General features: G+C 32.0%; 42 protein-coding genes and 1 pseudogene. 11 read left to right on the forward strand and 32 right to left on the reverse strand.

Annotated features, from left to right (window positions below):
- The first annotated feature begins 187 nt into the window (after positions 1-187).
- Positions 188-1933: a methyl-accepting chemotaxis protein gene (locus BMY18_RS19170; protein WP_278281137.1), complete on the forward strand. Its 1746-nt coding sequence runs from the start codon at positions 188-190 to the stop codon at positions 1931-1933.
- Positions 1934-2017: 84 nt separating this feature from the next.
- Here the strand turns inward: BMY18_RS19170 and BMY18_RS19175 are convergent, their stop codons facing one another.
- The 12 genes from BMY18_RS19175 to BMY18_RS19230 form a co-directional block, all read right to left on the reverse strand.
- Positions 2018-2227: a hypothetical protein gene (locus BMY18_RS19175; RefSeq protein WP_092457744.1), complete on the reverse strand. Its 210-nt coding sequence runs from the start codon at positions 2225-2227 to the stop codon at positions 2018-2020.
- 159 nt (positions 2228-2386) lie between these two features.
- A complete protein-coding gene (locus BMY18_RS19180) occupies positions 2387-4177 on the reverse strand; it encodes a serine hydrolase domain-containing protein (protein WP_170841505.1) in 1791 nt (596 codons plus the stop codon).
- A 160-nt stretch (positions 4178-4337) separates the two neighbouring features.
- The gene (locus tag BMY18_RS19185; protein WP_170841506.1) at positions 4338-5885 is read right to left on the reverse strand and encodes a serine hydrolase domain-containing protein; all 1548 of its coding nucleotides are present in this window, start codon (positions 5883-5885) and stop codon (positions 4338-4340) included.
- Positions 5886-6655: 770 nt separating this feature from the next.
- A complete protein-coding gene (locus BMY18_RS19190; protein ID WP_092457753.1) occupies positions 6656-7507 on the reverse strand; it encodes an Mrp/NBP35 family ATP-binding protein in 852 nt (283 codons plus the stop codon).
- A 30-nt stretch (positions 7508-7537) separates the two neighbouring features.
- The gene (locus tag BMY18_RS19195) at positions 7538-8029 is read right to left on the reverse strand and encodes a flavin reductase family protein (protein ID WP_092457756.1); all 492 of its coding nucleotides are present in this window, start codon (positions 8027-8029) and stop codon (positions 7538-7540) included.
- 275 nt (positions 8030-8304) lie between these two features.
- Positions 8305-8781, reverse strand: coding sequence for a DUF134 domain-containing protein (locus BMY18_RS19200; RefSeq protein WP_092457759.1), 477 nt, complete (start codon positions 8779-8781; stop codon positions 8305-8307).
- A gap of 214 nt (positions 8782-8995) precedes the next feature.
- Positions 8996-9367: an MBL fold metallo-hydrolase gene (locus BMY18_RS19205; protein WP_092457763.1), complete on the reverse strand. Its 372-nt coding sequence runs from the start codon at positions 9365-9367 to the stop codon at positions 8996-8998.
- Between the two features lie 52 nt (positions 9368-9419).
- On the reverse strand, positions 9420-9776 hold the full coding sequence (locus BMY18_RS19210) for a NifB/NifX family molybdenum-iron cluster-binding protein (RefSeq protein ID WP_092457766.1): 357 nt from the start codon (positions 9774-9776) through the stop codon (positions 9420-9422).
- 18 nt (positions 9777-9794) lie between these two features.
- On the reverse strand, positions 9795-10649 hold the full coding sequence (locus BMY18_RS19215; protein WP_092457769.1) for an ATP-binding protein: 855 nt from the start codon (positions 10647-10649) through the stop codon (positions 9795-9797).
- Entirely contained in the window at positions 10643-11470 is an 828-nt protein-coding gene (locus BMY18_RS19220; RefSeq protein WP_092457772.1) for a 4Fe-4S binding protein, read from the reverse strand. The genes BMY18_RS19215 and BMY18_RS19220 overlap by 7 nt, the downstream gene beginning before the upstream one ends.
- 20 nt (positions 11471-11490) lie before the next feature.
- Positions 11491-11853, reverse strand: coding sequence for a NifB/NifX family molybdenum-iron cluster-binding protein (locus BMY18_RS19225; protein ID WP_092457775.1), 363 nt, complete (start codon positions 11851-11853; stop codon positions 11491-11493).
- A 175-nt stretch (positions 11854-12028) separates the two neighbouring features.
- Complete coding sequence (locus BMY18_RS19230; protein ID WP_242941081.1) at positions 12029-12505, reverse strand: C-GCAxxG-C-C family protein; 477 nt, start codon at positions 12503-12505, stop codon at positions 12029-12031.
- 480 nt (positions 12506-12985) lie between these two features.
- Here BMY18_RS19230 and modA point away from each other — a divergent pair, with 480 nt between their 5' ends.
- The 4 genes from modA to BMY18_RS19250 all read left to right on the forward strand — a co-directional run bounded on the left by modA (position 12986) and on the right by BMY18_RS19250 (position 16096).
- Positions 12986-13774 carry a molybdate ABC transporter substrate-binding protein gene (gene modA, locus BMY18_RS19235; protein ID WP_242941082.1) on the forward strand — a complete coding sequence of 263 codons (789 nt, stop codon included), beginning with the start codon at positions 12986-12988 and terminating at the stop codon, positions 13772-13774.
- A gap of 94 nt (positions 13775-13868) precedes the next feature.
- Positions 13869-14591 (forward strand): ABC transporter permease, encoded by a 723-nt coding sequence (locus BMY18_RS19240; RefSeq protein ID WP_242941083.1) that lies wholly within the window; start codon positions 13869-13871, stop codon positions 14589-14591.
- Positions 14592-14595: 4 nt separating this feature from the next.
- Positions 14596-15312, forward strand: coding sequence for an ATP-binding cassette domain-containing protein (locus BMY18_RS19245; protein WP_092457784.1), 717 nt, complete (start codon positions 14596-14598; stop codon positions 15310-15312).
- 43 nt (positions 15313-15355) lie between these two features.
- Positions 15356-16096 carry a Rossmann-like domain-containing protein gene (locus BMY18_RS19250; protein WP_092457787.1) on the forward strand — a complete coding sequence of 247 codons (741 nt, stop codon included), beginning with the start codon at positions 15356-15358 and terminating at the stop codon, positions 16094-16096.
- 58 nt (positions 16097-16154) lie between these two features.
- On the opposite strand, the gene BMY18_RS19255 is transcribed toward BMY18_RS19250, so the two are convergent.
- The 3 genes from BMY18_RS19255 to BMY18_RS19265 all read right to left on the reverse strand — a co-directional run bounded on the left by BMY18_RS19255 (position 16155) and on the right by BMY18_RS19265 (position 20275).
- Entirely contained in the window at positions 16155-16733 is a 579-nt protein-coding gene (locus tag BMY18_RS19255) for a class I SAM-dependent methyltransferase (protein WP_092457790.1), read from the reverse strand.
- Between the two features lie 241 nt (positions 16734-16974).
- On the reverse strand, positions 16975-17781 hold the full coding sequence (gene lgt, locus BMY18_RS19260) for a prolipoprotein diacylglyceryl transferase (RefSeq protein ID WP_242941084.1): 807 nt from the start codon (positions 17779-17781) through the stop codon (positions 16975-16977).
- Between the two features lie 85 nt (positions 17782-17866).
- Positions 17867-20275, reverse strand: a complete 2409-nt coding sequence (locus tag BMY18_RS19265) for a plasma-membrane proton-efflux P-type ATPase (RefSeq protein ID WP_092457793.1) — start codon at positions 20273-20275, stop codon at positions 17867-17869.
- A 219-nt stretch (positions 20276-20494) separates the two neighbouring features.
- Here BMY18_RS19265 and BMY18_RS21740 point away from each other — a divergent pair.
- Positions 20495-20722: pseudogene (locus tag BMY18_RS21740) on the forward strand (putative sulfate exporter family transporter); the annotation flags it as partial.
- 185 nt (positions 20723-20907) lie between these two features.
- On the opposite strand, the gene trxA reads toward BMY18_RS21740, so the two are convergent.
- The 6 genes from trxA to BMY18_RS19300 all read right to left on the reverse strand — a co-directional run bounded on the left by trxA (position 20908) and on the right by BMY18_RS19300 (position 25660).
- Positions 20908-21219: a thioredoxin gene (trxA, locus tag BMY18_RS19275; protein WP_092457799.1), complete on the reverse strand. Its 312-nt coding sequence runs from the start codon at positions 21217-21219 to the stop codon at positions 20908-20910.
- 142 nt (positions 21220-21361) lie between these two features.
- Positions 21362-23062, reverse strand: a complete 1701-nt coding sequence (locus BMY18_RS19280) for an FAD-dependent oxidoreductase (protein ID WP_092457802.1) — start codon at positions 23060-23062, stop codon at positions 21362-21364.
- 29 nt (positions 23063-23091) lie between these two features.
- Complete coding sequence (locus BMY18_RS19285) at positions 23092-23412, reverse strand: rhodanese-like domain-containing protein (protein WP_092457805.1); 321 nt, start codon at positions 23410-23412, stop codon at positions 23092-23094.
- A gap of 262 nt (positions 23413-23674) precedes the next feature.
- Positions 23675-24055 carry a DUF2680 domain-containing protein gene (locus BMY18_RS19290; RefSeq protein ID WP_092457808.1) on the reverse strand — a complete coding sequence of 127 codons (381 nt, stop codon included), beginning with the start codon at positions 24053-24055 and terminating at the stop codon, positions 23675-23677.
- A 47-nt stretch (positions 24056-24102) separates the two neighbouring features.
- Positions 24103-24834, reverse strand: a complete 732-nt coding sequence (locus tag BMY18_RS19295) for a hypothetical protein (RefSeq protein WP_092457811.1) — start codon at positions 24832-24834, stop codon at positions 24103-24105.
- Positions 24824-25660, reverse strand: coding sequence for a 4Fe-4S binding protein (locus tag BMY18_RS19300; protein WP_242941085.1), 837 nt, complete (start codon positions 25658-25660; stop codon positions 24824-24826). The genes BMY18_RS19295 and BMY18_RS19300 overlap by 11 nt, the downstream gene beginning before the upstream one ends.
- A 159-nt stretch (positions 25661-25819) precedes the next feature.
- On the opposite strand from BMY18_RS19300, the gene BMY18_RS19305 reads away from it, so the two are divergent.
- Together BMY18_RS19305 and BMY18_RS19310 are read left to right on the forward strand one after the other, a co-directional pair.
- Positions 25820-26506: a response regulator transcription factor gene (locus BMY18_RS19305; protein WP_092457814.1), complete on the forward strand. Its 687-nt coding sequence runs from the start codon at positions 25820-25822 to the stop codon at positions 26504-26506.
- A 61-nt stretch (positions 26507-26567) separates the two neighbouring features.
- The gene (locus tag BMY18_RS19310; protein ID WP_092457817.1) at positions 26568-28013 is read left to right on the forward strand and encodes a sensor histidine kinase; all 1446 of its coding nucleotides are present in this window, start codon (positions 26568-26570) and stop codon (positions 28011-28013) included.
- Positions 28014-28098: 85 nt separating this feature from the next.
- Here BMY18_RS19310 and BMY18_RS21835 read toward each other — a convergent pair whose 3' ends face one another.
- Both BMY18_RS21835 and BMY18_RS19320 read right to left on the reverse strand, forming a co-directional pair.
- On the reverse strand, positions 28099-28224 hold the full coding sequence (locus BMY18_RS21835; RefSeq protein ID WP_092457820.1) for a putative zinc-binding protein: 126 nt from the start codon (positions 28222-28224) through the stop codon (positions 28099-28101).
- Positions 28196-29110, reverse strand: a complete 915-nt coding sequence (locus BMY18_RS19320; RefSeq protein ID WP_207647459.1) for a metal ABC transporter substrate-binding protein — start codon at positions 29108-29110, stop codon at positions 28196-28198. Before BMY18_RS19320 ends, BMY18_RS21835 begins: the two co-directional genes overlap by 29 nt.
- A 140-nt stretch (positions 29111-29250) precedes the next feature.
- Here BMY18_RS19320 and BMY18_RS19325 point away from each other — a divergent pair, with 140 nt between their 5' ends.
- The 3 genes from BMY18_RS19325 to BMY18_RS19335 all read left to right on the forward strand — a co-directional run bounded on the left by BMY18_RS19325 (position 29251) and on the right by BMY18_RS19335 (position 31244).
- Positions 29251-29928 (forward strand): metal ABC transporter ATP-binding protein, encoded by a 678-nt coding sequence (locus BMY18_RS19325; protein ID WP_092457823.1) that lies wholly within the window; start codon positions 29251-29253, stop codon positions 29926-29928.
- 10 nt (positions 29929-29938) lie between these two features.
- Positions 29939-30754: a metal ABC transporter permease gene (locus BMY18_RS19330; RefSeq protein WP_330386020.1), complete on the forward strand. Its 816-nt coding sequence runs from the start codon at positions 29939-29941 to the stop codon at positions 30752-30754.
- Positions 30755-30827: 73 nt separating this feature from the next.
- The gene (locus BMY18_RS19335; RefSeq protein ID WP_092457828.1) at positions 30828-31244 is read left to right on the forward strand and encodes a Fur family transcriptional regulator; all 417 of its coding nucleotides are present in this window, start codon (positions 30828-30830) and stop codon (positions 31242-31244) included.
- A 91-nt stretch (positions 31245-31335) separates the two neighbouring features.
- On the opposite strand, the gene BMY18_RS19340 is transcribed toward BMY18_RS19335, so the two are convergent.
- The 9 genes from BMY18_RS19340 to BMY18_RS21210 all read right to left on the reverse strand — a co-directional run bounded on the left by BMY18_RS19340 (position 31336) and on the right by BMY18_RS21210 (position 40900).
- Positions 31336-32211, reverse strand: a complete 876-nt coding sequence (locus BMY18_RS19340) for a TIGR03943 family putative permease subunit (protein ID WP_092457831.1) — start codon at positions 32209-32211, stop codon at positions 31336-31338.
- Positions 32204-33778, reverse strand: coding sequence for a permease (locus tag BMY18_RS19345; protein ID WP_092457833.1), 1575 nt, complete (start codon positions 33776-33778; stop codon positions 32204-32206). Before BMY18_RS19345 ends, BMY18_RS19340 begins: the two co-directional genes overlap by 8 nt.
- Before the next feature lie 615 nt (positions 33779-34393).
- Positions 34394-35407 (reverse strand): C45 family autoproteolytic acyltransferase/hydrolase, encoded by a 1014-nt coding sequence (locus tag BMY18_RS19355; RefSeq protein ID WP_092457838.1) that lies wholly within the window; start codon positions 35405-35407, stop codon positions 34394-34396.
- A gap of 1090 nt (positions 35408-36497) precedes the next feature.
- A complete protein-coding gene (gene tnpB / locus BMY18_RS21560) occupies positions 36498-36689 on the reverse strand; it encodes an IS66 family insertion sequence element accessory protein TnpB (protein ID WP_092457841.1) in 192 nt (63 codons plus the stop codon).
- A complete protein-coding gene (gene tnpA, locus BMY18_RS19365) occupies positions 36683-37054 on the reverse strand; it encodes an IS66 family insertion sequence element accessory protein TnpA (RefSeq protein ID WP_092457845.1) in 372 nt (123 codons plus the stop codon). The genes tnpB and tnpA overlap by 7 nt, the downstream gene beginning before the upstream one ends.
- A gap of 535 nt (positions 37055-37589) precedes the next feature.
- The gene (locus BMY18_RS19370; protein ID WP_092457848.1) at positions 37590-38462 is read right to left on the reverse strand and encodes an ABC transporter ATP-binding protein; all 873 of its coding nucleotides are present in this window, start codon (positions 38460-38462) and stop codon (positions 37590-37592) included.
- A 43-nt stretch (positions 38463-38505) separates the two neighbouring features.
- On the reverse strand, positions 38506-39612 hold the full coding sequence (locus tag BMY18_RS19375) for a hypothetical protein (RefSeq protein WP_092457851.1): 1107 nt from the start codon (positions 39610-39612) through the stop codon (positions 38506-38508).
- Positions 39557-40009: a recombinase family protein gene (locus tag BMY18_RS19380; protein ID WP_092457854.1), complete on the reverse strand. Its 453-nt coding sequence runs from the start codon at positions 40007-40009 to the stop codon at positions 39557-39559. The genes BMY18_RS19375 and BMY18_RS19380 overlap by 56 nt, the downstream gene beginning before the upstream one ends.
- A 714-nt stretch (positions 40010-40723) precedes the next feature.
- Positions 40724-40900: a hypothetical protein gene (locus BMY18_RS21210; protein ID WP_170841509.1), complete on the reverse strand. Its 177-nt coding sequence runs from the start codon at positions 40898-40900 to the stop codon at positions 40724-40726.
- Between the last annotated feature and the right edge of the window lie 141 nt (positions 40901-41041).

Below are 41041 nucleotides of genomic sequence, written 5' to 3' on the forward strand. Positions count from 1 at the left end.
AGTGTATCAAATTTGCCTTAAATACAAAATAAGAATGTAGATTATACGACATTTTTATTTCGTATTTTTCCTACATTCTTATTATAAACTTTGCACTCAGAATGAAATCGAGGGAGAGCTAGATTCATTAGAAGCAACAGCAGCGTTTCCGGTTCTAAGCGACCCTAATTTTTCACTAGAAAGCAAACTGTCCTTTCTTGCAAGTGAAGTCAAAAGAAGAGGTTGCTATAGTATTTCATACGCAGATACAAACGGAGTTATGTATCTGCCAGATGGAAGTACTGCCAATGTCAGTGATAGAGGATATTTTAAAAGTGTACTGAATGGTAATAGCGTGGTATCAGACCCCGTTCTATCAAAAACAAGTAATGATGGTATAATCGTTATATTTGCAGTACCTATAACCTATGAAGGTAAAATTGTTGGCGCTTTATTAGAAGCAAATTATAGCACTAAATTAAGCGACATAACGAATCAACTTAAATTCGGAACAACTGGTAGTGCATTTATGATAAAAAAAGATGGCGTCATTATTGCTAATCCGAATAATGACTTGGTTTTAAAAATGTATAACCCAATAGAAGAAGCAAAAAAGGATACAAGCCTTCAGCCACTAGCCAATTTGGAAACGAAAATGGGGTCTGGCGGAACTGGAATAGAAAAATATTCCTATGAAGGAGTATCTAAATTTGCAGGTTACGCTCCTATTAAGGGAACTGAATGGTCTGTGGCAGTTGTCATTGATGAAAAGGAAATTTTTTCAGAATTGAATGATTTAATAATTTATAATTCATTTTTATCTGCATTTTTTATAATAACTGGATTTGTACTATTATATATTATTTCAAATATGATAGCGAAAGGAATTAAATCAACTTCAAAACATATGGAATTAATCGCGCAAGGTGATCTATCTAAAGATGTATCACCTAAATATTTAAAATTCAATGATGAAGTTGGAGCTATGTCCAATTCAATGAATATAATGCAAGAATCATTTAAAGTAATGATTCGCCAAATAAAAGAGAATTCTACTAACATTAATTCACAATCAGAAGTCTTAGCAACTGTATCAGAAGAGATTGCAAATGTCTCACAAAATGTTACAGAAGCAATTAGCGATATTGCAGAAGGAACAAGTGGCCAATCACAGAGCTTAGTTAATGTAACAGATATTCTGAATGACTTTAGCAATAAGTTATCTTCAATGCTTAATGAAATAATAATTGTAGATTCTAATTCTAGGGAAATAAGTGTAATGGCAAAAGTGAGTGGAAATGATATGAATCAACTAAATGAATCTGTAACAAAAGTTGGTATTTCATTCAAAACATTTAATAGTAAAATCATCGGACTTGGACAAGATATTAATGAAATTAATGAAATCACTAATATGATAAATAATATTGCAGATCAGACTAATCTGTTGGCATTGAATGCAGCGATTGAAGCCGCCAGGGCAGGAGAAGCCGGTCGAGGATTTTCTGTTGTAGCCGATGAAATAAGAAAACTTGCAGAACAATCTGGATTATCTTCAGTAAATATTAGCAGATTGATTAATGGTATATCTAAAAATACTGAGGGTATTGTTGAAGATTCTGTTGAGATGGACCAGGAACTATTAAGTCAAATAACTATCATTGATAATTCAATTATTTCATTTAAGAAAATTATAGAAGCAGTAAATGAAGTAATTCCTAAAATCGAAGCTGTAAAAAAATCCGCTGAAGATATAGACAATGATAAAAATGTAATTTTACATAGGGTAGATGAAATCTCTTCAGTTTCCTTAGACGTTTCAGCTGCATCTCAAGAAATATCCGCCTCTTCTGAAGAAATGAACGCCTCTACAGAAGAAGTATCCGCGGCCGCACAAACACTTACTGCCATGACAAAGGAAATGATCGAAGAAGTTGATAAGTATACAATTTAAATTTTAATAGATATAATCTAATATTCATAGATATAAAAATAGCTAATATTCAATTAATTTGAATATTAGCTATTTTTATAATATTTAGCCTAAATTATTCTTGATTTTATTTACAAATAATATGATAGATCTATTAAAAAACTGGATTTTATCAATGTTTTCATTTCCACTACTTGTAATGGTAATCTTCGTACTAATCTCCAATGTCCTATTTGAAATTAAAGTATCTCCCCCATTTTTTATAATGTCATCTAACGTATTATCAGAAATATTATTTATATTATTTGATTTCACATAAGCTATATCATATGGATTATACGCTATTGCTATTCTTTGTGACTGTAACTACAGATGATAGCGCAAACAATACACGCAATACAATATTAATAGATGTATTAGATAGTATTTTATTTACACTTCTGTACACTCAGTATATATTCATTATACCTCACTTTACTTCAGCCAAAACATACACCAATTCCAATAAATAGAATTAAATACTGCAATCACAATTGACAGCTCTACAAGCACAAGATACGCCACACGTGACTTTAACAAGCTCATTTTAGGGGTCTTCAACAGCTTAACCAATCCAAGAACGAACATCACAGCCATTCCTAAAGTCACCACAAATATAGCCCCTGAAATCGCCTGAAACGTTGCCGCTGACCAAAGATTTGCAACATTAGGCTGATATCTAAGCAACACTTCCATTATTATCACGGGTACATATGTAAGTACTAACGCACCAGTTGCCCAGCCAGCCAAAGTCTTTTTGCCTTTTTTAAGAATCTTATTTTTGACAAAGCCAACAAATACACTAATTATTCCAAAAGCCATCACTGCAATGTAAAGCCCCAAAGTAACATAATCCATCAAGAAATCTTTTGTATCAACAATCAGGTAGTCGCTTCCCTTTTGCTCTATCTTCTCAACACCACCAACATTAACTTTAGTGTAGAACTCTTTCGACTTAAAAGTTGTTATGCTTGACAAACGTAATATCTTAAGCAATCCCGTCTGATAAGTCTTAGGATTAAACACACGATAAGCTTCGTTCGCATTATTACTTTCATACTGCATAAACAGCAAGTCCGGCAATCCCTTTATATACTTACTTTCCTGACTTACGTTAGTTTGAATAACTATGCCCACACGATTATCCAAATCTATTAATAGATTAGAGGAACAACCAGCTGTGTTACCGTCCCGTCCAACCACTCGTAAAGCATACTTTGTAGAAGCCCACATTCCATGATAATTGCGTCCAACCCCAGAAACGTCATAGTACGAGCTAGGTGTAAACAATTTTTTATAAGTAGAAGGGTTCTTAAAAAGCTTTGTATTCTCATTAAGTAATTCTCTTGCAAATGTAGTCAAATCACCAATTGTAGAAACACAGCCGCCTGCTGGTGATATGTTAATATATGTCACATTAGGCTTTATCTCTTTAAGATTTGACCTATATGTCTTTAATTGTTTTCTATTTTCCTTAACCTTCTGGTTATCGCTTAAATCAGGGGAAATAGCAGCATTTTTCATGCCTAATGGTTCAAATATATTCTCTTTGACATACTGTGCATAATCCTTGTCACTAACACGCTGTACAATATATCCTGCAAGAGCCGTAGACCAGTTCGTTCCCGCACAAACTGTCCCAGGCTCGTAAATTTGTGCTGGCTGATGATTTCGCAAATACTCTTCTAACGATATTATCTGCGTTTCATCGTTAGTGAACATCCCCATAAAATTTTCTTCAAAGCCTGCATCATTATTCATGAGATTAAGCATAGTAACCGGCTTTTCGAACTTAAGATTGTGAAGGAAATTCTCTGGAAGATAGTTACGAATATCACTTTCCAAGTCGATTTTTCCTTGTTCCTCAAGCTGCATTACGCTAACCCAAGTCAAAATCTTAGTAACAGAGCCCCAATCCATCACTGTTGAAGAATCCACTGACACCTTATTAGCCATATCTGAATATCCAAAGCTTCCAGTATATAACACTTTCTTATCATCAAAGACTGACACACTCATGCCAGCAGTAGCATCCTTATTCTTTTCTACGTAATCCTCAATCTGTTTACCTATACTGTCATAATCGACTGTATTAGTCGACTTTACTGAATTATCATCAGACTTGGTTATCGTCTCCAATGCTGCATACACCCTAATCCCCATAATTGACTGTAATAGCATAATCGCAATCAACAACATAATCGTAAATCTTCTATACCTCTTCATAATTACCTCCACGCACATTTAGCACACTCTGTCGTTTTATCTTCTTTTCCAGCAAAACTAACAATCGGACAATTTTTTTTGATATTGGTGTTCTCTTTCTTTAATTTCCATTTCTAATCTATATTTTTCTTTTATAGATTCTTGTGGAGGATTTCTACTGTTATTTGGCAACAATGTTAACTTTCCTATACTTTTTTATCAATATTGATACATAATAAATAGAGATTGTTAGTACTGCAGAAAAATTAGCCACTAAAATTGCGGGTGAATACCATATATATATCAATTTAAAACTATATCCCATTAATGTCGGCCATGCACATAAAAAAGCTACTAGAAACACACATACCAAAGTTTTTAAAAATATACTCATTGATGGCTTAGATTTATGCCTTACTATAATATAAATCAACCTCATAATTGACAAAGCGAGGAGTGCCAAAATTGCAGCAGCGGTTATACTCATTCTATCATCTAATTGTATATTCGTTCCTTTTTGATAATTCAATATCGATCCTCTATTAGATACCATATTTGTAATATTTTTCAGAATACGATCTGCGGCTAATCCATTTGTATTACATAATACTGATATTGCAACGTTATTATTATACAATATCTTATTTACAGATGAATAACATGGCGTAAATCCATTATATGTAAGTAGCATACCATCCTCTGTAATGCCCCAACCATTTGCATAATAGTAGTAATTTCTTTCATTCGAATTTGTTTTAGTATATTGATCAATATCGCATATACGTTCTCTAGTAAATTCCCCAATTTCATGTGTGTTCTTAATCGCATTATTTAGTTCTTCATTATCACTATTTAGTAGCTGTGCTCCAAGCCATTTCCCAATATCTGTTGCACTTGTAATCATATAATTTGCAGCAATGTCCCCATCATATCTTGGCGATATATATTTTATCATATGACCAAATTCTCTTTTATATCCAGACGCCATATTTCCCGTTGTATTTGCCTTATCTGTATCAAAAAAGGTGTTACTCATTGATAACGTTTGCAATATATTTTTCGTGATATACTCGTCATAGTTCTCGCCTGTAACATATTTAATAGTAAGCGCCAACACATCATAATCAACACTTAATATTCGCTTTACCTGACCTGGTATATTATCTAGACTAGTATCAGCAACCATACGTACTGTTTTTTCAAGCATTGTATCACCTATTCCTTCTGGAATATTAAATGAGGTTAAGCTCGTTATTCCACTCATATGATACAGTAAATTTCTAATTGTGATTTTTTGTACAGTCCCGTTATGTTTCATCATAAACCATGGTATATATTTTGAAACATCATCATCCAATGATATTTTCCCCTCATTCACAAGAAGCATCACCGCTGTAGCCGTAAAAGATTCTGTCAATGAGCCTAACTGAAACAATGTATTTTCTGTAACTAGTTTTTCATCTGAAATATCTGAATATCCGTATGTATAATATTTTGTTTCTGCTCCATTTGTCACAGCTACTGATACGCCCGGAAATCCTGATTTTTCCATTAAATTTTGTATCATTTGATTTACAGAATCATCATCAAGATTATTCAAATTATATACTGTAGTTTCTTTTTCTTTTGTGTCAATTGTCACATTTTCTTCTGCTATTACATTACTCTTTGCAATTCCTGTATATACCAATACAATAACTGATATACATATTAGTATTCTTCTCTTCATTGTATTTCCCCTCATTATTATTTCTATAACTCATTCTTTATCAGTGTGCACTCCCAATCTTTTTCTGCATTTCAACATCTACAGCAACGACTCTGGCTGAAAAACAATTTAAAATTTTTAATATAATCTTGTAATAAAATAATTTTTCCCCTTTCACGACTGCTAAGTTTAAAACAACATCATAATACCTTTCCCCTTATTATACATATTTTTCCAATATGTATAATATATTTACAATATAACTTTTTTATGGTAAAATCAACCATTTATATATTTTTTTCTTTTTAATTGTTTATCTATTTTAATATTATTTATAAGCAACCTCTCTTCTTGCTTCTGTAGCGAAAATCTCTGAACTGTATTGCAAAGAATGTCTTCTAACTATATAAGGTTATTTCTTCATAGTATATTAGTATACATAGAAAGCACCTCTCTTGTGTCAATTTAGTTTTCCCAAACTGAATCTTAGCACAAATGGTGCTTTCTTATTTTAATTTACCGAAAATAACTTTAAGCTATTTTTTGTGATACAGAAAATAACACTTGAAAACCCAAATAGATTAGTAAAATCTGGTGCCTACATACCGATACTAAGATGGTTTTGTTCCAATGGTTATCTCCACTCATAAACAATATTAGTATAAATTATATGATTATGGAAGGAGTGTTCATAATTCAAGCTAAATCAAGTACATAAGTGTCACTGACAGTTCCTTAATTTGTGAGTATAAACGTCGCTTAATGCTATCACGTACTAGTCAACATAATCATTACATATTTTTAGTAAAGATATTATTAATTTTTTCCGCAGCATCAAATAAATAATCACATGAAAATGTCTCAAAGTTTCCTTCATCAACTAGTTTTGCAATGGTTGGATCAATAGGAATTCTACCCAAAATATCAACACCTATCTCATTTGAAATTTCATTTAATTTACTTTCACCAAATAAATTTATTTTTTTTCCACAATCTGGACATTGTATGTAGCTCATATTTTCAACTAAACCTAAAATAGGTATGTTCATCATTTTTGCCATATTATATGCCTTCTTAACAATCATAGAAACAAGATCCTGTGGAGATGATACAATTACGATTCCATCTAATGGAATTGACTGAAATACTGTAAGAGGTACATCACCTGTTCCAGGTGGCATATCGATGAATAAATAATCTAAATCTTCCCATACAACCTCAGTCCAGAATTGCTTTACAGTATTAGCCAATATCGGACCTCTCCAGATTACTGGTGAGTCTTCTTTCTCTAACAATAGATTTACTGACATTATTTTAATATTGTTTTCTGTAGATTCCGGTATAATTCCCAATTCATTTCCCATCGCTTTTTTTGTAATTCCAAACATTTTCGGAATAGATGGTCCTGTAATATCAGCATCAAGAATTCCTACCTTATAGCCTTTTCTATTCAATAATACTGCTAGCATAGCAGTGACAAATGACTTTCCAACTCCACCTTTACCACTTATAACTCCAACTACATTCTTTATTGAACTATATTGATTTAAATCCTCAAGCATGCTCTGTTTGCTATTTTCGCAGCCCTCACATGATTCTTTTGTACACTCGCTCTCAGAACAATCTTTTTCTTTTTCTTTCATTTTATTACTCCAATTCTTTTTTTTATTTGATTAAATGAAGTCAATCAATGAAAATTTAATATTACCATTTTCATCAACTAGCTTTGCATCTGCATGCACGTACTCAACTTTTCCAATAAACATTTCGTGTGAACCTGTTATAATAGAATCAACTACTGTACATTCAATGTTAACAGGACAATCTGCTAATATCGGCGCATTTACGATTTTACCTTCTGTTAATTTAACATTCATATCTTTTAACTTATCAGAATCTCTTCTACTTTTTTTACCCAGATAATCAAACGTTTCCTGATAATTCTTATCTGTTATATTTACGACAAAACATCCTGATTCTTTTATCATCTGATAGGAATACCTTGTTGGTACGATTCCAACCATAATCATAGGAGGCGCATAGCTGCAATTGCCACAATATCCTACTGCCAGTGCATTGTTTTCTCCATTTAATCCTCGACATGAAACCAAAACTTTTGGTGCTGGTTGCAATGCACCTTTTTTATTTGCTTCTTTTTTTTGCATGATAATTACTCCTTGCTATTACTATTATCTATTTTTATTACTATTTATAAGGCCCTACAACAACTATATATTCTGGTCTTATGCTCATTAAATATTTTAATTCAATTATGGGCATATGTCAATATTGTATTTAGATTTTAGATTGTTCATAAGTTATTAAGGTGGCTTAATACGATACCAATAATTTTTGATCACCAAAAAGGTGCCCTAAAACCAATGCTTTCTCAGACATTGACCTTATGACACCGTATTCTTCATTATATCCTGTTTTCATATCAAAAATCCATACCTCTATGGCGCCAGCAATTCTTGTGACAAAATTTATCCTTGCAATTATTCTCACAGATTACATTAACAGAGCCACAATCCGGGCATACATACTTACCACTCTTAATTGCTTCAAGATTTTCAAAGCTTTCTTTCCATTCTTTTCCACAGTCTTTACATTGGATTGGACAGATATTACGTGTAAAATTACCGCCTTCTATGTGTATCATCTTTCCATTGATTAAACTGTCTGCTACTTTTTCTCTTGCTGATAATAAAATACGTTGAAATGTCGGTCTCGATACTTCCATTCGCTCCGCACATTCGCCCTGTTCTAATCCTTCTAAATCTTTCAAGCGAATCGCTTCTAATTCTTCCAGCTTCAAAATATTTTCCGGTAATTCAGCTACTTCTGTTTCAGATGGTACGAAATATGGTATCGCTGGTATATGTTCAATTTTTCTTAGTTTTGTAGGTCTCGCCATGTTTTCTCCTTAATAATAACGATTGCTTTATACAGCTATATTTAAATATAGGTTCATTTAAATTGTCATTAAGTTTCCTTACTTATAATAATATCCGATTTATTGTAAATGTCAATAAACTCCTCCACTAAGTGCTAAGTGATTTTTATAAATACAATCGTTGCAAAAAGGGACTCTGTCATATTTCAACAAGGTCCCTCATAATATTTAAGTATTAGATTTCTATCACTTTTCCCGTATTGTTATATAAATATTGTTCTTTCATTTCTTGACTAATAAGACAAATTCCTTCTTCACCAGTACAATGAGACACTGCAACTAATTGTATTTTCATTTCATTAAAAGCATCGATTGTTTTTTTCATTCTAACTTCATCCGCTTCAATCAAATGAGTCCCACCAATCACTGCATAAATTGGGATATTAATTCTTTCTGAGATTGTTTTCATTATATTGACTATACCAATATGAGAACAGCCAACAATTATATGTTCAAATAGTAACTGGCCATTATCATCAGGATTATTTTCAATCAAAGTAGTAATTTTCAGTCCCATCAAATTCTGTCCTCTTCTTCTATTTTGCATTTAGGTTTTCCAAAGGGTACAAAAATGTACCCTCCGGAAAGTCCCAACTTTCTTAATCGTTACAATGATCTTCGTGCGTATGTTCCGTACATACGCTTCCCGTTGATTTTAACGCTCCGCTCATATACTGTTTTATAACATCATCTAAAAGACCCTGTGCTCCAACAACGACTTCAATTCCTTGTTCATTAAATAGATTCTGAGCTGTTTCACCCATTCCTCCAGCAATAATAACGTCTGCCTTCTGTTCTTTTAAAAATACTGGAAGAAACCCAGGTTTGTGTCCAGGATTTGCGACTAAACTCTTGTTTGCTATTTGATTATTCTCAGTTTCATACATTGTAAAACCTTCACAAAATCCAAAATGTCCACTTACCATAATTCCATCACTTGCTATTGCTACTTTCATTTTCATTTCCTCCAATTATTATTTTTCATTCATAACACGATTCATCTGAATCCACATTGCCTCAATGGCTTTTCTTGCAGAACTATTTTCAAATTCTGTAATCGGCCTTAATGTATTAACGGATTCCATAACTTTCTTATCAAACGGTATTTTGCCTACTACAAAAAGATTCTTTTCCTTTGCGTAAGCTTCAATCTGAGAAGCCATTTCCAGATTAATATCATATTTATTGATGCAGATCATAACCTGGGTTTCAAAACGTTCTGCCAGTACTAGTATTCTTTTTAAATCATCTAGCCCTGATTTGGTAGGTTCTGTAACTATGAGCACAACATCTGTTTCGGTAATGGAGGCTATTACAGAACATCCGATTCCTGGTGAACCATCAATAATTGTAATGCCATTATCCTCTTCAAAATGCTTCACATTTTTTCTAAGATACGTTACAAGTTTACCTGATCCATCACTTCCAACTCCCATCATAGCTCTTGAAATGATTCCTTTATCTGTTTTTGTTAAGAATGTATCTGCCGTCTTTTCTTCCACTAGCGAAATTGCATTCTGTGGACAAACGATTGTGCATGCGCCACAACCTTCACAGGCAAACGGGTCAACTACCCAATTTGTAATAGCACCAAATTTACAAACTTCTTCACAGATTTCGCACTCAAAACAAAGGTTCTTATTTATTTCCGCTTTTTTACCGCCGTAAAAATCTTTCTTCTCGACATCCACTCCTTTATAGAATAAATAAAGATTTGGTGCATCCACATCACAGTCTACTTTAATTACTTCTTGGGCAAGTTCAGATAAAGCTGCAACCACGGTTGTTTTTCCTGTTCCGCCTTTTCCGCTTAACACTGATATCACCATGCAAATATCTCCTTTATCTTTTCTGCTATCCCAATAAATAGTTTTTTATAAATTTCATCTTCACACAACATAATTCCTTTTGAGTATAATGCTGCTGCTTCCATACTGTAAGGAACTGTTCCTAATAATGTGATTTTATTTTCTATACAATGGCTTTTTATCATATTTTCTTTTTCATCATCTTTATTAATTATAATTCCATATGGTATTTTATAAAGTTTCACCAATTCGATGGCCATTTTTAAATCGTGAAGTCCAAATTCAGATGGCTCAGTAACTAATATCGCCACATCTGCATATTTCAAAGCAGTTACAACGCTACATGAGGTTCCGGGTGGACAATCAATGAAGTGGTCTTCTGTTGATAAACCGCTGAGCAATTTTCTAATAACAGGTACTGCCATAGGCTCTCCCACATTTAGGATACCTCTGTGGCAAGTAATTTCTTTTGCAACTCCGCTTTCCAGTTTACCTATGGAACGTTTCGCATAAGTTAATGCGCCTACCTTGCAGACCAGACTACATGCTCCACAGTCATGGCATAATTTTTCGAAAACAACGATTTCTTTTCCTGCTTTTGCTAATGCATTGAATTGGCATACTTTTGCACAGGCGCCGCATAATACGCACGTTCTCTGATCAATGACAGGATATTCCATAAAAACATCTTCACTTTTTTGAATAGACGGATTCAAAAAAATAAATCCATTTGGTTCTTCTACATCACAATCAACATAACTAACACCCAATGTCATTGCGAGATTAGTAGATACCGTTGTTTTTCCGGTTCCTCCTTTTCCACTCAGTATTGCTATATGCATGCCAACTCTCCTTATTTTATCTATTTCATTCCATTATGCGCATTTCCTGCAGCATCAATCTTAGAAAGATGTTGTTTTTCAAACATTTCAAGTACTCTAAATACTGGAAGTGCATCACAGCTATAAGCTTTGATTCCTACTTTTTCTAACAGTTCATATGCATTAGGTCCAAGATTCCCGGTAATAATTGCTGCTACATTTTCTTCTATCACCTGACTTGCTGCTGCAATCCCTGCTCCTCCTCCGCAAGATTCACCGTTGTTTTCAATTGCTTTATATTCCGTTGATTCTGTATCATAAATCAAAAAATAATCACACCTACCAAATCTTCTATCCAGTATGCTATCTTTATTCTGACCCGTTGCTGATATTGCAATTTTCATATGGTAACCTCTCTTTCTTATTTTCTTATTATGGGCATATGCCAATTACTATGATACTATTCAATTGTTTTTTTGTCAAACCCAAATAAAAAAAATAAAAGATTGGTACACTTCAACCGTGTAACAATCCTGTTCTATGTTTTAATCTGTAGTTTTATCTATATTTTTAACTTTTTTATCTGTTTTCTTCAATATACTTTTCCATGATATCTGCCGCCATACCAACAAGCTCTACACAAGGTCTCTTTTTATAGTATTCTGCTGTGCGAAGTTCAGGTACTGGACTATCCTTACCTACACCTAATCCCAATAACTCCCTGCATATTATAGAATGATTCTTTTCCTCAAACTCTTTAGCAAGATATTGAATTCTTTTGTAGTGCTCGGTCTTCGAAGTATGATCTTTTGGATCTGTATATCCATATATCATCCCCGCGACCATAAACATACCAGTTACTGCTCCGCATACCTCCCTTAGCCTTCCCATCCCTGCTCCAAAAGAAGAACTGATTTTTAGCGCCATTTCAAGGTCCATATCATAATCATCACAAAATGCCATAAATACGGATTGTGAACAATTATAACCCTCTTTAAAATATGCTATTGCAAGCTCTGAATGAGTCTTTTCTGCTATTTCTAGTTCTGCATCCACGTCTACTATACCCTCATAACTTTCTTATTTTATATTTCATTATCATAATTGTTAGCATATGCCCTTAATATATTGTATCAGAATTAGTTCATATGTCAAATACTTTATGCCTAATTTCTCTTGTCAATTTCTCCTGTCGCTTTACATCAATATGCAATGGTATTACTTTATTGTTTTACATTAAAGTAATTAATATTATTGTTTTATAGCAAATAGCCATAGGTATAAAACCGATTCATATACATATTGCACAAATATTCGAAAATTATATTTAACCATCTATTTTACTTATGACTAAAAAGATAATAAATATATAAATCATCTATAAAAATATGTATGTTACGTTTATTGTAGTAAAAAATATAATCTGATAAAATCAGTTAAATTTAACTATATTCAAAATAATTACTCAATTTTTTTCGGTTACATTTTTAATTAAGAGGTTGTGCCCTATAAGATATGGCGCGGAATGGAGAGATTATGAAAAAGATTAGTGTATTACTTGTATTATGTACCATTTTATTCACTATTACAGGATGTCAAAAAAACACAGATTCTTCTACAGTTAATTCCACTGTCACAGTTGAAAATACGCAAACATTGGTAGGTCACGACTTAATGATTTACTGTGGAGCTGGGATGACGAATCCATTTGAAGAAATTGCGAAAGCATTTAAAGAAAAAACAGGTTGTGAAATCAATGTAACCTATGCTAACGCAGGTCAAATCCAATCACAAATTAATATTTCAAATGAAGGAGACCTTTTTATTGCTGGATCAGCTGATGAATTAGTTCCTGTGCAAAATTACATTACATCAAGTATCGATTTAGTAAAACATATTCCAGTATTAGCTGTTAAAAAAGGAAATCCAAAAAAAATAACAGGATTATCCAGTTTAACTCAGACTGAAATAAAAACAGTATTAGGAGATAATGAATCTACTCCAATTGGTAAAATAGCCAATAAAGCCTTAAGTGATATTGGAATTCTTACCAAAGTAAATGTAATCGCAAGAACAACAACAGCACCGGCTCTTTCTACTACTATAGAAAATGATGAAGCAGATGCGACAATAATATGGAAAGAAAATGCAACTAAATTAGATATAGTAAGTACTACAGAGTTAGATTCATATATTAAAACAGTACCCGCAGCAACACTTAGCTTTAACAAAGATAAAGATGCCCTAACCGAATTTTTAGAATATCTAGGTACTGATGAAGCTAAAAATATCTGGATTAATAATAGCTATGAAATAGTTAAATAACGATATGAAAATAAAACGTAGGAACGTTCATTTTTTCAAAGTAATATGCTATTTCATTACAATTCTAGTCACTTTATTTATTGGTGCTGTAATATTGTCGATACTTATAAAAGGACTTCCTACATTGAAAACTGCTCTTCTTAACGAAGAAACGCAGTTTTCAATAAAGATGAGTTTATATACTTCAAGTATATCAACATTAATATGTATTGCTGTATCTATTCCGGTTGCATACACAATTACAAGAACTGATTTTTTCCTAAACAAAATATGTTGTTTAATAATAGGACTTCCATTGGTTCTCCCATATTTAGTATTAGGATTATGTCTTTTAATTGTTTTTTCATCTCCTCTCGGTAAAATGCTTAAGGAGATGGGGTTTCCGGTTGTATTTAATAAAAATGGGATTATTATGGCACATATTATTGTAAATTTACCATTTTGTATTAATTTAATGATAACCGCATTCTCTCAAGTGAATAAACGTTTAGAATTTATTGCAGGTACTTTGGGTGCATCTTCATTTCGCCAATTTATAACAATTACACTTCCAATCGCAAAAAAATCAATACTTAGTACCATGATACTTACTTGGTCAAGAGCATTAGGAGAATTTGGTGCTACGTTAATGCTTGTAGGATGCACACGTATGAAAACTGAAACACTTCCAACAAATATATACCTGAATATATCTGTTGGAAATAATGATATGGCAATGGCTTCCGCTATTATTCTATTAATGATATCCACTGTTATGCATGGATTAATTTTTTTGTTGAACCATAATCGCGTTGCATACAATCGAATGGAGGTCTGATATAATGGACTCAGCTGTTGAATTAATTGATTTTAATATTAAAAAAGGAAATTTTTCATTAAGTGAAATTAATTTAAAGATATGTAAAAATGAGATTTTTTCTATTATAGGTAAAACAGGAGCCGGAAAAACTTTGCTTTTGGAATCTATATCCGGTGTCTATAGGAAATTTTCAGGTGAACTATTAATTTGTGGAGTTAATGTTTTGTCTATCCCAGTTGAACAGCGTGGTATTGGAGTTGTTTATCAGGATTATTGCTTATTTCCTCATATGACAGTATTCCAAAATATCAGCTATGGCCTTAAAATGAGTAAAGTTCCAAGAGCTATAATCAAGGACAAGGTTTATGAAATTTCTCAAATTTTATTAATTCATAATATACTCAATTGTTATCCAGGAACACTAAGTGGTGGAGAGTGCCAACGAACCGCATTGGCAAGGGCATTAATTGTAAATCCTAATATTTTATTATTAGATGAACCTTTTTCCGCACTGGATCCTATCACAAAAGAAAAAATGTATCAACTTATCAAAGATATTCGTCAAAAATTTGATTGTACTATAATAATTATCACTCATAATTTTCAGGAAGCTGTTAATTTATCTGAACGAATCGGAATTATAATTGATGGGAAATTAATTGAAGTCAGAGAAAACAAGAAATTATTTTACCCATATCAGGATAAACGAGCCAATGAATTTTTAGGAATCACCATATGAAATGTGGTATAATATCAAACATCATATCAAAAGGAGTAATTATATGACAGAAGACCAATTATACAATAAATTAAAAGATGAATTTGAAAAAATTATAATTAATAATAATATACAAGCTGATTTAGTTCTTATTAAATCCCGGTCACTTTCTCCTGAAGAAGCAATAGGCATCACCGAGCGTAAAGATTTTCCCATCCTGACAGGTAAAGAAGTAATGCTTCAGGCCGAGTATCAAGGTTTCTATGGGCAGGCCTTTACTGATGCACCTTCAATCTTTAGCGGAACGTTATCTCAAATACTAGAGTTGGACTTAATGAATGATAATCATAGTCGAGGATTATTTATTTCAACCATGAATGCAGTTATGAGGAAACTAGATCTCGCAGATCATACTATCCATTGTAAAAATGATGGGCCTGAATTATGTGGGAAACAATTTGTACCATATATGAAAGACCATTATAATAACCCTAAAATTGCTTTAATTGGATATCAACCTTCCATACTAGAAAATTTAGCGGCAGTTTTTGATTTAAGAGTGCTAGACTTAAATCCAGACAATGTCGGTCAATTAAGATATTGTATTAAAGTTGAACATGGTATTAATGATTATGATGAAGTAATCAATTGGGCCGATATCATTTTATGTACAGGAAGCACCATCTGTAATGGAACGATTGTAAATTTCTTAAACCTGAATAAAGATGTCTTATTTTTTGGTACATCAATTGCAGGTGCAGCTACTATATTAGAATTAAAAAGAGTATGTTTTGAATCAGAATAGTTATTACTGAACTAAAGAAAACAAGAAGGAAATATTGTAAAATTTCCTCCTTGTTTTTTTAAATAGAATAAGTAGCCATCACAATATAAAAATGCTCGTTTAGTTCAACGATTGATATTTCTTTGAATCCACAATCTATAAGTATCTGTTTCACTTCACCACTATCCAACCGATGACTGATAGGAGGCCCCCAATCACTTTCACGCTTTATCCATTCAACAATAGCAATTTTTCCACCGTCAAACAGAATTCGCTTAGCTTCATTTACAAACCTTACTTTATCTTCTATTTCATGTAGGACCGTACACATAAACGCATATGAGATTGGCTCCCCTTTCAACTTAAAATCATATTCTTTTGTTATAATTGTCTGAATATTAGATATCCCACGCTCATCTACTTTTTTGTTAAGTTCTTCTATCATTTCTGACTCAACATCCATAGCATAGACCATGCCTTCTTGTCCAATTAATTCTGCCGCTGGAATAGAAAAATACCCAATACCACACCCAATATCCGCAAACTTATCATCTGCTTTCAATCCAATTACAGTTAAGACTTTATTTGCAGGCAACATCTCTCTACGTTTCGGATTATCTAGTTTACTTTTATTATTTACATCAAATTTGTGAGCCATCTATGTGCTTCCTCTCTAGTCTGAATAACTTTTCTTCTTATCATAACTTATACAACATATCATATCATAAATTATTATGGTTTCACATAAGCAAAGCACTCAGATTGTTTATTGATTAATTCTTATATTCAACCATGAAATCACTCTCCTTTAGTTTTAACCTTTTAGTTTAAATAAGTTTAAGTATATCATCTTTACAATTATTATCGGTGACCTTATCACATAGTTTTGATTTATTATATTATTTGTGATTTAAATATTTCCCATTGTAATCATTAACTGGTATTTTTCTTTTCATTATAAATCTAGCCAAAATGCAGCCACCAATCACTAATAACAATGATAACATCTGTGATACTCTGATATTCCCAAATAAGTAGAGGCTATCTGTTCTAAATCCCTCTATTATTAGCCTTCCTAATCCATAACCAATAAAATAAGTTGCAAGTAAAATTCCGTTCTTCTTTGTTTTCCTTGCGATTATCAATAATAGTATAAGCAGTATTATATTCCACATACTTTCATAAAAGAAAGTAGCCTGATGCCATTCTGATACAGCTTTAATATATACGCCATAAGGAAAGAATTGAAGTTTTGTATTTGTAATTAATTCACCATACGCTTCTTGATTCATAAAATTTCCCCATCGTCCAATCGCTTGTCCCAATACTAAACTTGGTATTACTAAATCAATTAATTTTAAAAGCGAGAATTTATTAATCTTGCAGAAAACAATTGCTGATAAGAAACCTCCTATGACTCCTCCATAAATTGCTAATCCACCTTCTCTAATTGCAAATATTTTCAATGGATTATTTGCATATGCTTCCCATTCAAAACTCACATAATATAAACGAGCACATATGATTGCGACAGGAAGAGCGATAATCATGAAATCAAATATCAAATCAGATTCATACCCACTTTTATTTGCCCTATAACAGGCCAATACCACACCCAATAAGATACCTAACCCTATTATTACACCATACCAGGCTATATTAAATCCTTTCATTCCAAATAAATTTTCAATAGCGAATCTACTCACGTCTCATTTTCCTCAACTTTATCTTTAAATTAAAAATTTCTATTATACTATAATAAAAGTTTTGAAGCTTATCATTGAAATTATATTAAAGGAATTTTTTAAATAAATAGAACTTAACAAAATCGACACTAACCATAAAAATAATAGCGGTTACCAGTATTATAAATACTTGACTGATTAATAGGTTAGGAATAAACACCCCAAATATACCAAGTAATGCGAAACCTGAAATCGTTGCTATATTTACTAGTAACATATTCTTATTTGGTATGGATGACCAGAAATGTTTTCTTTCTCTTACAATTAGTATTCTACATTGCGTATTAAAAACAAGACTCAACATAACTAAGGTGCGGATTTTATCAAGTTCTAAATGAAAACATTTTAGTCCAATAAAAATCAAGAATAAATCTTCAATGGCAAAAAGCACTCCAAGCATGAAAGCTGCTGATGTAATATTCTTAACATTCCATATATTGGGAGTTTCAGTCGATTTTACATTATCAGTAGCAATCGTCATCGTCACAAAATCATTTGCAAATACCAGCAATGTCATTCCTAAAAGAGAAATAACAATATCATGAAACCAGAAAAATCCAACTGTAAACAATACAACAACTTCAACAACTTTAGTGATTTTATTAATTACCCAGGTTAGCATTCTTTGATATGTTTGTCTGCTTATCTTTATTGCATCTATTATTTCACTTAATCCTGGTTTGGTTAACACGATACTTGCGGAAGCTTTTGCAACATCAGTCGCTTCACTTACAGCAGTTCCAAGTTCTGCTTGTTTTAATGCTGGTGAATCATTTACCCCATCCCCAGTCATACCTACCATATGTCCACTATCCTGTAACAATTTTACTATTTTATACTTATCCTGCGGATATACTTCAGCAAAACCATCACTTTCCTTAATTAAACTTAGCTGTTTTTCATGGTCTAGTCCTTCCAAGTCTTTCGGTCGCATAATCCGATTTCCGATCCCTACTTGTTCTGAGATTTCCTGTGCAATAGCTATACTATCTCCGGTAAGCATGATACATTTTATACCAAGACTTCGTAATTCTGCTATCATGCTTTTTGAATCGGCTCTAGGCGGATCCGCTATCGCTAATAATCCTACAAATTTAATATTATCTTCTTCTGTCATTGCAACTGCAATCGTTCTAGATCCTTTTTGTGAGAATCCCTCCACTGCTTTATTGATCATTGCAAGCGTTATATCATCTATATCTGTGCTTATCCCAATAATTGTTTGCACTGCACCTTTCATTATCTTGTGGCTAACTCCCTTGATTTTTACAACTGCTTGTGTCATTTTATTCGCAGGATCAAATGGAATATAGGAAATTTGTTCATATCCATCAAAATTAATTTTTAACGTTTTCGAATGATGAATGATGGATAAATCTATAGCATCCATTCCTTCCTCTTTTGAATCTAACGCCGCCATTCTAATAACATCTTCACTATTATATTTTCCAAAAGCGATACAATCCACAACTGACAATTTATTTTGAGTGATTGTTCCTGTTTTATCAAAGCAAAATATATCTATAGATGCTGCATCTTCAATTGCATCCAGTTTCGTTACCAATACTCCCTTTTTAGAAAGATCTAATGCTCCGACCGCTTGAACGATTGTAAGTACTGCTGGCAAAGCTACTGGAATTGCTCCAATTAGGAAAACAACGATAAATGATAGAATGAATAAAATATCCTTGTGAAGAAAAATAGCATATATGGATACGATGGCTGATGCTATAATCCCTAAATACATCATGTATTTTACTATAGTAAGCATTAATTCTTCTTGTTTTGATTTAGGCTTGGCAATTTTTACTAGTTCAACGGTTTTACCAAAATAAGTATTTGCTCCAGTATTAATTACTACACATTTGGCTTCTCCACGTTTAATAATTGAACTCGAATAAATAATATCTGATTGATGAATATCCTTAGGCAAAGATTCCCCTGTTAATGAAGATTCATCCACTGATACTTCTCCACTTATAATAGCAACATCTGCAGGGACTAAATCTCCTAGTTTAATATTAATGATATCTCCTAGCACAATGTGTTTTGCATCTTTTAATATCCATTTACCATCTCGCAATACTTTTGCATTAATTTCCAACTTCTTTTTTAGTAGTTCTACTGCTTTTTGTGAATTCTGTGATTGTAAATAACCAATAATCGCATTTAAAGTTAATAACACAAAAATGATTACACTTTCCGTATAATGCTTCAATATGATAGTTAAAACGATAGAAAATTCCAATAGCCATGGCATAGGTCCCCAATATCGTTTGAAAAATTCAATAAAACGATTCTTGCTCGTTTCCTCTATTTCATTATATCCATATTTACTAATCCGAATATCTGCTTCTTTAGTAGACAATCCTTCTTTCGTTGTTTCAACAAATTTCATTGTCTCTTCAAAAGACATTTTTTTATACTCATCCGTTCTTTTTAATTGCTCATTCATAAATATTCCTCCTGTAATCGATTAATCCAATATTTATTTAAGTCTAATATTTTTAAGCCCTGCAAACCTTATTACAAAATTTATTGTATCACTTAGACATTTATTAGTAAAATTCTAATATATGATTATATCTATAACCATTTAGTTATGTATATAGTATCTATTCTAAAATCCATAATAATTTATAGTGTTCCTTTCGTTAAGTCTTTATCAATTTATATTATTACCACTATAGCTTCAGGCGCCAGCGTACCTTCTTATATATTTACACCATTCAAGGATCTTAGCAAATTCTTTATTATCTTAGCAATGGCAGCTATTGGCCTTAATACAAATATTATAAAGCTAGTAAAAAAAGGTGGAAAATCAATCTTTACGGGTTTTTGTTGCTGGATTAGAATCACTACCGTAAGCCTTTTATTGCAACATTTTCTTGGGATTTGGTGATATAAGTATATAATCTTTTAGAAGTAGCACTGATAAGTAAGATTATATACTAGAAAAAATAACAGTCTTCATAAAACAAGGATTGAATTCTCATTTTAGAATCCAATCCTTGTTTTATTTATATTGTAATATAATATCATTAACAAAGCGTAACTCAAATTTAAAAGTTGCTTCTTTTCATCACCTTATTGAATCATTGATAATATAGTTTGTTTGGATTGAAGTCCTACCACACTATTAACTACCTTCCCATTTTTCATTACAGCTAGTGTAGGGATACTCATAACCTTAAAAGCTTGCGCAAGTTCTGGTTCTTCATCAACATTTACTTTACCGATTATAGCTGAATTTCCTGTTTCACCTGCTACTTCCTCAATAATTGGGGCTACCCTTTTGCATGGTCCACACCAAGATGCCCAAAAATCTAACAAAACAGGTTTGTCTGCCTTCAAAACCTCTGTTTCAAAATTATCCTTTGTAATTTTTAATACGCTCATATTGAATTCTCCTTCTGAATTGATTTATTTGATACACTGCTACAATTTTGTATTTCTTATATTTAATTATACTCTCGTATAGTTTCTTATCTGTGATAAGGTCACATAAAGGCTTAGCAATTTACCATCCTTATTCGTTACATTATCTGAAATTATATTCAGTTACAATGCTTTCTCTTTTAATCCTCTTATCATTATAGTATTCATAGAATGATAAGCCTAAAAAGCTTCCAGCTATATTAAAAACATTATGATACCCTAAATTTTGAAGAACTAAAACTGCATTATAACTTCTTTGACCGGTTCTACAATGGATATATACGGGCTTGCCCTTTGGGATTTCGTTAATTCTTTCCCTTAGTTCACTTAACGGAATATTTGTTGCTCCCTTTATATGTGCGCCTGCATACTCGCCTCGCTCTCTAACATCAACAATAAAGCTATTGTTTTCAACGAGGTCTCTAACCTTATCTACATTCACTTGTCTGAAATCTTTATTTAAAAGATTAGAACCCACATATCCAGCATAATTTACTATATCCTTTGCAGTTGAAAACGGTGGTGCATAACACAATTCCAAGTCTTTTAAATCTTCTACCGTGCCTCCAAATTTGATAGCTGTAGCAATAATATCAATTCTTTTTGTGACATCACCCTTCCCAATTGCTTGAGCACCTAAAATCTTTCCTGTTGGAACTTCAAATAATAATTTAAAATGCATTGGTGCTGCATCTGGCATAATCCCAACCTTGTCGGAGAGTATTACTCGAACAACATCATAATTGATTTTTAAGCCCAGTGATTTAATTAATGATTCATTTAAACCTGTAGCTGCGCCATTATAGTCAAAAACTTCAATTGCAGATGAACCGATATATCCCTTGTTTAATGTGCTTTTATTGTTAATGTGGTCTGCTACGGATCTTGCTTGTTTTAGCGCTGGACCTGCTAACGATAATTTGGTCATCATATGAGTTAATGCATGATATACTTCTATGGCATCACCAACTGCATAGATATCAGGATCATTTGTCTGATAATTTTTATCTACCTTAATTGCTCCTGTTACTCCTATTTCAATTCCAGACTCTTTTGCAAGTCGAGTTTCTGGCGATACTCCGATTTCCATAACTACTACATTAGCATCGATTTTTTTGCCCGAAGTAAGAATTACTTTATTTTCTTCGAATTTTACAATTCTATCTTCAAGAATCAAATCTATCCCATTATCACTGATTTCTTTATGAAATATTTGAACCATATCATAGTCGTAAGATCTGAGTATCTGATCGGATCTTACGATCAAAGTAACATTATATTTGGCTTTTCTTAGGTTTTCAGCAACCTCAACCCCTATGAATCCACCACCAATTACCGCGATATTCTTTGTATCAATTTGTTTTACAAATTTGTTTAGACTATCTATATCTACTACATTTCTTATAGTAAAGACATTTACATTCTCCATTCCAGGAATATTGGGCACGATTGGAGATGCACCTGGTGATAATATAAGTTTGTCATAAGTTTCTGTGTAATTTTGACCATTTAAAATATTTTTTACAATTACCGATTTTTTTTCTCTATCTATTACTATTACTTCATTATTGACTCTTGCATCAATATTATATTGCTTTAAAAATAATTCTGGATTCATTAAAACCAAGTCTTCTGCTTCCTTTATTATCCCGCTTAAGTGGTAAGGAAGTGAACAATTTGAAAATGATACATGAGGACCTTTTTCAAACATGATGATTTGATCTTCTTCACTATTTCTTCTAAGTCTTGCCGCAGCTGATGCGCCTCCGGCGACTCCACCGATAATCAATATCTTTCTTACCATGATTTGTTGCCTCCTGTTTTTTATATTTTCTAATTTCTAAGCGTTCCTACATATGATCCCATCCCGCCTGAAACATTTACAACATTGAATCCTTCTTTCGAAAGTTCTCTACAAGCACTTCCACTTCTTCCACCTGATTGGCACATAATATAGTATAAATTATCTTTTACCAAATATTTATCAGGTTCCATTAAGAGATTTCCCATTGGAATATTTTTAGCACCCTTTATGCTTCCACTGTTATATTCGTATACTTCTCTAATATCAATCAATTCTACTTTACCAATTAAACTATCCATATCATTCACATTAATAACTTTAACATTTTCTTTTTTTAATAAATCAAACATATTAATCTTCCTCCTAAGCTCACAAGTAATTTTATTCATCTTGCTTTACTTCTTAATTATAACAACATATCTGCAATTATCCGTGACTGAATCACATATCATATTCTTCAATGATTCGCACCTGAAAATAAATAATTAAATCAATATGGTTTCGTTATTTGTAAAATCTATTTTATTGTAATAAAAACCGAGCATAAGATGAATAACAGCTCCACCTTATGCTCGGTTTAAATTTAATACTCGTTTATAATTCAGTCCTTGATTATTGATTTATACAAGACCCTTGATTACATCCATTTCTGGTTCCTACACCTCTGCCAGAACCATCTTTTATACCATTGGCATTACCTGATCCAAAACCAGCTCCATAAGTTTGACCTATTTTATCAGATCCGCTGCCATCGCAATTTACAGAATTTTCTTCAATTGCTTTCATAACTTCATCTGCTTTTTCTTGCGTTATTGTACCACTAGCAACTTGTTCATTTAAAATTTCCTCTTTTGTTTGAAGCATTTCCGTTTTAAATTCTTCGAGATTAGTTGAATCAGATGATTTATAGATTGAAGCTGCAAATACACTGGTTGACATAATACCCGCTACTAACATAACTGATGCAATAAAAATCATTTTTTTCTTTTTCATAATTTTTGACTCCTTTCAATTTAGCATTTTCTGCTATAACAATAGTTTCACTTTTTATCAATTAAACTCTGAATTTGAGATTTTGTATTTGAAAATTCCATGCCTTTTTCAATACAAAAATCTTTAATCACTACTGATGTATCTGTTATTGCATTATTCATCACCTCCTCAATGTCCTCTTTTTTAATTCCTAAATCTAAAATTTCATTAAATGTTGTTGTACCTTTAATGAATTCTGCATGTTCACTTGCATATGTAGTAGTTGTAGTTTCAAGTACTTCTGTGTTACTTTCGGATTTGATTAAATGGGTTGAGATAAATATTTTTTGCTGTTCTGTCATATTTCCTGCCTTTAGAAGAATTGATTCCAATTGATTTGGAAAATAGGTTGTATCATTTAATGTAATTGGTAACCCTCTATATAATGATACAAAAATCCTAACTGAATCAGTTCCAATCTCTTTCCCGCTTAGATTTGTCGTTTCGTAAATTGTTTCTAATTCTTTGCACTGTATTGATGAAATATTTTCTCTATCTTCTATTGCAAATGCAACTGCCAAATCAACAATAGGAATATTGAATAATTCACTGATTTCCCCAAACGTATATGAGCCTTTTATATCTTGGGGGTTATATTCATCCTGGAAATCACCACTCTTATATTTTTCTGGTATTTTTGTATTTGTCGTTTTCCAAACTCCTAATGCTGTGGTAGTAAAAATAGTTCCAAAAAGTATGATAATGATTATAAATGCTAATGCTTTTTGATTAATTCTCATTTTTACCTCCTCCTATTCTTAATATTACGGTATCTTTAATAGGACATGCATTTTCGCTAGTACACTTTAAGCAGGATATACATTGATGATTATAGATTGTATTTGAGGAACTAACCTCAATATTCATTGGGCATGAACTATTACAAGCATCACAACTAATACAGGTTTTCTGGTTTCGTTTGATTTTAAATATTCTAAACAAATTGAATATGCCTAACGTTGCTCCATATGGGCATATATACTTACAAAATGGTCGTTCAACAAATAATGATGCAATTACAGTAATGGCAAGTATTATATATGCTGCCACCGCAACTTCACTGGTAAACAAATTAAATAATGCATAATATGGATCAACGTTTTGAAAAATCAACTTCGCAGAAGCTGCTGTATTATAAATGACTAGTATAAGTACAAAATAACGTAAATATCTTAAAATACTATCTAACCTTTTTGGAAGAAAATGATTATATCTTTTACCAAAAATCTTTTTACCTATTTTGCCTATAAACTCTTGAAAGGTACCAAAAGGACAAATCCATCCACAAAACACAGGACCAAATAGAAGTGTCATAAAGAACACCGCATACATCAAAATAATTGATGAACTATGTATTTTTTGAATTAATATACCATCTGTCAGGTAAGTATATATTGAAACCACCCCTCCAAATGGACAAATAGCATGTAACGATGCATTTGTGATAAATGGAACAGTCATACCTTCATCACTTAATGCTTTTGCAATAGAAATCAACATAACAATTATAAAAAATGATATTTGTATCATTGGTCTGATCCAATTCCTCATTCTGTTTTTATTCACACTGAAACCTCCGTTTTTTTATTTAATTTTATTATAAATTCCACAGATGGCAAAACTATGGCAAAATTAAGTTTTAATTTATCTATTTTATCTTGTAAAAACATAGTTTTGACATATATAATGATTATATTATCTAGACACGACAGGATGGAGGAACACATGGGAAATATATTAATAGTAGATGATAATAAACAAATCTCTTCGGTATTATCTGAGTATGCAAAAAAAGAAGGCTTTACTCCTATAACCGCGGAAAATGGAATAGACGCTTTAAATATATGCAAAGAACATACTCCGGAAATCATTCTTTTAGACGTAATGATGCCACTAATGGATGGCTTTGAGGTATGCAGAGAAATCAGAAAAACATCTAATGTTCCGATTATTATGATAACAGCAAGGGGCGAGGATTTTGAAAAAATAATGGGGCTTGATATAGGAGCGGATGACTATATCGTGAAACCATTTTCACCAGCAGAGGTCATGGCAAGGGTTCGTGCAATTCTACGTCGTCTTGTGAAATCCGAAGAGAATCCATCACAATTATTTACATTTGATAATTTAAAAATCAATTTAGATGATTATGAAGTAACAATTAATAGTAATATTGTTTCCTTGACAAAAAAAGAGATAGAGCTATTGTGGACGCTCGCTACAAACAAGAATAAAGTTTTTACAAGAGATAATTTATTAAATACCATTTGGGGATACGATTATTTTGGAGATTCCAGAACAGTTGATTCTCACATGAAAAGACTTAGAGCAAAACTAGATCAATATCCCCATCAAACATGGAATTTGAAAACCATATGGGGTGTTGGTTATAAGTTTGAAGTTACATTATGAATATTTCATCATTCATATCCTATATTTTGAGTGATGCTAAATCACCGGATTGGAGCAACGTATGAAAAATAAAATTGTATGGAAGCTTAGCATTTATTTTATCACTTCATTACTTGTCTTTGCCTTTATTATCAGCGGTATATTTATTTACCTTTTCAGAATTAATACAATAGAATTACACAAAAATGAATTGGAGCAACGAGCAACAAAAATATCAAAGACCCTTTCATCCATAACCAGCGATAGCATTCGAAAAAATCAAGGAAGCGGCTATGGTGCATATTTAAAATTTTTAAATGATATAGCAATGTCTGATGTTTGGATTGTAGATGAAAACTTAAATATCATTACCGCCGGAAATGATCAGGTATCCCAATATTCCTTCAGCGATTTGCCTTCAAATGCTGAAGAAATTGTAAAAGAAGTTTTTTCTGGCAAAACAGAATTTAGTGAAAGCTTCAGTAATATTTTGGATACTCCTACTTTAACCGTAGGAACCCCCATCAAAGATGATAGTGGAAATATTTTTGGCGTGGTACTTCTTCATTCTCCTGTAAATGGGATTGATCTTGCCATTTCCAAAGGCATTGTTATATTAGTTTTTAGTATAGGAATTGCTTTAATGATTGCAATTCTTTTATCTATAGGTTTTTCTTTTACATTTACAAAACCGCTTAAAAGCTTGAATCTCACAGCTATAAAATTAACCGAAGGTGATTATACTGTTAAAACGAACGTTAAACAAAGTGATGAAATCGGTACTCTCGCAATGAATATGGATATTCTAGCCCAACGGCTTAATGAATCTTCAATGGAAAGTGAAAAGTTAGAACAGCTAAGACGAGATTTTATAGCCAATATTTCGCACGAATTAAGAACTCCTGTAACTGTTATTAGAGGCTCTCTTGAAGCTTTGAATGATGGAATTATTACAAAAGAGGCACAAGTACTGGAATATTATTCACAAATGTTAGCCGAAAGCAAACATTTGCAACGGTTAATAGGTGATTTATTGGATTTGTCTCGACTTCAAAACACGGATTTTCAACTTGAAATGACACAAATAAGCATTTGTGAAGTGCTTTCAGATGTAATTAGAAGTGCTAAAAGTCTTGCTAAAGATAAGCAAATTGAATTTGTGGTTAATAATAATTTTAAGGATTGTGCTCTTTTAGGCGATTATGGTAGACTCAGGCAAATGATTTTAATTATTGTTGATAATGCCATCAAATTTTCACCTCAAAATGGACATATATATATTAATGTATCACAGGATAAAAACTTGATTTTATCGATACGTGACGAAGGTCGTGGGATTAATAATGATGATTTGCCATATGTATTTGATCGTTTTTATAAAACCAAATCTATTGAGAATAAAAATGGAACAGGTTTAGGACTCGCTATTGCTAAGCAAATTGCGATCCGGCATAATGCGACCATTAAACTTGTCAATGAAATAGGCGTTGGATGTGAATTTGTATTTATTTTTCATGATGATTTATAGAAAGATGACAGACCTTTTTCAAAAAAAAACAGTGTGAAAACTAGGACATACATTCTAGTGTTCACACTGTTTTTCGATTAGCTTACTAAACTGGAGTAACTATAATATGTTCATCCAATTCAAAACCAGCTTTTTCAAGAGTTTTTTTCACACAATTCATTGGGCATCCATGTAAATATATATTATTTTGACAAACTATCATAAATTTCATCAAGATTGTCCGTCATACGTTCTATATATGTTTTATCATCCTCGCTACTCTCAATCGTATAAATAGTTTTCACCTCTGCTCCAACCTCGCTTGCCAATGTCTTAGAAACATCTGGACTAGCCATATCTTCTGCAAAAATGGTTTTTACATTATTTTTTTTGCAATAATCTACAAGTTCTGACAATTGTTTTGCAGTAGGTTCACCCTCTGCAAAGACACCTTCCACACTATTTTGTTGCAAGCCAAAATCCTGGCATAGATATGCAAAAGCAGCGTGTCCAGTCACAAAACTTTTGTTCGCTACAGACTTGAATTTTTCATTATATTTATTATAAAGGCTGTCTAGTTCAGCGTTAAAAGTATCACTATTTTTTTCATAATAATCTTTATTGGTTGGATCAGCTTTTACCAATGCCTCTTTTATATTATTTGCCTCAATTTTAGCACCCTTTAGACTAATCCAAAGATGTGGATCATATTGTCCATGTTCTTCTTTTTCTGCTTCCGATACGCTTGATATTGGTGTTGCTCCATCAGATGCTTCTACCGTAATAAGATTTTTATTATTTGCATTTGAAATAGCATCATCAACCCATGTTTCCATACCAAATCCATTATATACAAATACGTTGGCATTACTTATACCTACTAAATCCTGCGCCTTTGGTTCAAAATCATGTGGTTCAGTCCCATCAGGAATAATGGTTGATATTTCAACTTTATCCCCTCCTATTGCTTCAACAAACTCCTTTATTGCATTAAAAGTAACTGAGACCTTAATTTTATCCCCTGTTACACTTTCCTGATTTTTATTGCCACATGCTGTAAAAGTTGCAATTGAAATCAAACATAAAAATAACACAATACTTTTCTTTACAATCTTCATAATATAATTATCCTCCAAATTTTACTTGCAAATAGTTCCCATTTGCATTTATAATATAATATATCTTATCAAATATATTTGTCAAGTGTAAATACTTTTTTACAAATATATATATTGGATAGACAGAAAGTAGGATGATTATGATTAAAATAGAAAATTTGTTTTTCTCCTATACAAGTTCTCCCCCATATATTCTAGATGGTATTAATCTAGAAATACAAGATGGAGAATATGTATCAGTGTTGGGGGAAAACGGTAGTGGAAAAAGTACACTCATGCGATTATTATTAAAACTAATTAAGCCAACAAAAGGAAACATCCAGTTGCAAGCAAAAAGGATTGGATACGTTCCACAAAAGAATGATTTTTCTAATTCCAATTTTCCAATAACAGTTTATGAAATGTTGGATTCTTATCGGAGAATTTTGAAAATCAAAAGCAAAAATGTTATTATGGAGAATCTGAAACAGGTTGGAATGTCCGAATTTGCAAAAGCATTGGTAGGTACTCTTTCTGGAGGTCAAAATCAGAAGACACTTATTGCAAGGGCATTAATTGGTGATCCAGATTTATTAATTCTAGACGAACCCTCTACTGGAGTAGACATTAACAGTCAAAGAGAGATTTATGGATTTTTAAAAAAAATAAACAAAGAAAAAAACATAACCATAATTTCTGTTGAACACAATTTAGATGCTGCCATATCAAATTCAACCTTAATATATCATCTTATCAATGGACAGGGACACCTCTGCACTCCTAAAAAATATGCTGATGAATATTTAAATATTAAGAGAAAGGACGATACCATTGCTTAATTATACGTTTATGCAAAATGCAATTTTTGTTTCAATTTTTATTTCAATTTTATGCCCATGTATTGGTGTGTTTTTGGTTCTACGACGGTACTCTATGATAGGAGATACTTTATCTCATTCATCGCTTGCTGGAATCACAATTGGATTGTTATATCACCAAAATCCAATACTTGGTGCATTTGTTTTTACATCAATCTGTGGTGCGTTAATTGAATTTCTACGGATTTATTTCAAAAAGTACACTGACTTGATTCTTACTATTGTACTTTCCCTAAGTGTAGGTACTGCAATTACTATTATAAGTTCTGGAAAGCTACATGCTAACGCAGATTCATTTATGTTTGGAAGCATCCTGACTGTCACCAAATTCGATATGATTATGGTTCTAATCCTTAGCATCATTTCAGTCATATCACTTATTCTCTTATATCATCAAATGATATATATCGTATATGATGAAGAAGCAGCTAAAATTGCTGGTGTAAAGGTCAGGCTCATTAATTATGTTTTCTCAATCCTTGTAGCCTCTGCTATCTCTATCTCTATCCGAATAGTAGGCGTATTGGTACTTAGTTCCATGATCTCGCTTCCAGTTGCAACGGCACTACAGCTTGAAAAAGGGTTTAAAATCACACTCATATTTTCTATTGTTTTTAGCGTAATTGACATTATGCTTGGATTGTTTGCTTCTTATTATCTTAATGTAGCTCCTGGAGGATTTACTGCTCTTTTATCTGTAGCTGTACTAATATTAGTATTGATAGGAAAGAAAATATATATAAATGTCAGTAAAATTCATAGCGATCAAAACGAAATACCTTGCTAAGTAAGTTGACTTCATTATATTACTACTCTATAATGAATTTATATTATATAAATGTGAATGAGGTGAATATACATTGAAAAAATCACTGACTGATTGGCCCATTGGTATTAAAAAGACAAATCAACGTCAAAAGGTTCTTTTAATACTTGAAAATTCTGATAAACCATTAGGTGCAACTGAAATATTCTCGCAGATTGCAGATGATGGGGATTCAGCTTGGTTATCAACCGTTTATAGGACATTAGATCTCTTTGTTAAACACGGTATAATCAATAAAATCAACGTGATGAATAGTGAAATAGCAATTTATGAACTAAATCGTCTTAACCATAAACATTATGCTGTTTGTTTAAACTGCCATAAGATAATAAGTATGATTAATTGTCCAATGACTGAATTTGACCCAAAGCTTGAAGAAAGTGATTTTCAAATTATGGGACATAATCTAGAAATATATGGTCTATGTAAAGATTGTACCTCAAAAAAATAGTAATAAATTAATAAAAGACGTAATCTATTTCTAAGTAAATAGATTACGTCTTTTATTATATATAATTATTATAAAACTGCAAAAAAATGAATTAAAATGGATACACATAAACATCTTTTGGAGCAGATGCATTCTCTATCGTTTTTACATTTATCTGGAACTCTTTGTTACCTTGAAAATCACCAATCTGAATAACACCATGAATAGTTATCCATGAGTCAACTTTCAGTTGCGAAGCATTATCATAATTGCAGATTGGTCCCGTAGGCACAAGATCTGCAGTGCAACATGACATAAGCATTCTTACGGAACCAAATTGGCTTGATGTAAGTGTTTCATCCTTATAAACCTGACCTGTAATATTAATATTATAGCCTGCATATTTGTCTAAATTAGTATATATTTCAACCATCCAAAAGTAAAATTCATCATCCGCAATTGTTATTATTTTATTCTTCTCATCATAACCACTAAGCTGAACGGTATTATCGATTGTAGCTGATGTAGATGCTGTAGTTTGTTTCTGACTCGTTGTAGCTGATGATGTGGATGCTGTAGTCTGTTTCTGTCCCGTTGTACTTGCCTGTGATTGACTATTATCTACTGAATTTTTTGTTTCCTTTTCAGATGCAATAGCAGTGTTCTGTTTAAAATATTGATTAGAATATGAATTAGCAGAATCACTTGCTGAGATTGTCTTTTGCGGTAATAATAACAATAAAATTGGTATCAAAAAAATAAGAAAACGGCTATGTTGTTTTTCATATTTTGCCTTTCCTATTTGTATCATACAAAAAAATCCCCATATAAAAAGTACTATAGTCATAATATATAAAAAAGGTTTTACTTTCACTGTTACATATAAACTATACTTCCCGGTATACAAAAGCCAATACATAATAAAAGAAAGACATAAACAACTTATTCCTTCTAAGAATGAACTCATATCAAAATATTTTTTACCCATTGTATGAAATACCTCCTGATCCCATAAAACTGAATAGCATAATAACCAATAAACATACCACAAATACAGTTAATGCAAGTCTTATAATAAACTTCTTTTCAAAACCGCTCGACAATAATAATATATTTTTAATATCCATCATTGGTCCAAAAACCATAAATCCCATTGTGGATGCAAATGGAAATGTTGATGCTAAACTTCTTGCGATAACTGCATCTGACGTCGAACATAACGATAGGAAAAAGGCCATTATCATTAAAAGTATGATTACTGTAAACGAATGGCTCTGTACTACATTTTTTAGGATACCACTCTGGACAGCCTGAAACATTGTAGATATAAATGCACCAATCAATAAATATTTTGCGACCTTTACAAACTCATAACGTGCATGTCTCATAAATTTAATTAGACCAGATTCCTTCTCGCTGCTCCTTGCGTCATCCATACAACAGTAACAGCTGCAGGATTGAATATTACCAGAATATTTCAAGACACTTTTACTTTTAAAAATATAGAATGTTCCACCAACTATTATGGAGCATACAATACCAAGTGCTATTCTATAGCCTAAGACTTTAATATTCCCATTAAATGCATAGTAAGTAGACAAAAGCACCACTGGATTTACAATTGGTGTCACTAACAGGAATGTTACTGCCGAACATAACGGGACATTCTTTTTCAAAAGGCTTTGAAATACAGGCACTGAAGCGCAGTCACATATTGGCAGACAAAATCCCATCCCGATGGCTGTAATCATTCCTATTACAGGATTTTTGGGATAAACACGTGCGATCCAATCTCCTGACACATATAACTGAATAAATGTTGAAAGCAAAACTCCTATAACAAGAAATGGCATTCCTTCGAGCAACATTCCTGTATATATGATTAGATCATTATAAAGCCATTTTATACTGCTAATATTATTTCTTAATAAAAGATACACACAAATCAGCATAATAAACCATATAAATCTACTGCCTCCAGTCATTTTTTTTAAATCTAACTGTTTTAAGTGTTCTTGGAAATCATTTTCGTAAACTAAATCTAATTTTCTATTATATGATAATAATATTTTTTTCGTCTTTGCCTTATTCTCTTTATTGGCCGAATATATATACGCGATATCACTTGCATATAACATTGTAATAGGATTAATGCCTGTATTTTGTATCATAATTGGAAAACTATCGGCATCAGCAATATAGATCACTCTCTCTAAATGAGCAATTGCTTTCATTCTTATTTGTAGGAATATTTCTTCAGCTAATTTGAAATTATCCATCCCATTCCATTCTACCCATATTTCATCATAATTCCCATCAGATATAACATTATATATTTTATTTGAAATATTTGTAGAATAAATTTCATATTCTCGTTTACTAATAATTAAAACTGTAGTATTAATTAAATTTTCTTCTACTTCTTCCTCACCATCTTCAAATTGTATTACAAGCGTATTCTTTTCATAATTTTTCTTATGGCTTAAAATTTTATTGAGATATGTAGTTTTTCCAGCCCCCAAATAACCTGTTATAACATAAATAGGCACATTCATTCAATTTTCCCTTTCATTTTGTATCTAGTAATCTAAAAATTTACATACAACAAAATAATGCAAATCATAAATGACTTACATAACTTATTAAATGTTTCAATTGTTTAGCCTTACTTTTAAAATAAAAAGGGATTTTGTGATTGATATTAAAGAACTAAACCAATATTTTCCCAGGACAAACATCACTAAAGTGAATATAACGAAAAAAAATTCGCCACCGGAAACGATTTGATTTAATATGTGAATTGCAAAATCTATCTGATTGCAAATTGGGCAATTCTCGCCTGAACATTGATGATGTATATGATTAGATATATATATTTGAGAAAACATAAGAAGAGAAATAATTAAAATAGCCAAAATAATACATAGTGTTTTTTTAACAGCTGACTGGATATATCTCATTAATTAACTCCTCATATAATAATCATATTTTAAAAATTATATTCTTAATTAAAGTATATGTCAAATCAGAATAATAATGGTAAGCGACAGATACATCATGGATGGTCATCTCAAATACCATTCACCTTCTTTCTTTGGACGAAAAAGAGCACCCAAGTTTTTGGGCTTGAATGCTCTTTTTTCTATAATTAATATTTAATTGACTCTAGCTTATTTTGGAAATTTCATTCGTGTATCCTCTACGAATTTTTTTCTTGATGGATTTCCTTCAACACGATATACTTTCTTGTTTTTCAAATCATAGACTACTGACCATACAGTATCTGCACCGGTCTTACGATCATATTGACACATGAATCCAAATTTTCCACCTAGTAACTCCTGTGCAAATTCCAGTGAATACTGCTCACCATGATTATTTAACGCTGTATATGCTGTTTCATACCTCTCATCCGATTTCCAATCATCGATATCAACCGGAGTACGATATGCTTTCAACTCTTCTGAATTAAAATTATTAGCAGTTGCAACATACTTTGTTCCATTTTTCGGATAAATAATTGCAAATTTCTCGGGATTACATTCAACGACAGCCAAATCACCTCTGCTATCTGCTATTGTTAATGTTTGTGCTGATGCAATAGGTAATTGCTTCAACGCATCTATCGCTTCTTTCGTTGTTTTACATTTTTCCAAAATATATCTCAGAAGCATTCCTGCATTCAATCCTGGTTTTCTAATATGTGGGTAAATAAATGTTAAACCAACAGCAAGTCCATGTTCATTCACTCCATCTTCCATTTGCACAAAAGCTGTAGTGTTTCCATTAAAGGCATAAACGCCGTCGAGGTCGTACAAACAATTCATATATAGTTTTTCGATGCTTACCAAAAAGTCACTGTTTCTGCCCATCATAATATTTTCACCATCTACAAATGCAAAACAAGTACAATGATTTTGTGGTTTAAAACAGTAAATACAAAACAAAATTTGATACAACAATTCAAAAGAGGATTGCTGTCCATCGGCCATACCTTTGATTTCTTGTAAAACTTCTGGATAATACTCTTCATACTGTGGAATACACTCTGCTGCATATTTTTTCATCTCTTCAGTTATATCAAAAGTTGGACTACCAGATATAACAACTCCATGCTTTTTTAACAAGCAACCATAATTATATCCTGCTTCATAATGCGTACCTTTAAATCTTCCATGATACATAATTTTTTCTCTCCATTCATTATTTTGGAGTTGACGTCATCTCTTATAAACAAGATTAGTTTAATAAAAATTTTATGTCATGCACTATATTAATCTTAATATTTTGATGAGAGAATTATTATAACTAATAAATTGTCTTAATCAGTTTATTTATGCGTTCCTTGTATCTCCAAAGCTCTTTTTTTAGCATTTCAACTAAAAAAGCACCCAAGTTTTGGCTTGAATGCTCCTTTACAAATAATATTCAGTTCACCTCAACTATGAACAGGAATTTAATATTTCATGTTATGCGAAGTAATGTTTTAAATATCACTTTTTCATCATCTCTAATCTTTCATAGCATAAATCTGCTTTAAATTTCAGGAAGTTCTTTGGTTACCTAAAGGGCTTGGGTGATTAGCACTGTGAAATCATTGTTTTGACCCCGCCATCATGTCATTGCTACAAACGCATATTTTTCTCAAATCTGATTCGTTTGTAAGGGAATCTTTTTCTTTCAATATTTAAATAATACACTGTATTAAACGATCAACTCCTCAATAGAAAGCAACCACCCTGATTCCTAATCTTATTGAGGAATAAATTTTATTATATTATTACTCTTTTTCAAATTGACTGTTATATAGGTCAGCATAGAACTTACCTTCCTTCAATAATTGTATCATAACCATTGGAAAGCGTGTATAAGACAACCCACTCCTGTATCCGCAAGCGCATGCCGAGGGATAGAATTAAATCAAATTATTAACCTTTATATTACCGAATCATTGAAACCCACTATTTTCAACGCTTCCAGATCTCACTTTTTCGATATCAACACTAAACTTTCGACATAGCTTGAGATTACAGAATTGATGTCATTAAAAGTAATAAGTATTTCATTTCCAACCATATGATTGGTTTGACCCACACAAAATAATCTTTTACTACTAAACAAATTTGTACAAATGAACTCCCATTTTAGAAACTTGATATAGATTGCTTCCAATTAGAAAATTCAGGAATGTCATATATAACATTTAATGATGGTAAACTGCCTCCACCTTTAATGTGAAAAGGCAATCTTATATTATCCATACCTTAGCTAATATCAGAAATTGTCTTTTGTAAATTCAATAATATCTGCAATAAAAGCCTTTTTATCAAATGTTTCTGAACCACTTCCTGATGCTTTATTCAAGGTTTGTTTAACCATTGCCGCAAGGCCATCAATTGATTTTCGCATGTCTGTATATCCGCATACAATAAAGATGCTCGCAATGCCTGAAATATCACCTAACATAGCTGCCGAAGTGCATTGATAGTATTGGTAATTGCAGATTGATTTGCACAATTTTGAATTTCTAAGGTTATAGCATTATTGAGATGAATTATTATTGCAGTGGAAGAATCTATGTCAACTTTGTTTTTTGTATTTGAAGCGATTATTAATGGTACAACTGGTTGAGGTTCAGATACTGTCATATCTGATTTGGTTGTAGAAGGTATTTCGCAAGATTCTTTTTGCAATAGCTTTACCCAGTAGTAAAAGGAACTTGGCTCTATACTGTTTTTTATACACCAGGCTTTATCCGCTAGACCACTTTTGCGACACTCCATAATTCTACTGAACCATAATTCACGTTTTTTCTTTATTGATTCTGTCATTTTTTCAACTCCTCCAATAATTTTTTATAGCAAACGACTCCAAAAAGCAAAAATACTCTTGGAGTCATTATCTCATTATTAAATTAGGTTGAAAACCTACCATCTTATTATGCGCTTACCTCTGTAAAGTAGTTTTTTCCCATAGTATACACTCCTAAGTTATAAGTATAACAAAAATAGACCCTATAAGGTAGGACCAGTTAAATTTGAGATCAAGTCTCTTTTTTAAACTGTCTATCTTATAAGGTCCATTTTAAATATTGAAATTTAATCCTTTTTTTATCTATTACTATTGTTTTTTTACTGTTCATTTTGTATAGTTTTATATACTATATTTTGATAAAGTGCAAATTAAAAAGATTCCAAAATGTAAGCACGAAGCCCACACATCAAAAAATGATAGGATAAAATTTCGTTTATCTAATGTCTTGTGTTTCATATATCCAATTATTGTTGCGGTTCTGAATCTTTAGATTTGTTATCTGTATCTGCTTATAATTCTTACCTTGCATTGTAATGGAATCTCCGTTTAGTTTCACTCAAAATAATACAGATACACATCCTCTAAATTAATATCATGATTCACTTTCTCAAATTCAGTAGGCAAATTATCTCCCACAATCCTCAATACGAGTCCATCACTTCTCTGCTTTACATTGCCCACCTTATAATGAGCCTGTAACTCTGTGATCTGATCCAGTGTGCAGGAAATTTCTGCGACCTTATCATGCATACTACGAATCAATTCTCCAGGTGTACCTTTTGCTACAATCTCACCCTGCTTTACAAACAACACCTGATCTGCAATACATTCAATATCGCTTACCACATGGGTTGCAAATAAGATGATTTTATCTTTTGATAATTCCGCTATATAATTACGAATGGTAATTCTCTCCTTTGGATCAAGGCCTGCTGTAGGCTCGTCTAAGATGATAATTTTCGGGTCGCCCAAAAGTGCTTGAGCCAAAAGAACACGCTGCTTCATTCCTCCTGAAAATCCTCCGACCTTATTATGAGCAAACTTTGTCAAATTTACAATTTCTAGCAATTCATCAATCTGCTTGTTGGCAATTTTTCTGGGTATTTCTTTTATTGATGCCATGTACTGTAAAAATGCTTTAGCTGAAAATTCATCGTAAAATCCCTGTTGTTGAGGCATATATCCTACTATACGTCTAAACTTTCTTCCAAGCTTTAATATGTCTTCTTCATTATATTGGATTTTTCCACTTTCAACACCACTATCTCTAGAGACATTGTCTGTTATCAAATTAATTAATGTGCTTTTACCTGCACCATTAGAACCAAGTATCCCATAAATTCCTGCTTGAAATTCCATCGAGAAATTATTTAGCGCTTTTATATTTCCATATGTTTTTGTTACATTTTTAATTTCTAACTTCATACCTTTCCCCTTATCTTTATGCCAATTTATTAACTATACTAGATCATATCATCCAATTAATAACCGAAATATAACTAAATATATTAAATCCGAAAAAATAAAGAATATACGGAATTAAAATTATAAAACTTAAACATATGCTATAATTATAATCCGTTCTCCAAGAAATAAATAAACTCCATAAACTCACTAAGATAAGGATACTTAACCTCTTAAGGCTCTCAATTAAAAAATATCCACAAATAGAAATAGGGAACGGATAATCAGATAATGACATAATGCTTTGTACCGGATATTTTAAATCCGATAAACATATATTATAAACTTTTATATAATTATAAAAATTGATTCCGTAAATCACTGCCCAAATGACAAAAGTACAAGTTAAGGCTGCTGATACCTTAATAATCATATTTTTCTTATATCCCTTTGTAGAACTAGTTATAAGTTTGATCATATTATTTTTCTTTTCAAAAGAAATCGTTCCAAAAGTAACAATAATAACCGATATTACAGCAAGAACGGCATTATATTCTTCAAAGGAATCCATTCTACTACCAGTCATAACTTGATATTCTGGTTGTTTAATTACACTTAATTTTCGATTATAGATTTCATATTGTTGATCTCTATAATTTTGTTCTTCAATTATCTTTTCCAATACTTTTTTTTGTACTGCAATTTCCTTACTCAATAAATTGCCATGGTACTCAAAAATTACAGACACTATAAGACTAATCGCAAATAAAATAAGAATTCTTTGTAAAAGTAGTCTTCCTCTGCCACCAGGCGTTGAATGAATAATCATATTAAGCCCACTTTTTCTTTCATAAAAAAATCCAATTACTATTACAAATAGTATCATCAAAGCGAAAAAAAATGTGGCAGTATATTCTGATGCGCTCTCAAAGCCCTTATAGTTACCATTTTGAACAGAAATATTTTTCATATTTGAAAAATCATATCTTGTTTTTAGTAGATCAGCTCTAACAAATGTTCCTTTTTGGGAATAAATATTCATTGATAATTTTACATCTGCAATATGAACTATATTGTCCGTTTTTTGTATATAAGTATTGATATACTCTGTCTGGCTACACCTTAATTTCCGAACATTTATCTTCAGTGTATCTACTTCTAGAACATTCATAATAAGGATTAATCGTTGTATGACTCCTTCTAAGCAATCTTCCACAATCTGCACAGTAATAGAATCCTTTTCTCCTAAAATCACCAAGTAGAATAGTCTCCTTCTCCGTAAGGGGCATGATATCATTATTTACTTTCCAATATATTTCCTTACTAACGATCCCTTCATGAGTTCCTTTAACAATAATCCACTCATCTCTATTTACACGTTCACTCTCTTGCTTTGCGATTTTCGTACGTACTCTGACATTACTTATCATATCGCCAGCATACCTTTGGTCCCTGATAATCTTCAAGACCTTCGGTGATGTCCATACAGTCTTTTCATCGATCACATACTTTCTTTGTCTGTTAGTATTACTATACCCCGCTGGCGTAAAGATTTCTAGCCCCTTCAGTTTACGTGCAAAATCCCTTTAATTGTGAGTACACTGTTTGTGTCATTCGTGAGTACAAAGACCATTTTATAAGGCTTATCAGATATAATAAAGCTTATATCTTAACATATTTCATTAAATTTTAAAATGTAAATACATCTATTTTTATATTTGTGAGTACACTTTTAGATAATTTAAATTATAAACTTTTTATAAAATCTTCAAAAATGCGGGACACTACCCCCTGATTTTCGGCTTATAAGTATAGGGGTAAAAATTTAAGAAACTGCAGCAAATACACTCACATCGGTATCGAATCCTTCACACACAAAGCTCCCCACCCCATCTCAGGATTCGGCCACTCACTAAACCCCGGCAGTTTTTCCTAGCCCCATTAATCAAATAAGCCTTGACCTTCTCTGCTTGTGTCAAGATAGGACTAAAAAAAAAATTGATATATTCTTTCCGCTTACAATTTTCAACTCAACAGAAAGTGCAGTCAGTCTGTATCCTCTGGTGAGTTGAAACTTCTTTTGTTGCTGTATTAATTTATATGCCAGTGTGGTTGTCTGGTATATCACCAGAAAGCCACACATTTTTCATTTACTCTACCCCGTGCATCATCTATGGAAATTACTGATACCATAGAACGGGAAACATGTAAGACAGGATTGATATTTCCTCTTAACACAACATATTAACTTTCCTTAGGAATTGCTTACGGTTTTTTATATGTTATGTTCCAGTGCCACCCGGCAGCTTATGTTGCTGAAGTTTCGGTGAGTAGACGAAGTCTATCTCACTATCCATCAAAGCTTTGCAATGCGTATCAATAGCATTACATCCATCTGGTTCGCTCTTTACTTTATTGATTCTAAAAAGGCTACGCTTTTTTTCTCGGTAAAGAATCATTGCATGATTCTTTATATTATGGTTCTTGGATTGAATAAGTTTTCAACCCTCGTATTATATAGTTATAGCTTTTCTTTACCTTTTCTTAGGTATGAGCTATTCTGTTTAAGATACTGTGGATTAGTTATTTCTCCCTACCAT

The organism is [Clostridium] fimetarium (assembly GCF_900111235.1).
GTDB lineage: Bacteria > Bacillota > Clostridia > Lachnospirales > Lachnospiraceae > Clostridium_N > Clostridium_N fimetarium.

Excerpts from the sequence above, each read along its gene's own strand:
- BMY18_RS19280 (WP_092457802.1), bottom strand. The coding sequence starts at position 23,062 with ATGGTAAGAAAGATATTGATTATCGGTGGAGTCGCCGGAGGCGCATCA.
- BMY18_RS19370 (WP_092457848.1), bottom strand. The coding sequence starts at position 38,462 with ATGAAGTTAGAAATTAAAAATGTAACAAAAACATATGGAAATATAAAA.
- BMY18_RS19180 (WP_170841505.1), bottom strand. The coding sequence starts at position 4,177 with ATGAAGAGGTATAGAAGATTTACGATTATGTTGTTGATTGCGATTATG.
- BMY18_RS21835 (WP_092457820.1), bottom strand. The coding sequence starts at position 28,224 with ATGAAATTTATGATAGTTTGTCAAAATAATATATATTTACATGGATGC.
- BMY18_RS19210 (WP_092457766.1), bottom strand. The coding sequence starts at position 9,776 with ATGAAAGTAGCAATAGCAAGTGATGGAATTATGGTAAGTGGACATTTT.
- BMY18_RS19345 (WP_092457833.1), bottom strand. The coding sequence starts at position 33,778 with ATGAATGTGCCTATTTATGTTATAACAGGTTATTTGGGGGCTGGAAAA.
- BMY18_RS19325 (WP_092457823.1), top strand. The coding sequence starts at position 29,251 with ATGATTAAAATAGAAAATTTGTTTTTCTCCTATACAAGTTCTCCCCCA.
- BMY18_RS19225 (WP_092457775.1), bottom strand. The coding sequence starts at position 11,853 with ATGAAAATTGCAATATCAGCAACGGGTCAGAATAAAGATAGCATACTG.
- BMY18_RS19320 (WP_207647459.1), bottom strand. The coding sequence starts at position 29,110 with ATGAAGATTGTAAAGAAAAGTATTGTGTTATTTTTATGTTTGATTTCA.
- BMY18_RS19285 (WP_092457805.1), bottom strand. The coding sequence starts at position 23,412 with ATGTTTGATTTATTAAAAAAAGAAAATGTTAAAGTTATTAATGTGAAT.
- tnpB (WP_092457841.1), bottom strand. The coding sequence starts at position 36,689 with ATGTTAGGTGATATTTCAGGCATTGCGAGCATCTTTATTGTATGCGGA.
- BMY18_RS19295 (WP_092457811.1), bottom strand. The coding sequence starts at position 24,834 with ATGAGAATTAATCAAAAAGCATTAGCATTTATAATCATTATCATACTT.
- BMY18_RS19340 (WP_092457831.1), bottom strand. The coding sequence starts at position 32,211 with ATGGGTAAAAAATATTTTGATATGAGTTCATTCTTAGAAGGAATAAGT.
- modA (WP_242941082.1), top strand. The coding sequence starts at position 12,986 with ATGAAAAAGATTAGTGTATTACTTGTATTATGTACCATTTTATTCACT.
- BMY18_RS21210 (WP_170841509.1), bottom strand. The coding sequence starts at position 40,900 with ATGATTCTTTACCGAGAAAAAAAGCGTAGCCTTTTTAGAATCAATAAA.
- BMY18_RS19310 (WP_092457817.1), top strand. The coding sequence starts at position 26,568 with ATGAAAAATAAAATTGTATGGAAGCTTAGCATTTATTTTATCACTTCA.
- tnpA (WP_092457845.1), bottom strand. The coding sequence starts at position 37,054 with ATGACAGAATCAATAAAGAAAAAACGTGAATTATGGTTCAGTAGAATT.
- BMY18_RS19220 (WP_092457772.1), bottom strand. The coding sequence starts at position 11,470 with ATGCATATAGCAATACTGAGTGGAAAAGGAGGAACCGGAAAAACAACG.
- BMY18_RS19375 (WP_092457851.1), bottom strand. The coding sequence starts at position 39,612 with ATGAATGTTCTAGAAGTAGATACACTGAAGATAAATGTTCGGAAATTA.
- BMY18_RS19265 (WP_092457793.1), bottom strand. The coding sequence starts at position 20,275 with ATGAATGAGCAATTAAAAAGAACGGATGAGTATAAAAAAATGTCTTTT.
- BMY18_RS19205 (WP_092457763.1), bottom strand. The coding sequence starts at position 9,367 with ATGCAAAATAGAAGAAGAGGACAGAATTTGATGGGACTGAAAATTACT.
- BMY18_RS19255 (WP_092457790.1), bottom strand. The coding sequence starts at position 16,733 with ATGGCTCACAAATTTGATGTAAATAATAAAAGTAAACTAGATAATCCG.
- BMY18_RS19355 (WP_092457838.1), bottom strand. The coding sequence starts at position 35,407 with ATGTATCATGGAAGATTTAAAGGTACGCATTATGAAGCAGGATATAAT.
- trxA (WP_092457799.1), bottom strand. The coding sequence starts at position 21,219 with ATGAGCGTATTAAAAATTACAAAGGATAATTTTGAAACAGAGGTTTTG.
- BMY18_RS19195 (WP_092457756.1), bottom strand. The coding sequence starts at position 8,029 with ATGCAAAAAAAAGAAGCAAATAAAAAAGGTGCATTGCAACCAGCACCA.
- BMY18_RS19245 (WP_092457784.1), top strand. The coding sequence starts at position 14,596 with ATGGACTCAGCTGTTGAATTAATTGATTTTAATATTAAAAAAGGAAAT.
- BMY18_RS19185 (WP_170841506.1), bottom strand. The coding sequence starts at position 5,885 with ATGAAGAGAAGAATACTAATATGTATATCAGTTATTGTATTGGTATAT.
- BMY18_RS19190 (WP_092457753.1), bottom strand. The coding sequence starts at position 7,507 with ATGAAAGAAAAAGAAAAAGATTGTTCTGAGAGCGAGTGTACAAAAGAA.
- BMY18_RS19330 (WP_330386020.1), top strand. The coding sequence starts at position 29,939 with ATGCAAAATGCAATTTTTGTTTCAATTTTTATTTCAATTTTATGCCCA.
- BMY18_RS19200 (WP_092457759.1), bottom strand. The coding sequence starts at position 8,781 with ATGGCGAGACCTACAAAACTAAGAAAAATTGAACATATACCAGCGATA.
- BMY18_RS19290 (WP_092457808.1), bottom strand. The coding sequence starts at position 24,055 with ATGAAAAAGAAAAAAATGATTTTTATTGCATCAGTTATGTTAGTAGCG.
- BMY18_RS19215 (WP_092457769.1), bottom strand. The coding sequence starts at position 10,649 with ATGGTGATATCAGTGTTAAGCGGAAAAGGCGGAACAGGAAAAACAACC.
- BMY18_RS19305 (WP_092457814.1), top strand. The coding sequence starts at position 25,820 with ATGGGAAATATATTAATAGTAGATGATAATAAACAAATCTCTTCGGTA.
- BMY18_RS19250 (WP_092457787.1), top strand. The coding sequence starts at position 15,356 with ATGACAGAAGACCAATTATACAATAAATTAAAAGATGAATTTGAAAAA.